Annotated in this window: 54 protein-coding genes (1 of these 54 running past the window's edge); 15 read left to right on the plus strand and 39 right to left on the minus strand. The window is 70.0% G+C overall.

The annotated features are described in order from the left end of the window. The first annotated feature begins 188 nt into the window (after positions 1–188). From ABZ570_RS11015 to ABZ570_RS11025, 3 genes are read left to right on the plus strand one after another with little or no spacing between them, the layout of a single operon-like run. Positions 189–1,538, plus strand: coding sequence for an extracellular solute-binding protein (locus tag ABZ570_RS11015; RefSeq protein ID WP_358060341.1), 1,350 nt, complete (start codon positions 189–191; stop codon positions 1,536–1,538). 3 nt (positions 1,539–1,541) lie between these two features. Next, the gene (locus ABZ570_RS11020) at positions 1,542–2,486 is read left to right on the plus strand and encodes a sugar ABC transporter permease (protein WP_358060344.1); all 945 of its coding nucleotides are present in this window, start codon (positions 1,542–1,544) and stop codon (positions 2,484–2,486) included. Beyond that, entirely contained in the window at positions 2,483–3,406 is a 924-nt protein-coding gene (locus ABZ570_RS11025) for a carbohydrate ABC transporter permease (RefSeq protein ID WP_358060347.1), read from the plus strand. The genes ABZ570_RS11020 and ABZ570_RS11025 overlap by 4 nt, the downstream gene beginning before the upstream one ends. 83 nt (positions 3,407–3,489) lie before the next feature. Here the strand turns inward: ABZ570_RS11025 and ABZ570_RS11030 are convergent, their stop codons facing one another. From ABZ570_RS11030 to ABZ570_RS11040, 3 genes are all read right to left on the minus strand, one after another. After that, the gene (locus ABZ570_RS11030; RefSeq protein ID WP_358060350.1) at positions 3,490–5,193 is read right to left on the minus strand and encodes a carboxylesterase family protein; all 1,704 of its coding nucleotides are present in this window, start codon (positions 5,191–5,193) and stop codon (positions 3,490–3,492) included. A 314-nt stretch (positions 5,194–5,507) separates the two neighbouring features. Continuing rightward, positions 5,508–6,002: a hypothetical protein gene (locus ABZ570_RS11035; RefSeq protein WP_358060353.1), complete on the minus strand. Its 495-nt coding sequence runs from the start codon at positions 6,000–6,002 to the stop codon at positions 5,508–5,510. A 515-nt stretch (positions 6,003–6,517) separates the two neighbouring features. After that, a complete protein-coding gene (locus tag ABZ570_RS11040; protein WP_358060356.1) occupies positions 6,518–6,985 on the minus strand; it encodes a hypothetical protein in 468 nt (155 codons plus the stop codon). Between the two features lie 249 nt (positions 6,986–7,234). On the opposite strand from ABZ570_RS11040, the gene ABZ570_RS11045 reads away from it, so the two are divergent. Beyond that, on the plus strand, positions 7,235–7,609 hold the full coding sequence (locus ABZ570_RS11045; RefSeq protein ID WP_358060359.1) for a PH domain-containing protein: 375 nt from the start codon (positions 7,235–7,237) through the stop codon (positions 7,607–7,609). A 30-nt stretch (positions 7,610–7,639) separates the two neighbouring features. On the opposite strand, the gene ABZ570_RS11050 is transcribed toward ABZ570_RS11045, so the two are convergent. Then, complete coding sequence (locus ABZ570_RS11050) at positions 7,640–8,965, minus strand: AAA domain-containing protein (RefSeq protein ID WP_358060362.1); 1,326 nt, start codon at positions 8,963–8,965, stop codon at positions 7,640–7,642. Positions 8,966–9,182: 217 nt separating this feature from the next. On the opposite strand from ABZ570_RS11050, the gene ABZ570_RS11055 reads away from it, so the two are divergent. Beyond that, positions 9,183–10,136: a hypothetical protein gene (locus ABZ570_RS11055; protein ID WP_358060365.1), complete on the plus strand. Its 954-nt coding sequence runs from the start codon at positions 9,183–9,185 to the stop codon at positions 10,134–10,136. Positions 10,137–10,328: 192 nt separating this feature from the next. After that, complete coding sequence (locus ABZ570_RS11060; RefSeq protein WP_358060368.1) at positions 10,329–10,451, plus strand: hypothetical protein; 123 nt, start codon at positions 10,329–10,331, stop codon at positions 10,449–10,451. Positions 10,452–10,663: 212 nt separating this feature from the next. On the opposite strand, the gene ABZ570_RS11065 is transcribed toward ABZ570_RS11060, so the two are convergent. The 25 genes from ABZ570_RS11065 to ABZ570_RS11185 form a co-directional block, all read right to left on the minus strand. Then, a complete protein-coding gene (locus ABZ570_RS11065; RefSeq protein ID WP_358060371.1) occupies positions 10,664–11,704 on the minus strand; it encodes a hypothetical protein in 1,041 nt (346 codons plus the stop codon). Beyond that, the gene (locus ABZ570_RS11070) at positions 11,701–12,894 is read right to left on the minus strand and encodes a cysteine protease StiP family protein (protein WP_358060374.1); all 1,194 of its coding nucleotides are present in this window, start codon (positions 12,892–12,894) and stop codon (positions 11,701–11,703) included. The genes ABZ570_RS11065 and ABZ570_RS11070 overlap by 4 nt, the downstream gene beginning before the upstream one ends. Beyond that, entirely contained in the window at positions 12,798–14,306 is a 1,509-nt protein-coding gene (locus ABZ570_RS11075) for a phosphoribosyltransferase family protein (RefSeq protein WP_358060380.1), read from the minus strand. The genes ABZ570_RS11070 and ABZ570_RS11075 overlap by 97 nt, the downstream gene beginning before the upstream one ends. Next, entirely contained in the window at positions 14,303–15,463 is a 1,161-nt protein-coding gene (locus ABZ570_RS11080; protein ID WP_358060383.1) for an HpcH/HpaI aldolase/citrate lyase family protein, read from the minus strand. The genes ABZ570_RS11075 and ABZ570_RS11080 overlap by 4 nt, the downstream gene beginning before the upstream one ends. A gap of 63 nt (positions 15,464–15,526) precedes the next feature. Continuing rightward, positions 15,527–16,345, minus strand: a complete 819-nt coding sequence (locus ABZ570_RS11085; protein ID WP_358060386.1) for a hypothetical protein — start codon at positions 16,343–16,345, stop codon at positions 15,527–15,529. Then, complete coding sequence (locus ABZ570_RS11090; protein WP_358060389.1) at positions 16,342–16,896, minus strand: TerD family protein; 555 nt, start codon at positions 16,894–16,896, stop codon at positions 16,342–16,344. The genes ABZ570_RS11085 and ABZ570_RS11090 overlap by 4 nt, the downstream gene beginning before the upstream one ends. Before the next feature lie 8 nt (positions 16,897–16,904). Continuing rightward, a complete protein-coding gene (locus ABZ570_RS11095; protein ID WP_358060392.1) occupies positions 16,905–17,390 on the minus strand; it encodes a hypothetical protein in 486 nt (161 codons plus the stop codon). A gap of 38 nt (positions 17,391–17,428) precedes the next feature. Beyond that, positions 17,429–18,658: a toxic anion resistance protein gene (locus tag ABZ570_RS11100; RefSeq protein ID WP_358060395.1), complete on the minus strand. Its 1,230-nt coding sequence runs from the start codon at positions 18,656–18,658 to the stop codon at positions 17,429–17,431. A gap of 67 nt (positions 18,659–18,725) precedes the next feature. Continuing rightward, a complete protein-coding gene (locus tag ABZ570_RS11105) occupies positions 18,726–19,301 on the minus strand; it encodes a TerD family protein (RefSeq protein ID WP_358060398.1) in 576 nt (191 codons plus the stop codon). A 77-nt stretch (positions 19,302–19,378) separates the two neighbouring features. Further along, positions 19,379–19,984: a hypothetical protein gene (locus ABZ570_RS11110; RefSeq protein WP_358060401.1), complete on the minus strand. Its 606-nt coding sequence runs from the start codon at positions 19,982–19,984 to the stop codon at positions 19,379–19,381. Between the two features lie 150 nt (positions 19,985–20,134). Beyond that, positions 20,135–21,280: a DUF475 domain-containing protein gene (locus ABZ570_RS11115; RefSeq protein ID WP_358060404.1), complete on the minus strand. Its 1,146-nt coding sequence runs from the start codon at positions 21,278–21,280 to the stop codon at positions 20,135–20,137. 153 nt (positions 21,281–21,433) lie between these two features. Next, positions 21,434–22,012, minus strand: a complete 579-nt coding sequence (locus ABZ570_RS11120) for a TerD family protein (protein ID WP_358060406.1) — start codon at positions 22,010–22,012, stop codon at positions 21,434–21,436. Between the two features lie 148 nt (positions 22,013–22,160). Next, a complete protein-coding gene (locus tag ABZ570_RS11125; protein ID WP_358060409.1) occupies positions 22,161–22,736 on the minus strand; it encodes a TerD family protein in 576 nt (191 codons plus the stop codon). Positions 22,737–23,401: 665 nt separating this feature from the next. Beyond that, positions 23,402–25,768, minus strand: a complete 2,367-nt coding sequence (locus tag ABZ570_RS11130) for a penicillin acylase family protein (RefSeq protein ID WP_358060412.1) — start codon at positions 25,766–25,768, stop codon at positions 23,402–23,404. A gap of 263 nt (positions 25,769–26,031) precedes the next feature. Then, positions 26,032–30,252 (minus strand): LamG-like jellyroll fold domain-containing protein, encoded by a 4,221-nt coding sequence (locus ABZ570_RS11135; protein WP_358060415.1) that lies wholly within the window; start codon positions 30,250–30,252, stop codon positions 26,032–26,034. 81 nt (positions 30,253–30,333) lie between these two features. Beyond that, a complete protein-coding gene (locus ABZ570_RS11140; RefSeq protein WP_358060418.1) occupies positions 30,334–31,170 on the minus strand; it encodes a sulfite exporter TauE/SafE family protein in 837 nt (278 codons plus the stop codon). A 3-nt stretch (positions 31,171–31,173) separates the two neighbouring features. Then, on the minus strand, positions 31,174–31,824 hold the full coding sequence (locus ABZ570_RS11145) for a hypothetical protein (protein ID WP_358060420.1): 651 nt from the start codon (positions 31,822–31,824) through the stop codon (positions 31,174–31,176). A gap of 240 nt (positions 31,825–32,064) precedes the next feature. Further along, complete coding sequence (locus ABZ570_RS11150; RefSeq protein ID WP_358060422.1) at positions 32,065–32,763, minus strand: class I SAM-dependent methyltransferase; 699 nt, start codon at positions 32,761–32,763, stop codon at positions 32,065–32,067. Between the two features lie 113 nt (positions 32,764–32,876). Continuing rightward, positions 32,877–33,170, minus strand: a complete 294-nt coding sequence (locus ABZ570_RS11155; RefSeq protein ID WP_358060425.1) for a hypothetical protein — start codon at positions 33,168–33,170, stop codon at positions 32,877–32,879. A 285-nt stretch (positions 33,171–33,455) separates the two neighbouring features. Continuing rightward, positions 33,456–33,902, minus strand: a complete 447-nt coding sequence (locus tag ABZ570_RS11160) for a nitroreductase family deazaflavin-dependent oxidoreductase (RefSeq protein ID WP_358060428.1) — start codon at positions 33,900–33,902, stop codon at positions 33,456–33,458. A 70-nt stretch (positions 33,903–33,972) separates the two neighbouring features. Then, entirely contained in the window at positions 33,973–35,568 is a 1,596-nt protein-coding gene (locus tag ABZ570_RS11165; protein ID WP_358060431.1) for a D-aminoacylase, read from the minus strand. Between the two features lie 36 nt (positions 35,569–35,604). Beyond that, entirely contained in the window at positions 35,605–37,407 is a 1,803-nt protein-coding gene (locus tag ABZ570_RS11170; RefSeq protein ID WP_358060434.1) for an ABC transporter permease subunit, read from the minus strand. Beyond that, positions 37,407–38,534, minus strand: coding sequence for an ABC transporter substrate-binding protein (locus ABZ570_RS11175; protein WP_358060437.1), 1,128 nt, complete (start codon positions 38,532–38,534; stop codon positions 37,407–37,409). The genes ABZ570_RS11170 and ABZ570_RS11175 overlap by 1 nt, the downstream gene beginning before the upstream one ends. Positions 38,535–38,545: 11 nt before the next feature. Continuing rightward, positions 38,546–39,733: an ABC transporter ATP-binding protein gene (locus tag ABZ570_RS11180; RefSeq protein WP_358060440.1), complete on the minus strand. Its 1,188-nt coding sequence runs from the start codon at positions 39,731–39,733 to the stop codon at positions 38,546–38,548. Continuing rightward, positions 39,723–40,988: a M20/M25/M40 family metallo-hydrolase gene (locus tag ABZ570_RS11185; protein WP_358060443.1), complete on the minus strand. Its 1,266-nt coding sequence runs from the start codon at positions 40,986–40,988 to the stop codon at positions 39,723–39,725. Before ABZ570_RS11185 ends, ABZ570_RS11180 begins: the two co-directional genes overlap by 11 nt. A 333-nt stretch (positions 40,989–41,321) precedes the next feature. Between ABZ570_RS11185 and ABZ570_RS11190 the strand changes: the two genes are divergently transcribed. The 4 genes from ABZ570_RS11190 to ABZ570_RS11205 are packed head-to-tail and all read left to right on the plus strand — an operon-like array spanning position 41,322 to position 44,266. Then, positions 41,322–42,038: a GntR family transcriptional regulator gene (locus ABZ570_RS11190; RefSeq protein ID WP_358060446.1), complete on the plus strand. Its 717-nt coding sequence runs from the start codon at positions 41,322–41,324 to the stop codon at positions 42,036–42,038. A 7-nt stretch (positions 42,039–42,045) separates the two neighbouring features. Then, on the plus strand, positions 42,046–42,795 hold the full coding sequence (locus tag ABZ570_RS11195) for a 5-oxoprolinase subunit PxpA (RefSeq protein WP_358060449.1): 750 nt from the start codon (positions 42,046–42,048) through the stop codon (positions 42,793–42,795). Then, positions 42,792–43,409 (plus strand): allophanate hydrolase subunit 1, encoded by a 618-nt coding sequence (locus ABZ570_RS11200; protein WP_358060452.1) that lies wholly within the window; start codon positions 42,792–42,794, stop codon positions 43,407–43,409. The genes ABZ570_RS11195 and ABZ570_RS11200 overlap by 4 nt, the downstream gene beginning before the upstream one ends. Further along, positions 43,406–44,266, plus strand: coding sequence for a biotin-dependent carboxyltransferase family protein (locus ABZ570_RS11205; protein ID WP_358060455.1), 861 nt, complete (start codon positions 43,406–43,408; stop codon positions 44,264–44,266). Before ABZ570_RS11200 ends, ABZ570_RS11205 begins: the two co-directional genes overlap by 4 nt. Positions 44,267–44,314: 48 nt before the next feature. Here the strand turns inward: ABZ570_RS11205 and ABZ570_RS11210 are convergent, their stop codons facing one another. After that, on the minus strand, positions 44,315–44,935 hold the full coding sequence (locus ABZ570_RS11210) for a hypothetical protein (protein ID WP_358060458.1): 621 nt from the start codon (positions 44,933–44,935) through the stop codon (positions 44,315–44,317). Positions 44,936–45,082: 147 nt separating this feature from the next. Continuing rightward, positions 45,083–46,375, minus strand: coding sequence for a phosphodiester glycosidase family protein (locus ABZ570_RS11215; RefSeq protein ID WP_358060461.1), 1,293 nt, complete (start codon positions 46,373–46,375; stop codon positions 45,083–45,085). Positions 46,376–46,472: 97 nt separating this feature from the next. Between ABZ570_RS11215 and ABZ570_RS11220 the strand changes: the two genes are divergently transcribed. Further along, the gene (locus ABZ570_RS11220) at positions 46,473–46,925 is read left to right on the plus strand and encodes a MarR family winged helix-turn-helix transcriptional regulator (RefSeq protein ID WP_358060464.1); all 453 of its coding nucleotides are present in this window, start codon (positions 46,473–46,475) and stop codon (positions 46,923–46,925) included. Between the two features lie 16 nt (positions 46,926–46,941). Here the strand turns inward: ABZ570_RS11220 and ABZ570_RS11225 are convergent, their stop codons facing one another. Both ABZ570_RS11225 and ABZ570_RS11230 read right to left on the minus strand, forming a co-directional pair. Further along, positions 46,942–47,331, minus strand: a complete 390-nt coding sequence (locus ABZ570_RS11225; protein ID WP_358060467.1) for a GIY-YIG nuclease family protein — start codon at positions 47,329–47,331, stop codon at positions 46,942–46,944. 110 nt (positions 47,332–47,441) lie between these two features. Continuing rightward, entirely contained in the window at positions 47,442–48,170 is a 729-nt protein-coding gene (locus tag ABZ570_RS11230; RefSeq protein WP_358060470.1) for a DUF6884 domain-containing protein, read from the minus strand. Positions 48,171–48,579: 409 nt separating this feature from the next. Here ABZ570_RS11230 and ABZ570_RS11235 point away from each other — a divergent pair, with 409 nt between their 5' ends. After that, entirely contained in the window at positions 48,580–49,302 is a 723-nt protein-coding gene (locus ABZ570_RS11235) for a hypothetical protein (RefSeq protein WP_358060473.1), read from the plus strand. A 64-nt stretch (positions 49,303–49,366) separates the two neighbouring features. On the opposite strand, the gene ABZ570_RS11240 is transcribed toward ABZ570_RS11235, so the two are convergent. The 5 genes from ABZ570_RS11240 to ABZ570_RS11260 all read right to left on the minus strand — a co-directional run bounded on the left by ABZ570_RS11240 (position 49,367) and on the right by ABZ570_RS11260 (position 52,603). Then, positions 49,367–49,624 carry a hypothetical protein gene (locus ABZ570_RS11240; RefSeq protein ID WP_358060476.1) on the minus strand — a complete coding sequence of 86 codons (258 nt, stop codon included), beginning with the start codon at positions 49,622–49,624 and terminating at the stop codon, positions 49,367–49,369. Continuing rightward, a complete protein-coding gene (locus ABZ570_RS11245; RefSeq protein WP_358060479.1) occupies positions 49,621–50,823 on the minus strand; it encodes an FAD-binding oxidoreductase in 1,203 nt (400 codons plus the stop codon). Before ABZ570_RS11245 ends, ABZ570_RS11240 begins: the two co-directional genes overlap by 4 nt. Beyond that, positions 50,820–51,053: a hypothetical protein gene (locus tag ABZ570_RS11250; RefSeq protein ID WP_358060482.1), complete on the minus strand. Its 234-nt coding sequence runs from the start codon at positions 51,051–51,053 to the stop codon at positions 50,820–50,822. Before ABZ570_RS11250 ends, ABZ570_RS11245 begins: the two co-directional genes overlap by 4 nt. A 202-nt stretch (positions 51,054–51,255) precedes the next feature. Further along, positions 51,256–52,068: a hypothetical protein gene (locus tag ABZ570_RS11255; protein WP_358060485.1), complete on the minus strand. Its 813-nt coding sequence runs from the start codon at positions 52,066–52,068 to the stop codon at positions 51,256–51,258. A gap of 61 nt (positions 52,069–52,129) precedes the next feature. After that, the gene (locus ABZ570_RS11260) at positions 52,130–52,603 is read right to left on the minus strand and encodes a hypothetical protein (protein ID WP_358060488.1); all 474 of its coding nucleotides are present in this window, start codon (positions 52,601–52,603) and stop codon (positions 52,130–52,132) included. A 188-nt stretch (positions 52,604–52,791) separates the two neighbouring features. Here ABZ570_RS11260 and ABZ570_RS11265 point away from each other — a divergent pair, with 188 nt between their 5' ends. Both ABZ570_RS11265 and ABZ570_RS11270 read left to right on the plus strand, forming a co-directional pair. Then, complete coding sequence (locus ABZ570_RS11265; protein ID WP_358060533.1) at positions 52,792–54,252, plus strand: XRE family transcriptional regulator; 1,461 nt, start codon at positions 52,792–52,794, stop codon at positions 54,250–54,252. After that, a complete protein-coding gene (locus tag ABZ570_RS11270) occupies positions 54,249–55,163 on the plus strand; it encodes an aminoglycoside phosphotransferase family protein (protein ID WP_358060491.1) in 915 nt (304 codons plus the stop codon). The genes ABZ570_RS11265 and ABZ570_RS11270 overlap by 4 nt, the downstream gene beginning before the upstream one ends. 100 nt (positions 55,164–55,263) lie before the next feature. Here ABZ570_RS11270 and ABZ570_RS11275 read toward each other — a convergent pair whose 3' ends face one another. Then, entirely contained in the window at positions 55,264–56,538 is a 1,275-nt protein-coding gene (locus ABZ570_RS11275; RefSeq protein WP_358060494.1) for a DNA cytosine methyltransferase, read from the minus strand. Positions 56,539–56,718: 180 nt separating this feature from the next. Between ABZ570_RS11275 and ABZ570_RS11280 the strand changes: the two genes are divergently transcribed. Then, positions 56,719–56,837, plus strand: the 5' portion of a protein-coding gene (locus tag ABZ570_RS11280; RefSeq protein ID WP_358060497.1) for a helix-turn-helix transcriptional regulator. 106 nt of this gene lie beyond the right edge of the window; only the first 119 of its 225 coding nucleotides appear in the window; its start codon is at positions 56,719–56,721; its stop codon lies beyond the right edge, outside the window.

Consider the following 56,837-nt stretch of genomic DNA (forward strand, 5'->3'; position numbering starts at 1 on the left):
TCGCGGGGCGCTCTCGCGTTCCGGGCCGGCTGCGGTCGCCTGCGCCGTCGATCAGCCGGCACGTGATTCAGCCCAGCCTCGTCTCTCAAGATCAGCTACCTCGGGCGGCGGACGTTTGGAATTCCCACGAACCGGAGAAGTGCAGGTCGCGGGCAGTGCTGCCCGCGGGCTCTCATCAGGAGGTGGCGATGTCACGGACACTTCGGGCGACCGCGCTGGTCGCGGTGCTGACCCTGGCGATCACCGGCTGCGGTGGGGTGGGTGGTGGCGGTGGCGCCGATGGCGGCGCCACCGGCAGCGGGACGCTGACCACCATGGGTTTCGGGCTGTCCGACGAGATCGCGAAGACCCGGGTGGACACGTTCAAGCGGGATCATCCGGACGTCGACCTCAAGATCAACGAGGGTTCCTTCGATGAGCAGCAGTTCCTCTCGGCGGTGGCCTCGGGAAACCCGCCGGACCTGGTCTACCTGGACCGCAAGCTGATCGGCACGTACGCCAAGCGCGGCTCGATCCAGCCACTGACGGACTGCGTCGACAAGCAGGGCATCGACCTGGGGCAGTACCGGCCGGCGGCCAGGGACCAGGTCACCCTGAACGGCACGGTCTACGGCATCCCCGAGTTCAACACCGTCCGGGTGCTCTACCTCAACGAGGCGGTGCTCAAGCAGGCCGGGCTGACCGCCGACGACGTGGACCTGGCCGACTGGGCCGGCCTGCCGGCGCTCAACGCGAAGCTCGCCAAGGTCTCCAGCGGCAAGCTCACCCGGATCGGCATCGACCCCAAGATCCCCGAGTTCCTGCCCATGTGGGTCAAGGCCAACGGCGCCGACATGATCTCCGACGACGGGACGAAGGCGAACCTCGACGACCCGAAGGTGGTCGAGGCGCTCGCCACCGGGCTGAGGCTCATCCAGGACCAGGGCGGCTGGGGGAGGTTCAAGTCCTTCCGGGACACCTTCGACTTCTTCGGCGCGCAGAACCCGCTGGCCCGGAATCAGATCGCCGCCTGGCCGATGGAGGAGTGGTTCCTCAACCAGGCCGCCAAGAACAGCCCCAGGGCCGAGCTGGTGGTGAAGCCCTTCGTCGACCGGCAGGGCAGGCCGCTGACCATGTCCAACGGGCAGGCGTGGGTGATCACCAAGGGGGCGAAGAATCCCGACGCCGCCTGCGCCTTCGCCAAGCAGATGACCACCGTCGACACCTGGCTCGCCGCCGCCAAGGCCCGCGCCGAGGCGCGCAAGGCCGCCGGGCAGCCGTTCACCGGGGTCTGGACCGGCAACGCCGCCGCCGACCAGAAGATCTTCGACGAGGTGTACCAGCCCACCGGCAACCAGCGCTTCGACGACGCGGTGACCACCATTCGGGCGGCCCAGGACAGCTCGTTCGCCATGCCCGCTTCCCCGGCCGGGGCCGAGTTCGACAAGGCGTGGACCGACGCGGTCAACCGGGTGCTCTCCGGCCAGGCCCAGCCGGCGCAGGCACTGGCCCGGGCGCAGCAGGAGGCGACCGCCGCGCTGGACAAGGCCGCGAGGTAGGCGATGGCCACCACCGCTCCCGTGCCGGGCCGGCGGTGCCGTAGGCCGCTGGCCCGGCGGGAGGCCCGCTGGGCGTACCTGTTCCTGGCACCGTGGATCGTCGGGTTCCTGGCCTTCACCGCCGGGCCGATGATCGCCAGCCTCTGGCTGAGCTTCACCGAGTACGACGTGATCAATCCGCCGCGCTGGACCGGGCTCGACAACTACCGACAGTTGACGGCGGACCCGCAGGTGGCCCGCAGCCTCGGCAACACCGTCTACTACACGGCGCTGCACGTCCCCCTGGCGATGGTCGTCTCGCTCGGGCTGGCGCTGCTGCTCAAGCGGGTCGGCCGGCTCCAGGGCTTCTTCCGTACGGTGTTCTACCTGCCGGTGATGACCCCGGCGGTGGCCGTGGGCATCCTTTTCCTGCTGCTGCTCAACACCCAGGACGGGCTGATCAACCGGGCGCTCGGGCTGGTCGGGATCGCGGGGCCGAGCTGGACCACCGATCCGGACTGGGTGCTGCCCGGCATCGTGCTGATGAGCCTGTGGAGCCTCGGCTCCACGGTGATCATCTATCTGGCGGCGTTGCAGAACGTGCCCCGCGACCTCTACGAGGCCGCCGACCTCGACGGGGCCGGGGCGTGGGCCCGGTTCCGGCACGTGACCCTGCCGATGATCTCCGGTGCGCTGTTCTTCACGTTGATCGTCAACACCATCGCGTCGCTGCAGATGTTCACCGAGGTCTACACGATGTACTTCGGCAACCGGCAGACGCAGGGCTCGTTCAACAGCGACGCGGCGTCGTTCTACGTGATCCATCTGTTCCAGGAAGCGTTCCAGTTCCTGCACATGGGCTTCGCCTCCGCGATGGCCTGGCTGCTCTTCGTGATCATCCTGATCATCACGGCGGTGCAGGTGAAGCTGGGTAACCGGTTCGTGTACTACGAGGGGGACGACCGATGAGCACCACCGTCACCCCGGGCGCCGTCACCGCCGTACCCCGGAACGAGCCGGCCGCGCCCGCGGCCCGGCGGCCGGTCGCGGCGGACGGCCGGCGACCGCTCTGGCAGCGGGTGCTGTTCGTGTCGGCCCTGGTCGGCGCGGCGGTCATCTTCATGCTGCCGTTCGTCTGGCTGGTCAGTGCCTCGCTGCGCCCCCGGGAGTACGTCTTCGCCCCCGGTTTCCTGCCCGCGCCCTTCGCCCCGGGCAACTACGCCGAGGCGTGGCGGGCGGTTCCGCTGCTCACCTGGCTGTTCAACAGCGTGGTGGTCGGGGTGGCCGCCGCCGCGACGGTGACCATCTCCAGCGCCTGGGTGGCGTTCGGCTTCGCCTACTTCCGCTTCCCCGGCCGGAATCTGCTCTTCGGGCTGGTGCTCGCCACCATGATGCTGCCGTTCGCGGTGACGATGATCCCGACCTACCTGATCTGGTCGAAGCTCGGGTTCGTCGACACCCAGGTGCCGCTCTGGGCGGGAAACCTCTTCGGCTCGGCGTTCTACATCTTCCTGCTCCGGCAGTTTCTGCTCTCGCTGCCGCGCGAGTACTTCGAGGCGGCGCGGGTGGACGGGGCCAGCTACCCGCAGCTGTTCTGGAAGCTGGCCTTCCCGCTGATCCGGCCGGCCCTGCTGGTGGCGTTCGTCTTCGAGTTCAAGTCGAGCTGGACGGATCTGCTCAAGCCGCTGATCTACCTGCGCAACGAGCAGCTCTACACCCTGCCCCGCGGGCTGAAGGTGGTGCTCGACCGGTTCGGCTACGGCGGCGAGCAGCAGTGGGAGGTGGTGCTGGCCGGCAGCGTGCTCGCCACCGTACCGATGATCATCCTGTTCTTCCTGGCCCAGCGGCACTTCGTGGCGGGCATCGCCACCACCGGCCGCAAGGGGTGACCTGTCGGGTGGGCGGTCGGCGGGGAGTAGACCCGGCTGCGCGGGGTTGGAGCACGGCGCTCCAACCCCGCGCTGTCGGAGGATCAGCGGTCCACTGACTGCCAGAAGGCGTAGTGGTGGGCAGCCTTGGCGTTGACGGGCCGGATCGCGCCCGAGGCGAGGGAGAGCACGTGCCGCCCGTCATACGGCGACCAGGTCGGCGTGCCGGGGCCGTTCGGGTCGCCGGTACGCGCGAATCGGGACCAGTAGGCGATCATCTGCTCGCTGAGCGCCTGCTGGGTGTCCGACAGCGGCTGGGCGTAGCCGACGGTGAACAGGTACGGCAGTTCGGCGGTGTGGAAGGAGCCGAGCGGGAAGCTGGGCTGGTTCGCCCCGATGAAGAACGGCGGGTGTTCGTCGGCGAACTCGTACGCGTACGTCGGGGTGTGGCGGGCCAGCGCCGCAGCGGTGTCCAGGGTTGACCGGACCCAGACGGCGTCGGTGAGCGCGGCGCCCAGCGCCTCGCTCGGTGACGCGTACCCGCGGCTCGGGTAGCGGGCCGCGACCTTTCCGGCCGTGCCGGGCCACTGCTGGCGGAGCTGGTCGAGGTACTGCGCGGCGGTCAGCGGGCACTCCTGCGGCCGGCCGGGCAGCGTCGGCACGCCGGGGCCGCAGTTCGCCCCGGACACCTCCAGGCCCCACACGCGCAGCCGCTCCTCGTCCCGGTTGTAGCCGTGGAGCACGGGCACCCGATGGAACCGGCCCGTGGCCAGCGCCTCGGCAGGGTCGATCGGCAGGACCGGGCCGCCCAGCACGGGCCCGAGGTCGGGCAGAGACGCCGCCGCCGCCAGCAGGTCGCTGGCCGGCTTCGCCCGCAGGCACGCCGCCGCGGTGGCCGGGTCCGCGCAGCCGAGCGACTTCGCCAGGGCCAGCGCCTCCTGCTGCGCCACCGCCCGCGGTCGCGGTGACGACGTCGTGGCCGGGGTCCAGCCGGCGGTGCACGGACCACTTTGCATGATCACCTTGTCGAACAGTCCCGCCGACGCCGGTGAGGCAAGGTGTGCGCAGGTGCTGAAGCTGCCCGCGGACTCCCCGAAGAGGGTCACGTTGCGCGGGTCGCCGCCGAAGGCCGCGGCGTTACGGCGTACCCAGCGGAGGGCGGCCTGCTGGTCCTCCAGGCCGAAGTTGCCCGACCGGCTCGCGCCGGCGTCGAAGGCCTGGTGGGCGAGGAAGCCGAGTGCGCCGAGCCGGTAGTTGACGGTCACGACGACGACATCCCCGCGGGTCACGAGCCCGATTGGGGAATAGATGTCCCCGCCTCCGTAGGTGAGGCTGCCGCCGTGCAGCCAGACCATCACCGGCCGCAGCCGGTCACCACCGCCGCGCGGCGTGGTCACGTTGAGGAACAGGCAGTCCTCCGAGGTGCTCGGCCGGCCCATCGGGATGCCAGCCGGCTGGGCGCAGGTGTCGCCCGGCCGGGTGGCGTCGCGCACCTTCGTCCACGGTGTGACCGGCTGCGGCGAGACCCAGCGCAGCTCGCCGACCGGAGCCGCCGCGTACGGGATTCCCTGGAAGGACCGGTAGCCGCCGGTGAGCATGCCCCTGACCGGGCCGCTGTCGGTCGCGATGACGGCGGCTGAGCCGCTGCCCGCCAGCGGGGCCGCGGTCGCGGATCGCGCGGGCACGACGGCAGCGCTGACCAGGACGCAAGCGGCGGCGACCGCGGCCAGCGCGCCGCCCGCAACCCGCCGTGGCCAGCTGTTCGGCTCCACCCCGGTAGGCTCGGGCGGATAGATCGTGTTCGTCATACCGACGATCCAACGCGATCCCGGCCGGCCGGTCAGGGGCGCCAGCACCTCGACCGGAGTGGTGCCACCACCACTGGCCCAGCCGGATCACAGTTGCGAAAGCGCGACGGGGCGAGGTGAGGTGAGGTGACCCATCACCTCGTCCCGCCGCTCCTGCCGGCTACCCCGAACGCCTAGGAGACGGCCAGCCCAACCCGACAGCCATGGCGCAGGCCACTCCAGCAGATCCACTGATGTCACTTCCACCAACGGACGAGCTTCGGCTGGTACAGCCGTGCCCAGCGAGACATGCGTGACCCGCACTGGTGGGCCGATCAAAGGCTCACGCCGGCGAAGTAGAACGGGATCGCGACGACCGCCGCGATCAGCGGATCCCACCGCCACGGCTGGCACGCCCAGCGCAGCAACCGCAGACGGCGGCCGGCGGCGTCCGGCGATGACCGGCGCCGGCGCAACCGCAGCCGGGTGTGCTTCTCCGCCGCGTCACTGGGAAACACCAGCCAGCCCCACCGGCCCGCCGCCATCGCCCGCAGCCCGCTCAGCCCCGCGCTGACCGCCGACAGCACCAGCCCGAACATCACCACACCCCAGAGGGTGCCGGCGACCGCCTTTCCGATCACCGGTTCGAGTAACAGAGCAATGGCCACGCCACCGAACGCCCAGAACGCGCCGAACACCGTCCACGCGTAGCCTCGCTCCTGGTTCCGAAGGTTGGCCTCGACGGAGTGGGTCGGCCGCTCGACCGTCTGCCGGCATAGCGCCGCCCGGTCGTCGGCCAGCCCCGTCAACCACACCACGGGACCGGCCATCAGGCGCACCAGGCGACCACCGGGGTCCGAGAGGCGGCCCCCCGGACCCCGGTCGTCGCTCAGATCCAACCTCCTCGCCACCTCTGCACCCTGCTGCCGCACGGATTCGAGTACTTGCAGGCCGTCTGGGCTCCCGCGGTGGCAGCGTAGCCGGCACCGGCATACTTCCACGGGTCGTACCGCCGCTGGGCCTTGCTGGCGGCCTTCCTCGCCCGCACCGCGGCCTTACTCAGCTTGCGCTTGTTCTGCAGCTTCCGGGAGTTCTTCCCCGGCTTGTAGACGGCCCTCGCCTTCTGCGCACTCTGATAGCCCGCTCGGGCCCGCGCCGAGCTGTGGGGCGCTCCGGCCGCGACGACGACCGGCGCCGGTCGCAGCTGGCGGCCGAGGCCGTCCGCCGGGGCGCGGCGGGCCCACCCGGCCCGGCTACGGCGACCTGAGCCACGACCTGCCGGCGGCATGCGCCGGCGCGGCGTTGTTCCGTCGATCGGGGCCAGCTCCGACCGGACCGGCGCGGGTCAGTCGCTGACCACGGACGTGGCGATCACGTACGCGAGCGCCAGGGCGACCGCTAGATCCGGGAGTTGTGCCAGCATCGCGACCCGCCACACCCGGTTGCGCGGGTTCCACCAGTGTTCGGGCAGGTAGTGGACGATCAGCGCCTTCGCGCCGTGCAGACATGCCATGAAGAACAGGAAGAAGCTGAACAGCGCGGCCCCGAAGAACGCCGGGTCGGACAACTCCTTGACGAACAGCGAGATCGGGATCGCCACCGCCATGGAGAGGAAGAAGCCCGCGGCGAGGATCACGAACCAGGCCGCCGACCGGGCGATGTGGCGCAGGCCCAGGTCGTCGATGTCGTCGCCGGGCAGGGTGAGGTCCTGCATCACCTCGTCCCGCCGGTCCTGTCGCGTCCTGCCGTCGGCCCCGAGCACGCGGGCGATGGGTTCGGCGAGCCATCTCGCTGGCACGAGCACCAGGTCCATGGCTCGCCTCCCTCCCTCGTCGCCGCAGGCTAGTACATGCCGCGAAGGAGTCCGAAGCGCACCGGCGGGACGGTCCGCAGCTATGCGACATCGGGCGTCGAAGCCGAACGGAGGGGAGCGAGCCCTCCCCGCATGGCCGGCCCGCCCCGCAGGGGTACGGCGGCCTGAGCTGCGTGACAGGCGCATCGCCGCAGGACGGCGATGGTGGCCCGTGGGTGTCCGGGCTGGGTGGATCTAGAATGTGCAGCCATGATCGACTTCTCGAACGGCTCTGTCTTCAAACTGAACCCGGCCAGGCCCGAGGACATCATGCCTCTGGTCGCTCCGCTCATGATCCCCCAGGAGCGCCTGGTCTCGTGCTACAAGGCGGTACGCGACTTCGTCGTCTTCACCGACAAGCGGCTGATCGCCGTCAATGTCCAGGGCATCACCGGAAAGAAGCGGGACTTCACGTCCCTTCCGTACAGCAAGATCCAGGCCTTCTCCATCGAGACCGCCGGCACCTTCGACCTCGACGCCGAACTCGACCTGTGGTTCAGCGGGCTGGGGAAGGTCCGGCTCGAGTTCAAGGGAGGTTCGGACATTCTCCAGCTCGGCCAGCTCGTCGCGACCTACGTGCTCTGAGCTGGACGGGCGGAGACTTCGACGAACGGATCAGGCCGGTGCGCGCCGCTGCCTGAGTATCGTCAGCATGGCCTGGTTCGCTTCCCAGCCGTCCGGGAACTTCACCGGCACGTCCAGATGCACCCGCTCGGTCGACGGGTGCGCGTCGAGCAGCTCGGCGATCCCGGCCCGGGCCACCACGACACACGCGTGCCGGTGCCGGGAGGCGAGCACGCACAGCCGCCCCGACTCCAGGTGGAACGCGGTCGCGTCCCGCCGGCCCGACAGCGGGTGCAGCACGATCGTCACGTCGTACTCCCGGCCCTGCAGCCGGTTGGCGGTGTCGACGGTGATGCCCGCGCCGGCCTCGCCGAGCCGGGCGCGGATCGCGGCCACCTGGTCGCGGTGGGCGGCGCCGACGGCGATCCGGTCGGCCGTCACGGGCGCGCCGTCGGGCGCCTGCTCGGAGATCGCGACCGCGCCGCGCCGCAGCACCCGCAGGGCGAGGGCCGCGCAGGCCGCCGCGGCCTCGCCATCGGTACGCGGCGTGTGCCGGGCCGGCAGCTCGTACAACGCCCAGCCGGAGGCGGCGGCCACCTCCACGGTCGCGTCGAACTGGTCGCCCGGCCCGGCTTCGGTGAACGACAGCGCCCGGTCGGCGGGCCCGGTGCCGGCCCGGAACCCGGTGAACGGGTAGAACGCCGCCGCCACCACCGGCGCCGCGGTGGCGGGCAGCCGCCAGGACACCGGCAGCCGGTGTACGGGCAGCTCCGGGTTGTGCCGCAGCAGGGTGGCCACCGCCGACTGCATCGGATCCCAGGTCAGGCCGGTCCAGCGCGCGGTCTCGACAGTGGAGAACGGGTCGAGCTGCCCGGGGTCCCCGACGAAGAGCGCCCGCTCGAACCGGCCGGCCACGCGCAGCAGCGCGTCCGAGCGCATCTGGTACGCCTCGTCGACGATCGCCCACGGCCAGACGCCCTCGCCGACGGTGGCCCACTTGGCGGCCGTACCGATGACCACGGCTGCCCCGGCGAGGCCGGCGACCTTCGCGGCGACCCGGACGGTCTCGTGGCCCGCGACCCGCTCCGAGGGTTGGTAGTCGGTGGCGGAGAGCCGGCCGATGGGCAGCTCGGGGGCCTTGCGGGCGAGGCGGTCGATGAGGTCGTCGACCTGCTCGTTGGTCTGCGCCACGATGATCAGCGGCTCGCCGGCGGCGGCCAGCTCGACGGCGGCGCGGACCACGAGCGTGGACTTGCCGGCCCCGGGTGGGGAGTCGACCACCACGCCCCGGTGCGCGCCGGAGCGCAGGTCGGCCAGCACGGCGGTGATGACCCGCTCCGCCTCGACCGCGGGCGGCACCGACAGTCCCGCGAGCATCGACAGGCACCTCCCGAACCAGTGTCCCCGGCACCCTACCCGTGCGGGCAACTGGCCCGCCGTGGGCCGGCAGTGGCGGGCTGCCGCAGCGCAGGCCCCTGTCGGGCGTGCGACACAACGAGCGGCGATCGACCGGCAACCCTTCGTCGACGAACACACGTCTTCCCCGTCAACGGCGCGGCGGAGAGCCGCCGCGCCACACACGGGAGGACAACTCATGAACAGACGAGTCGGTCGTGGCCTGGCGGCCCTGATCGGGGCAGCGGCACTCACCATCGTCGGTGCGGCGACACCCGGGTCGGCCGCGGCGAGCCAGCCGGAGGCGAAGGCGTCCGTGCAGGCGGGACGCCTGATCCTCGACCCGACGGAGCGGGGCTACCGGGGCGAGCTGACGGTGACCGTCACCAACCTGGGCGACGCCGCGGACAGCTTCAGCCTCTGGATCCTGGAGCCGATCGCCGGATCGTTCCGCACCGCCGGGCCGGACGCGCCCTGCGTCTCCTTCGACGACATGGTCGGCGGCCGGCGGGTCAGCGAGTGCTCCCCGTCGCTCTACCTGCAGCCCCGGGAGACCAGGCAGGCCGTCCTGTCGTTCGAGGTGCTCACCGCGGTCCGGCCGTACGCGATGCGCGCCGGGAACGGCACCGTCAAGGCGACGGTCTACTACCAGCAGGAGCCGGCGGGCGTCGCCGACTTCGGGACGCAGTTCCGCTCGACGGACGGGAAGCTCAACCCGGCCAAGCCCTACGTCCAGGACAGCACGATCAAGGCGTCGATCACCGCCGGCGACGCCACCCTGAGCCGGGTGGCGGACGGGCGCTGGTTCGGCCGGGTGCCGATGACGATCCGCTACGCCGGCGACGCGGCGCACGACAAGCTGTGGGTCGACGGGATCGCCCTGCCGAACGGGGTGCGGGTGTGGGCCACCGAACCGGACAGCGGCCCGGCGCCCACGGACACCCGGCTGTACGTGCCGGGGCGGCGGTTCATGCCGGGCGAGGAGCGCAGCTTCGACCTGGTCGTCGTCGCCCCCGCGGAGACGCCGGCCGGTGACCTCGGCGTAGCCGCGTTCCAGGTCGGCGCCATGTTCTTCCCGATCCAGGAACTGACCGACGCCGACCCGTCCGACAACACGGCCTCGGTGCGACTCACCGCTGTCGACAACGGCTGACCCCCCACGGCTGATCGCGGGCCCTGGCCGTCGGGAAGAGCCCCGGCGGCCAGGGCGACCAACGCCGGCGGCCGAAGAGACCGCGCACCGTCGAGCCGACGGGTGCGCCGGACCGGCCCGGGGCCGTCTCGGCTGTGGTCAGCGGGGACGGCCGAGGCCAGCGTCGCGGGCGCGCACGATGGCCTGGCTGCGTTGGCGGGCGATGCCGTCAGCCCGGGCGAACCGGATGACGACTCCGATGCCGGCGGCCAGGCCGAGCAGGACGACGACGGGGGCGAGCAGGACCAGGCCGTCGGCGACCGCGCAGGCCGGTGAAGGACCTGCGGGGATTCTGGCGGGTGCTGCTCGCCATCGTCGCCCCGCTGCCCATGCTCCCGCAGGAGACCGCTGACCACCTGAACCTGGTCGGGGCACTGCAATGGATCGAGACGCCGTTCCTGGTCGGACTCATCCCCGCCACGTTCGCGGTCGCCTGGGTCGCCAGCCGTGGCGCGCCACGGCTGGCCACCGCCGGCGCGCTGCTCGCCCTACTGGGGGACCTGGCCGGGTTCATCTCCGGAATCGTGCCCGGCTGCGTCGCGCAGGGCCTCGGACTCCGGGTCGCCGCCGTCGGTTTCGCCGGCGCCTCCTACGCGCTGCTGCGGATGCGCAACGACGCGTTCGATCTGCCGCCCATTCCGGTTGGCTGAACCAGGAGCAGATTGCGGGCGCCGCAGTGGATGGATCCGGCCGCTGTGGCACCCCATCTGCGCCTCGGCGTGCTCCTGTGCAATGGTGCGGAACCGCTCGAGGATGGCCTGCCCGGCGAGCACACCGATCTCGGCCGTGGGAGTCACGTGCGGCGCGGACCAGCCCGAGGCGAACAGGTCACCGTGCCGGGGGTGGATGCCGAGATCGGCGTTTTCCAGCAGGTCGATGTCCAGCGACGAGTCACCTGCAGCAAGCACTCTGCCGGCGCCGATCCGGTCGACGACCTCCCGAACCGCAGCGGACTTCGTGAGCGTCCTCGGCAACCAGTAGAGCTTTCGCCCGTGCAGTGTCACGCGCCAACCGCGCTCGGCAGCCCACTCGGTTGCCTGCAGGAGCCAGTCGGCCGGCAGTTGAGGGCGGTCGACCTCCGCGTAACAGAACAGGTCCGGGACGGTACGGAGCCTGAGCATCCAGGGCTGGTGCGACGCCTGGCCGGTGTAGGTCAACACCTCATTGAGTGAGGCGGATTCGGCCAGGCGTCCGCGGACCTGCCGGCTCCACCCCGCGTCGACCTGGCCGTCGATGAACAACAGGCCACCGTTGGCCGCCACCGCGAACCGGTGTGGGCGTCCGGGCAGCCGCACCCGGTCCAACTGCTCAGGAGTACGTGTGGTCACCGCCATCACGGTTGCCACGGCGGACAGGTCGCGCATGAGCTGGCCGGCCCGCGCGGTCATGAACGACGAGCCCTCCCCGCGGTGATGCTCGACGCAGATGAGTGGCGGCTGCTCACCGACCGTCAGGGCCAGGGCGCGCCGCGAGTAGATCAGGGTGCGATCGAGGTCACTGGCTACGAGCAGCGCAGCCGGCTGCCTCAATACGCACCCCCATCCGCCCTCGTCGCCGACACCGTCGTGGCGCGCCTCGGCCGAATGAGACCAACGCAGCGGTAGGGAAGACTGTCCACGAGCTGGATGCTGACACCCCGTTGTTCGGCCAGCATCCGGATGTGCCGGAGGTCTCCGGCCGCGTCGGCCCGCATCAGGATCTTCCATGGGATGCGGCGAAGCAGCACCCGCGTTGTTTCGCCCACACCGGGTTTGACGAGGTTGACGTCGCCGACGCCGTACTCCCGGCTGATGGCCTCCGCCACCTGCCATCCCGACCAACTGGGCGACCGGTCCGCGGCGTGCAGCACCGGCCAGTCGCGGGCGACCTCGTCAGCCACGGCGGTGAACTCGGCGGTGACGGCATCGAGGAACTGGTTGGACACGTCGGCTCCGGCCAGGTGCGAATAGAACTTCGCGCCGTGAAACTGGCCCGGCCCGATGAGATCGTCATTGAGCACGGTCCGCGAGACCAGGCCGGACACCGTGGAGTTGAGGCAGGCCGATGGCACCAGAATGTCCTCCCTGGTGCCGTAGATCTCCACGCACCGCCCGGTGTCGGCCAGCACTGCCAGGTCCGCCGCGAACCGGCCTTCGCCGACGAGGCCGAGCTCGGCGTTTGCCTTCGAGACGGCATCGGCCAGCTCGCGTGAGATGGCGCCCTTGCCGGTCCAGCCGTCGACGAACACGACGTCCGACGGTCGATGGTGCGCAGCGAGGTACGCCAGCGCGACGGTGTCGATCCCCCGGCCGCGGACGATGCTGCACGAATAGTGCGGCAGGTCGAGCTGGTGCGCGAACCTGGCCCACCGCCGCATGAGTACGCCCACCGGCGTGCCGGCACGGGCCAGCGACACCAGTACGGCGTCCCTACCGCGATCGGCGAGAACCAGCTCCGTGACGACACCGACCGCGCGAGCGAGCTGCGCCGCCGACGAGGCGAGTTCGCGTTGGAACAACTGTTGGTACTCGGTGCTCGGCTGGTACTCCACGGGCAGCGATGCCGCGTAGTGCGCCCGGCCGGACTGGACGGCCTCCTCCCGCTCCTCGGTGGGGGCCTCGAGCTCCGCGTTCGACAGGTCGGTCAGGAGCCAGGCCACCTCGTCAGGGTGGTAGCTGCCAAAGCTCGGTCCGTGTAGGGGTTCTGGCAGGCCGCGATGGGCGAAGGCGCAGGCAGACACGGCGTGGGCTCCGGCAGGGGTAGGTAGGACGGCAGGGTCAGCAGGTGGACCTGGTCGCAGCAGCCGGTGAGCTGGCTGAGCAGCCCGCCCGGGGCGTGTAGTGCGGCGGTGTCGCCGACGTCGTCGACGACTACGACGATGTCGGAGAAGCGGTGGTCCGGATCTGCCCCGGGTGCCACGTTGTAGGCGAACCGGGGCCCCGGCCCGTCGGCCGGATCATCGTGGCTGGGGAAGATGAGCTGGGTACGGATGGCGTATCCGGGTTCGTCGATCGCGACCACGGGGGACCGGGTCGTGCTGGAGAAGCGGATGTCGACATCGGGCAGCAGGTCCTTGAGCCGCTCCGCGATGAGCAGCGGCGCGTACATCAGCTCTTCGAACCCGAGCACGAGGACCCGGTTGCCGGCGAGAACGCCCGCGGCCTGCGCGGCGACCCGGCTGCTGGCGGCCCGGAGAGCCGCCCGGTCCTGGTGGTGGAACCCGTGCCGGCCGCCCTCCCGGACGCCCGTCCATCCTTTGAGCGGCAGGCGTCGCGGCGTGGTGTGACCCGCGGGCGGATCGGTGGGAAGGTCGTGATCGGTGATGAGCTGCTGGCCGATCGACGCGGCGTCAGGAGGGAACTGGATGTGTCCCTCGGCCAGCGCGACGACGCTGATGCCGACCCCGAGTGAGGCCGCCACCGACGCCATCCGGGCCCGGTCGGCGGCCGAGCGAAGGTCGACCAGGGTGGCGATCACGTACCGGGACCGGGGTGCCCGGGCGTGCAGGGCGACGATCGTGTTCAGTGCGGTCTGCCCCGTGGAGAGTTCGTCATCGACGAGCAGCAGCGGCCCGTGGCGCGCCAGCATCGTCGCGTCCTCGGGCAGCAGCAGGTGACGGGTGGCGTGGCTGTGTTCCTCCTCGAAACGGCCGGCCTCGCGCACCCCCGGTGGGCGACGTCGGGTCGAGTGCAGGTAGTCCGCGCCCAGGGCGTCGGCGACGGCGTGTCCGAGCGCAGTGGCGGTCTCCGCGTAGCCGAGCACGGTGACCGACTCGATCACGGCTGGCCAGCCGGCGGGCGGGCTGTCGGCGTGCTCGGCGCACCTGGCCAGAAGCTCGGCGGCGGCATCGGGTGAGCCCTTGAGCGCGGACCTGAGCAGCAGGGCACCGGCCGCTGCGACGCCGCTGTCCCGCCCGGCGATGTGGTCGGCGGCCAGGGCTCCGAGGAGACGACCCGCCCCGTACACGATTGCCGGGTGGGTCGGGACGTGCTTGCCGAGCACGGACGACACGAGCAGGTGGGTGCGGCGCGGGTTGCGCCGAAGAGCCAGCCCCACCAGGTCGGTCAGCGCCAGCGGGGAGGCGGGCGAGCCGGTGGCGAGGCGCAGCCGCAGCCGTTCGGCGACCCACTGGCCGCCCCACACCTCGCTCACCGCTGCAGCCCCGCGCCCAGCAGGTCGACGAACGAGACGTTCTCGTCGGCGACGCCGAACACGTACGCACGCTGCATGATCCGCTCGGCCCACGCGGTGTGCGGCTTGCTCTCGTTCATCTTGTTCCGATACGTCGACGCGCTCACCCCGCCCCGCGCCTGGGTGCCGAGGATGTCGACCGCGTCGCAGTACTCCTCGTGCGTCACCACCGACAGCGCGTGCACGACGGCGACGTGACTGGGATGGATGACTGTCTTGCCGGTCAGCCCGTTGGCCATGTCCAACGTGACCTCACGGATGAGGCCGTCGAGGTCCTTGGCGATCAGCTCGGCGCGGAGCGTCCGCTCGGCCGACTCCAGGAACGGTGACTCCCGCAGTTGGGGCTTGAAGATGCGTTCTGCGTGGGAGAAGTATTCCCAGACCGGGCCGGTGACCAGGAACCTGCTGTCGTCCGTGCGGGCCAGCACGTTGACGACGTCGGCGATGAGGTCGGCGATCAACCGCACGTCGTAGACCGTGAGGTCCCGGGAGCGGCGCAGCCCGTACGCGGCGGACAGGTCGGTGGCTCCGATCCGGACCGCGAGAACGTGCTCCCGGTGCTTCATCAGCAGCTGTCGCACTCCGAGGAGCACGCTGGTCCGTGACTCGGCGAAGATGACGTCCGGCGACTCGAGGACCGGCATCGCGAGGAGCCGACGACCGACCAGCGCGCTGGCCTCGGTGACGGCGTCGAGGAAGGCCGGCCCGGTCTCCTGCGTGAACTTCGGCAGCACGAACCCGCACAGCACGCGGACGTGCTCCCCGAGGCCGTTCACGATCAACGGGATCTGGTGTGCCGACCGGACCCGGACGAAGATCATCGGCGCGTCCGCGCCGGTCTCGGCGTACGCGCGAAGCTGCGCCACGACATTCCGTTCGGCGACGGGAAGGTCCTCGTCGGCGATCGCGTCTTCCAGGCATACGACCACGCTCATGAGGCCCTGGGTGACCCGCGTGGCCAGGTCGGCGGCGAGCTGCGGTCGGGTCGCCGGGCAGTACAGGGTCGCGCCGAGCGCGGCCCCGAGCACGTCGAGCCGGTCGTCGGGGGTGAAGTGCTCCGGAGCGCGGAAGAAGAGCCGTTCTCGTTCCGAGCCGGGCAGGAAGTCGTAGTGCCGCATCGTGGGTTCCGTTCGTTGCTGCCGGCACCGGGTCGGGAGTTGCCTGCTGCCCCCTGCCGGCTCTCAGTCAAGGGGCGTCTGCGCGTCCAGCCAGGTGATGCGGTCGAAGCCGTAGGCGCGACAGGCTTCGCGCACCGAGCCGTCGACCATTTCCATCTCGGAGCGAAGGACGAACTCTCCGCGAATGTTGTAGAGCGAGAGGATCACCCGCACGCCGGGGGACGGCGGGCCGTCGAGGGGCAACTCGATCCGGGCACCACCGAAGGCCGTGACGACGAGGGCACCGCCCCAGCGCAGCGCCAGGTCCCGTTCGGAGAATCCGTAGACGATCAGGCGCTCGATCTCCCGGCACTGCCGCAGGTCGAGGCTGATCTCGTCGTACCGGTCCCGGCGGGCGACGATCACCGGGCGCGCCGACCCGCGGGGGCCGAGGTCGCGCCCGTCGGTCGGGTGCACCGTCGAGGTCTCACCCGAGCGCAGCTGGTACGCGCAGCCCAGCCGGAGATCGCCCACGTCAGCCGCGCACCGCGCCTGCATGGTGAGCGTGCCGATGCCGGACTGGAGTCGGGTCAGGGTCAGCGCCGGCGCGGCCGGGGTGAGCACGTTGGTGCCGGCCTGCGCCCGGCGGACGGGATGTTTACGGGCCGGCGTGGCAGCGGGCCGCGGTGCCGCCGCCGGCCGTGCGGGTGTTGCCGGGAAAAGGTCCAGCGAGGCTCCGCCGGGCGGCGAGGCGGGCGCCGGAGCGGGCACGCGGGCCGGCGTCGGAGCGGGCACGCGGGCCGGCGTCGGAGCGGGCACCGGGGCGGCTGCCGGTCGGACGCGGCGCCGCAGGAACGGCAGGTCGTGCCGGCGCACCGCGTTCCGGGGATCCGGAATGCTCACATGGTCACCCCGTAGTCGGCGGCGATGCCGGCAATGCCGCTGGTGTAGCCCTCACCGATGACCCGGAACTTCCACTCGGTGCCCCGCCGATAGACCTCGCCGAGGGCGAGCGCGGTCTCGTTGGTCAGCCACTGGGCCAGGTTCTCCGACCGGACGAGTTCCCGGTTGTCAGCCAGGTTCATCACCCGGATGCCGCAGTGTTTCAACTGCCCCAGTGCGCGGCGACGCACCGGGCCCTCGTTGACGTACACCACCACCACGATCCGGCTGATCTCAGCCGGGACCTGGTCGAGGTCCAGCTCGATCTGTTCGTCGTCCGCGCCGAGCACCTCCGCCAACTGCCGGACGGTCAGGTCCGGGGAACTCAGCTGGTTGAAGAACACGAAATGCTCGTCGGAGACGGCCCGGCTGGCCGAGTCGCACAGGATGGTCGCGGCCACCAGATTCTCCGCGAGGACGGCCTCGGACCCGGCATCCCAGAAGACCCCGATGACGATGCCGGTCAGGTCGGGTATCTCGCGAGTGAGGGCCACGTTGGCCCCGCGCTTCATCACTGCCATCAGATTTCGAGGTCCGATCGGGAGAACTTCGTGTGCAGGAACCTGCCGTGCGCCGCAAGGGCGTCCGCGTCGTGCGCTCGCGTCGCGGCCAACAGGTCCACGACGGAATCGAGCAGCGAATCGAGCTGGACCTGCAGGGATTCGACCGGGGTCGGGCCGGCGGCGCTGGGCACGTTGAGCTGACTGGGGTCGATGGCCAGGAACCGGGTCAGCGTCGCCGGCAGGTAGTCCCCCACCGTCGCCTTCACCGAGATGACCGCGTACACGTCGAGGGCACGCACCTCGGCGCTGTCGATGATCTCCCGCAGCACGTCCGTGATCCGGCGGGCGGTGACCACCGACTCCCCGGGCAGGCGGCCGGAGCTCTCGTTGATGAAGCGGACGAGCCCTCGCAGCTGCTCGCCGAGCGCCGCCGGATCGTCCTCCGGCGGCGCGTCCGGCGGCGTCGGAGCATCCTCCCGCCGTCGGCGGAACCAGCTCACCATCCGTGTCCCACTCTTCCGATTTGCCGGTTCAAGACGGCCTAGGCGGAGGGCTGGCCCTCGCCGCGCCGGGTCCGCTCAAGGTACGGCTTGGCGCGCTCGATCTGCCCCTCCAGCGCGTTCACCGTCTGGGCCATGCTGTCCAGCGCCTGGCTCCGGAACGTGTCGAGGGCGTCCATCGTCTGGAAGATGTTGTCGAAGGCGGCCTGGAGCTTGCCGAGTTCGACCGTCGTGCTCGCCGCCTGCTGGCTGATCTGGGCACCCTGCATCCGCAGCTGAACCGAGGTGGACTCGATGAGGTCGGAGGTCACCGTGTTCAGGGCGGTGATCTGGTCGAGCACGAGCTTCTGCCGGGCCAGCGCCTGCGCCACGATGACGGCGGTACGCAGTGCGGCGATGGTCGTGGTCTGCGCCCGGTCGACCCCCTTGATCAGCTCGATGTTGTTCTTCCGAACCAGGTCGAGCGCCATGTAGCCCTGCACCGCGACCGCCATCTGGGTCATGATGTCCTGCCGGCGCTGCCGGATCGGGAACAGCGCGTCGGAGCGCAACGTGTTGGCGTCCTCGCCTCGGCCAGCCGCCTCCAGCGCGGCCACCTTGGCTTCGACGGCGGCGTCGAGGGCAGTGGCGAGCTCGTTGTACTCGGCGAGCTTGCCCATCATGGCCCACATGTTCGCCTTCTCGGTCTCGATGCTGGCGTTGTCCTTGCGCAGCTCGTCCTGCCCGGATTCGAGCGCCTTGATGATCGCGTTGAGGTGGCTCTGTGCGGACTGGTAGCGGGCGAAGTAACGCTGGAGGCGGTCACCGCCGGGCAGGAACTTGAGGACCCGCTTCGCTCCGGTCAGGTCGGCGCGGGCCGGGTCCAGCTCGGTGACCGTGGACCGGAGCTCGGCCAGGGTGTTCGCGACGCGGGTCTGGGCGTCCGATCCACCGCCTCCCCGCCCGGATCGCACGGCCGCGGCGGGGCGATCCAGCATCCGGCTGGAGACGCTCGCCGACGCGCGGACCTCCCGTTCGCCCATGGAGGTGATGGCGTTCACCTTGTCGCTGAAGGCAGGTGAGCGCGTGTCCAGGGCGGCCAGCTCCGCGGCGAACGCCTCCGCCCGGCTGCGCAGTTCCCGCTGCTTGGCGTCGTCCACCGCGACCGCACCGGCGGCCTGCTCCTTCTCCACCACCACCACCGGTGCCGGCGGAGTGAGGACCAGCGCGCCGTCGCCGGACGGAGCGGGAACGGTCGGTGTGGCAGACGCGCCGAGGTCGAGTTCGGACATCGCCGATGCTCCTTTGACGTACTAAGGGGTGTTGATCGATGTGTGCTGTGCGGACGCGGTCCGCGTCTCAGAGGTGCGCGGCCATCACCGGGAGGAGGTCACGGAAGGTCCGACCGGAGGCCGCCGCCCCGATCGCCGTCATCGACCACCCTTGCTCCTCGCGGACCAGCTTCGCCATGATCTGCGCGGTGTGCCGGCCGGACCCGGTCAGGTCGTAGCGAGCGACCTCGCGTCCGGTGGACTCGTCGATCAGCCGGCAGAACGCGTTCTCGATCTGCGAGAAGTCCTGGCCGGTGAACGAGTTCACGGTGAAGACCAGCGTCTTGACCGCCGCGGAGAGGCGAGGGAGGTCCACCTCGATGGACTCGTCGTCGCCGTCGCCGTCGCCGGTCAGGTTGTCTCCCGTGTGCCGCACCGCGCCGTCGCGGCTCTTCAACTTCCGGAACCAGACCTGGTCGACCAGGTCTCCGCCGGCGCCGAAGAGCAGGCACGACGCGTCGAGATCGATCGTCTGCTTCCTCGTGCCGAACAGGCCCTTCTTGGGGGCGGCATCCCAACCCAGGCCCATCCGGACCCGGGTCAGCGCGCCACCGCCGGCCTTGGTCAGGGAGACCTTCTGTCCCTTGGTCAAGCTCACGGTCATGGTCGTGCACCTTCCTCTCGCTGACCGCCCTGGGGCGGCACAGTCGGTGTCCGTGCTGTTGCCTGCTGCTCTGCTCGCTACTTGCGGCCCGAGCGCCAGTTCATCCCCCACCCGTACGCGCGGTCGAGAGCGTCCTGGGCCCCGTTGACGTACCTGACCTCCCGGCGCACGGACAGGTCGCCGTTGGTCGCCTCGAGCATGGCGATACCGCAGATTCGGGCCCCGTCCCGGGGCTCGTCCAGACGCACCTCGACCTGCGGGCCGTTGGCCGGGTACAGCGTCACCAGCCCGTCGGCGGCCGCCCAGTTGGGCACCCCCTCGTAGATGAGGGCGAACACCAGCACCCGCCGGATCTGAGCGGTGTAGGCCAGGTTGATGAACAGGTTCTCGCCGGCGGAGTTCGCGCCGGACCGGTCGTCGCCGTCGAGCCAGATGACCGGCTCTCGAGCGCCGTACGGCTGCGCGGCGAAGGCGTTTCCCAGCGCCTGGACCACGCCCTTGGAGCCGTCGGTGAACTCGTACAGGCAGCCGAGATCCAAGTCGATCGAACCGGCGCGATGTCTGAAGATGCCACCGCCCTGTCCGGGCGGGCGCGCATTCCAGTTCAGATTGATCCGCAGCACACCGCTGGCGGATCCCTGCTTCGTCAGGGAGACCGCTGGAGCGGCCTTGGTCAGGGTCACCTTCGACAACGAGACCGGTGTCCCCTGGCCTGCTCCCGCTGGTGGGGAAGGGGTCTTCGGCCGCTTGTTGTAGTCAATCGCCATAGTTGACAACTCTTTCCTTGGAGCGTCCGCCAGGACGGCTCGTAGTGGGCAGTGCGGAACGGATCGTCAGACGGGGCTGAGCTCGCGCGGTTCGGCGTCCTCGCCGTCCCTGCCGGAGCTGCGCCGATTGCGGATGATCGACGACAGGAAGGCGGAGGTGATGAGGCCGACGCCGACGAGGCCCGTGACGACCTCGGGAATCTCCAGCTTGATGGTGCACAGCAGCAGGACGGCCAGGGCACCGATGGCCCACTGAGCGCCGTGCTCGAGGTAGACGTATTCGCGCAGCGTGCCCTGGCGTACCAGGTAGACCGTCAGCGATCGGACGTAGAGCGCGCCGATGCCCAGACCGATGGCCATGATGATCGGATCGGAAGTGATGGCGAAGGCGCCGATGACCCCGTCGAAGCTGAAGGAGGCGTCGAGGAGTTCCAGGTAGAGGAAGGAGAAGAAGGCGGCCTTGCCGGTCTTCGCGGCGAGCCGGCCGATGCCGCCCCGGTTGGCTGCCTGCTCGATCCGCTCCAGCCCGCCGTGGATCCCGGGCAGGTTCTGCACCTCGTCGGCGTCCTCGTCAGCCTCGAACAGCTCGCCGAGCCCGTTGACCAGGACATACGTGACCATGCCGAGGATGCCCGACACCAGGACGGTGGCCGTCTTCCCCGGCGGCGCGAAGCCGTAGGCGACGATCACCACCGCGACCATTGCCACGACGACCGAGAGCTGGTCAAGCTTGCCGATGCGGGCAAGTGGACGCTCCAGCCAGGAGAGCCACTTGATCTCGCGCTCCTCGAACACGAAGTCGAGGAACAGCATCAGCAGGAAGACGCCACCGAAGGCGGCGATCGCCGGGTGCGCCTCATTCAGCAGGTACCCGTACGTCCCAGGCGTCGCCGGGTCGCCTTTCTCAAGCGCGAGCGTGATTGCCTCGGCGGGTGACAGCTGTGCGGTGACGCCGACGACGATGAGCGGGAACACCATCCGCATGCCGATGACGGCGATCGCGATGCCGACGGTCAGGAAGAGCTTCTGCCAGAAGGGGCTCATCCTCTCCAGCACCGTCGCGTTCACCACGGCGTTGTCGAAGGACAGCGAGATCTCCAGGATGGCCAGAATCGCCGCGATCGCCAAGGCGGCGGGACCGCCGTAGAGCAGGGCCAGGGTGAGGCCCACGGCGGTGAGGGCGAAGGACCCCCCGAAGTTTCTCAGTAGCACAGCTTTTCCTTAATTACGTGGTAACAATTGCGGGGGCGCGGGGAGCCCTGCCCAGTTGGTGGTTCTGTGAGTGCGCCACGTTCGGCGAATGACGCCGAACGTGGCACTCCTCTCCAGGTTCCCCGGCAGTGCCAACCGCAGCGGCGGGGTGAATCAGCCGACGTTGACGCCGAAGTCCCGGGCGATACCGGCCAGACCGGAGGCGTAGCCCTGACCGACCGCCCGGAACTTCCAGTCGCCACCGTGGCGGTAGAGCTCTCCGAAGATCATCGCGGTCTCGGTCGACGCGTCTTCGGACAGGTCGTAGCGCGCGAGTTCGTTGCCGTCGGTCTGGTTCAGGATCCGGATGTAGGCGTTGCGGACCTGACCGAAAGACTGCCCACGAACGTCGGCGTCGTAGATCGAGACAGCGATCACAACCTGGTCGACCTCTGTCGACATCCCGGCGAGATTCACGTTGATCGACTCGTCGTCGCCATCGCCGTCACCGGTCAGGTTGTCCCCGGTGTGCTCCACACAGCCATCGGGGCTGACCAGGTTGTTGAAGAACACGAAATGCTGGTCCGACAAGATCTTGCGGGAGGCGTTGAGCATCAGCGCGCTTGCATCCAGGTCGAAGGACGCGCCACTCGTCGTACGGGCGTCCCAGCCCAACCCCACTACCACCGCCGTCAGGTTGGGAGCTTGCTTGGTGAGAGAGACGTTCGCGCCCTTGCTGAGGCTGACACCCATGTGGATCCTCCTGAAGCTTTCCTTTGCTGCGGCGGCGCTTCTCGCCGCCCTTGCCACCCGAGCTGTGACGGGGCAGAGTTGACGCCCGCACATCCGGAGCCGCCCGAGGGGGTGATGGCTACGCGCGGTGCCCCATGACCGCAAGGAGTCAGACGGTTACGCCGAAATCGCGGGCAATGCCGCCCAGCCCGGAGGCGTAGCCCTGGCCCACGGCACGGAACTTCCACTCCGCGCCGTTTCGGTACAGCTCGCCGAAGACCATCGCGGTCTCGGTCGACGCGTCCTCGGACAGGTCGAAGCGCGCCATCTCCGAGTTGTCGGCCTGGTTCACGACGCGGATGAACGCATTTCGGACCTGACCAAAGGTCTGACCAGTAGCTTCCGCGTTGTAGATGGACACCGGGAAGACGATCTTGGCGACCTCGGCCGGCACCCCGACCAGATTCACCTTGATCTGCTCATCGTCGCCGTCGCCGTCGCCGGTGAGGTTGTCGCCGGTGTGCTCGATCGAGCCATCGGGGCTCACCAGATTGTTGAAGAAGACGAAATGCTTGTCGGAAAGCACCTTGCCGACGCCGTCACAGGCGATGGCGCTGGCATCCAGGTCGAAGGCCTGGCCATCCGTGGTGCGGACATCCCACCCGAGACCGATCGTTACGGCGGCCAGGCCAGGGGCCTGCTTGGTAAGCGAGACGTTCCCACCCTTGGTAAGGCTGACTCCCACTGAATCTCCCCAGTTCTTTCTCGGCGCGTCTACGCCCTGCTTCAGCTCGGCCCCTTGGCCGTCATGGTCGCGCTGGGCCTGATGCTATGCGGCGGGCACAACACGCCACGGTCGTCAAGACCGGCTCCCGATTCAGCCTCTGCCAGCACCCCACCAGCGGTTCCTGGGACACTACCGCTCAGGGTCCCGGCCACGGGACCAGAGAAGGGCAACCGATCGGCTGGTCGCCGCTCCCCCGTCTGCGATATCAATCGCCCTTAGTGCCGATACTTTGCCCCAAGCAACTACCGGCCGAGTGGAGGCATTTGCCCTGGTCGGGGCAGAATTGCCACAAAAGACGAAGAGCATCATGCGCGGATGGTGGCCGCCTGCTCACCAATGTCGACTGTCGTGGATGCGACAGCCTTACCGGGACGGCGGCGGGCTGAACAGAGGCTTGACAGGGCGGCGCCCACCGGCACAACGGCTCCTCGCCCCGCACCCGGCCCGGCGCAGTCTCCATAGCCGACGCGCGCACGCCGCTCAGTACCGCTGCGCTGCGACGATGCCGCCCACGGTCGTGTTCACCTGGTTTCCGCATTGGTCGACGTCCAGGACAGGCTCGATCGAAGGCCGGTGCGGGCCGCGGCACGTCGCCATCGGCCCGCACCGGTCATTCACGCTGTTCAGCTGCGGCGCTCCCCCACCCGGTACGTGACCAGGTTCGGGTCGGCCTTGAGCTGCCGTTCGGTGAACTTGACGGTGTCCCAGCCCTTGCCCGAGTACAGCCGGGTCTGGCCGGCGTACCAGGGTGAGTTCGGGTTGGCCGACTGGGAGTAGGTGAGGATCTGCCGGCCGGACGGCCCGTCCCGGCCCAGCTCGACGGCCATCAGGAACGAGGTGCCGTGCAGCACCTTCGGGTATCCGACGCCGGGCTCCACCACGTTGATGGTCATGTTGAACACGCCCGCCTCGGGCCAGCCGCCGTGGATGGGGATCCGTTCGGCGCCGCGCGGCTCGGTCTGGATGTCGCCGAGGCGGGCGTCGAGCGGGATGCCGTCGAGCAGCTGGACGGCGTCGGCCAGGGCCGTCCGGATCCGGGGGTCGTCGACGGCGAGCCGGCTCGGCGTGGTGAGCGGGTTCGCGGGGTCGAACGGGTCGGCGAAGCGCAGGCCGCCGGCGCGGGCGAACTCGGTGAACACGTGCGAGCCCCGGCTGTCCAGGTCGACCCGCAGGTCCCAGCCGCGCAGGGCGGCACAGGCGGCGGTCAGGTCGACGCGGGTGCCGTCGGAGGCGGTGGCGACCGGGTGGGCCGTACACGATCTGACCAGGTCGTCGCGGACCAGCTCGCCGCCGTAGGCGCGGTTGCCGAGGGTGACCGTCCACAGGTTCGCGGTGGTGAAGCGGGTGCCGGGGAGCCCATCGGTGCCGGCGAGGCGCTGCCGCACCTGGTGGACCCCGAGCCGGGTACGCAGGCTGCGTTCGGTGCGCTCGGCGCCGATGATGCGGGGGAAGCCTTCCAGGGGCTGGGCCGGGTTGGCCAGCCAGTAGCTGTCGTTGGAGTTGGTCACGTAGTCGCTGCGGACCAGGGTGGGCAGGTGCGCCGGGCCGAGGATGCCCGGCACGGCGGCGTCCCGGTCCCGGCCCAGCTCGCAGGCGGAGCGGGAGCCGTCGAGGACGGCCTGGCCGCTGCCGGCGTACAGGTCGCGGAAGGCGGCGGGGATGCAGGCGGCGGCGAGGTCGTCGGTGATCCGGGGTACGACGGAGTGGTCGGCGTAGAGGGCCTTGCCGGCGCTGTCGGCGGCGATGACGTTGACCCAGGGCAGGAACTGCCGCCGGTCGAGCGCCGCCCGCAGGTCGGCCACCGACCGGGCCCGGCCCATGGCGAGCCAGCCGTCGAGGGTGCGGTTGTTGGCCGCGTTGGGGTCGCTGATCGCGTACGCGGTGTCGGCCGTCCAGTCGAACCGGCCGGGCACCACGACGACGGGGCCGAAGTGGGTGTCGTAGAGGGTACGGCTGACCGGCCCGCCGGGGGTCTGGACGGTGACCGTGCGGGCGGTCATCTTCCGGGGCTTGCCGTCGTGCAGGTAGCTGGTCGGGTCGCCGGGGACGAGGGTCAGCTTGTGCCAGGCGAAGCGGCGGGCGGTGGAGACGGTGTGGCTCCAGGCCACCCGGCCGTTGTGGCCGATCTCGATGAGCGGGTCGCCGACCAGGGCCGCCCCCTCGACGTCGTAGCGGCCGGGGATCTTCAGGTGCATCCGGTAGAACCGGTCCGGGCCGTCCCAGGGGAAGTGCGGGTTGGCCAGCACCATGCCCGCCCCGCCGGCGGTGGCGGCGCGCCCGAGCGCGTACGCGTTGCTGCCCACCCCGGCCGGCGCGCCGTCAGTGGCGGCGACCAGGGCCGCCGCCTCGGGGGCGGGCAACTGGCCGGTGATCTCGCCGGGGCGTACCGGGGCGTCCCGGCCCGGCGGGGCGGCGGCGACGATGCCGTCGGCGAGGGCGGCGGAGCCGGCCCGGACCATGTTCGTCCAGTGCGCCCGCCACAGGTCCAGTTCGGTGATCGGCTGCACCCAGGGCTTGCCGGCGCAGGCCGGGTCGGTCAGGTTCGCCACCCCGGTGCGTCGCAGGTACGCGTTGTAGCCGGCGGCGAAGCCGCGCAGCTGGTCGCGTACCTCGTCCGAGGGCGAGCGCACGCCGTCGCGGGGGCCGGTGAGCAGCCGCTCGACGACCCGGTCGTCGATGACCTTCTGCTGGAACAGGTCGCTGGTGACGTTGGCCGCGGCCTCCCCGGTCGTACCGAACCAGCGGGACCGTTGGGCTCGGACGGTGACGATGGTCTCGGCGATGATGCAGATGTTGTCCTCGGCCTGGACGTGGCCGACGCCGTAGCCGAGGCTGGCGAAGTCGCGGGCGGTGATGTGCGGTACGCCGTACGAGGCGCGCTGGATGAGGGCCGAGTAGCCGTCGCCGTGGGCGGCGGCCGGGCCGGTGGTGGCGGTGAGACCGGCCGCGACCAGGACCACGGCGCTGGTCGCGGTGGCGAGCCGCCTCATCGGGCCGCCCGCCGGGGGTGTGGCTGGGTCATTCGAACGTCCTCCCCGTGGGTCGACTGTCCATTCCCGACCGACGCTAACGACGCTCGCCGGTCCGGACATCGGGGATGACCACCAGGTCGCTCCGGGGTTGCCCGCAGGGGACAACGTCCCCGCGATCCCCGGCCGCCGCCCCGGGGGCGGAGGCGGTGCCGCCGGTACGGAAGCGGGGCCGGCCCGATGGGACCGGCCCCGCTCAGGGATTCTCCTGTGAACCCGCTCGATCAGCGTTTCCGGTCGACCACCGTCAGGGTGAACTCGGCGTACGACGTCGCGTGGGTCTCGTCGCCGCCGTAGACCGCCCGCACCTTGTGCGTGCCGGGGTTGGGCAGCATACGGACAGTGCAGGAGGCGGTGCCCTTCTTGACCTGGGCCTCGCAGAGCACGTCCTCACCGATCATGAACTGCACCGGACCGGTCGCCTTGGTCGGGGTGACCGTGGCGGTCAGCTTCACGGTCTGCTTCCAGTTGACCTGTACGTCGTTGACGCGGACCGAGGTCGGGGTGCGCTCCACGGTCGGGGCCGCGGTGACGGTGACCACCCGGTTGGCGACCGCCTGGTTGCCGTTGGTGTCGGAGACCAGGTAGGTCAGCGCGTAGCCGCCCGGGGTGGCGGTGTCGACGGTGCCGATCACCTGGATCCGGTCGGTGACGTCGCCGTCGGTGTTGTCCACCGCGGTGACCCCGGCCAGCGGATCGAAGGCCTCGCCCTGCTTGACCGACGTCGAGGCGGGGACGGTCAGCACCGGGGCGGTGACGTCGGTGCCGGCGGCGGTGGCGATGAAGATGCCACCGAACTGGTCGACCGAGCCCACCTGGTCACCGTCGCCGGTGCGGCTGGTGGTGGTCCAGGCGTAGAGCTCGCGCTCGGTCAGGCCGTTCCACGTCACCGTGGCCGGCCAGCCCGACCTGGCCGTGTCCTGACCGATCACCGTGTCGGTCGGCGTGACCAGGACGAGGCTGCCGGTGCTGAAGCTGGTCTTGCGCGACGACAGGTCGATCGGCAGGACCATGTTGTCCTCCGCGCCGTTGTAGCGCTTCCGGTCGTCGTACTCGGTGGCACCGAAGTTGTCGAGCATCGGCGAGTAGGTGTCGATGCTCATCTGGGCCCGGTCGACGTCGATCTGCAGCAGCCGCAGGAAGCTGGCGCCGAACTGCAGCAGGTCGCCCTTCTTGTGGTCGATGGTGCCGTCGCCGTCGAGATCGAGGTTGCCGTTGGCGTCGACCTTCTCGGGCCACAGCTCACCCGCGGTCATCTTGTAGAACTGGTAGTCGGCGAGCAGCTCGACCACCTTGTGCTCGATGGTGACGCCGACCCCGGTCTTGAGGTTGGTGCCGACGCCGTGCTCGTGGCCGGCGAGGACCAGGAACACGTTCGGGTTGGCCGCGACGATGCTCGAGAAGGCCCGCGAACCGTCGGTGGAGAAGTTGGCGCCTCGGCCGTCCGGCGTGCTCGACGGGGCGAGGTAGGCGTGCGTCAGCAGGATGCCGTTCCGGTCGTGGTAGCGCCGGAAGATCGAGCTGGCCCAGTCGGCCTCGGCCTGGGTGACGCCGTAGGAGAGGCCCACCGCGACGAAGTCCAGACCGCCCGCGGAGAAGAGGACGTAGTTGTTCTGGTTGTCCTTGCCGCGGGTGACCACGGCGCCGGAGTCGTCGGTGGTCTCGTCCCAGGCGTGGTACGACGCCTTGTACCCGGCCGGCCACAGCTTGGCGGCCTCGTAGTAGCGCTCCGGGCCGTAGTACTGGTTGAACCGCGAGGTCGGGCCGGTCTCGGCGCCCAGCTGGTTGTCGTGGTTGCCCGCGACGACCTGGTTGACCAGCCCGGCCGTGTCCAGGGTGCGCTGCGCCTCGGCGGTGAACTGGAACTCCTTGGTCACCTGCTCGTTCAGGCCGGGGCGGAGCAGCTTGCCGGTGGCGTCGGTGGCCAGCGGGTCGTAGTAGTCGTTCTCGATGATGTCACCGGTGTGGGCGGTGTACGCGATCTTCCGCTTGGCGGCGTTGTCGGCCAGCCACCGGGTGGTGTCCCGGTAGGACTTTGCCCAGAGCGCCTGCTCCTCCATGGTCATCTTGTCGCTGGGCTCGTCGATGCCGTCGAAGTCGTCGTACGTGCCGCCGACCGCGCCCTCGGCGAGGTACTGGGTGTCGGTGAAGTGGGCCAGCGAGAAGTCGTAGTCCGACGGGTCCTCGAAGTGGTCCCGGTTGGCCGGGGTGCCGGCGGTGGCGTCCCGGGATGCCAGGTCGTCGGCGAACGGGTCCTGGCCGGTGACGAGGACGTGGACCACGCCGTTGTCGACCAGCTCCGGCCGGACGACGGCCTTCAGCGCGGTCTCGCCCTCGGCCTGGCCACGGGCGGTGGCAAGCTCGGTCCACGCCTGGGTGGTGCTGTTCCAGGCGTGCAGCGCGGCCTCCCGCGCGGGGTCGACCACACCGCTCCACAGGATCTGGCGGCGCTCGGCCGACGCCGGCACCTGGACGTCGTACCGCTGGAAGGGGATGTCGCCCGTGGAGGGGCTGTCGATGGCCGCGCGGCCGGGGCGCGGCGCGGTGCCGATCTGCCTGCCCTCGGTGTATGAGAAGTCCAGCGTGGACGGCATCACCGGGACGACACCCTGGACGCCGCCGGTCGGGACGCTGGGGGTGGCCTGCTTGAAGGTGGTGGTGACCTCGCCGCCGTCGGGGTCGTGGGCGATCGCGGAAAGGGTCACCCGGCCGCTGCCCTGACCGACGTCGGTGCCGCCGCTGGTCGGAATGGCGTCGGAGGTGAAGGTCACGGTCCTGCTGACCGGCTTGCCGAAGACGTCGGTCGCCGAGATCTGCAGGGTGTGGCTGCCGGACTTCAGGCCGGCGCCGATCTCCTGGCCGACCTGGACCGGCTCGCCGTCGAGCAGGTAGCGCCAACCGGTGGCGTTGCCCTGGTTGGTGACCTTGATCTGGAACTCGGTCGGGCGGCTGAGGTGGGCGCCCTCGGCCGGGACAGTCGAGGTGACGGCGACGCCCGCGTCACGGATGTCGCCGAAGGCGGCGATGTTGAGCGCCTTGACCTCGTCGAGGGTCAGCACCTTCGAGTAGATCCGGGCGTTGAGCACCGAGGCCGGCGCCCAGAACTGGTTGACCGCGTCGGCACCGAGGTAGAAGGCGTTGCGGGCGGCGCCGCCGGGCAGCCCGAGCGCGCCGGCGGCCGGGGCCTCCGCCGCGAGGACGCCGTCGACGTAGAGCCGGACCATCTGCCCGTCCCAGGTGCCGACCGCGTGGTACCAGCGGCCGGAGACGATCGGGGTCTGCGCCGACTTGTAGCCGCCCCCGACGTACGCGGTGAAGGTCAGCTTGTCGCCGTAGATCACCATCGAGTAGCCGCCGCTCTCCTTCTCAGAGCAGACGGAGTGCTCACCACCGTTGGGCAGGGTGCCGTTGGACTTCAGGGTGCACTCGATGGAGACCCTGGTGCTGATCTTGCTCCACTGGTCGCCGAAGGCGTAGGAGTAGGCGTCGTCGGAGCCGTCGAAGGAGGCGACGCGCGCCTTCACCGCGGTGTCCTGCGCGATCACCGGGTCGCCGTGGACGGTGACGGGGAGGTTCTGCGCGTCGTCCTTCGGGGTGCCGTCGTCGAAGTCGACGTCGAGGACGTCGGCCACCGGGACGGGCGGCCTGATGTCGTACGCCGACGCCAGCTCGGCCACCTGGGCGCCGGTCAGTCCCGCGCTCCAGACCTTGCTCGCGGCGAACGAGGCGGGCGGGGCGACCTGGCCGATGCCGGTCGGGGCGGCGTCGGCGCCGATCACCATGCGGCGGGCGGTGGCGACCGGCGGGGTGAGCGTTCCGGTGGCCGCGGTCGAGCCGGCCAGTTGGCCGTTGAGGTAGAGGCTCAGGGCCCGGCCGTCCCAGACCGAGACGGCGTGGTACCAACGGTTGCCGCTGATCGGGGTCAGCACCGACTTGTAGCCGCCGCCGATGTGGGCCATCGTGCCGAGGTTGCCGCCGTTGACGTAGACCGAGAAGCCGCCGGCCTCCTTGTCGGAGCAGAGGTCCTTCTCGCCGCTCACCGGCATCGTGGTGTCGACCCGGAAGACGCACTCGATGGCGAAGCCGGTGGAGAACTTGCTCCACTGGTCGGTGAAGTCGAAGGAGACCGCGTCGTCGACCCCGTCCACCTTGAGGATGTCGTGGCCGAACGCCGCGTCGGTGGCGTAGCTCGGCGCGCCCCAGGTGGTGGCGGTCAGGCCCGTGGCCCGGTCGGTGGCGGTGCCGTTGGTGAAGGCGACGTCGAGCACGTCGGCGGCCGGAACCGTGACGGCCGTGGCCGCCTGGCCGGTCACGGCGTTGCTGAGCAAGGCCCGAGCGGCCTGGCCCGCGGGCGACAGCAGGGTGCCGCCGACCAGCGCCAGCCCGAGGGCGGACGCGCTCAGGCGGCGCCACCTCCGGGCGAACGGATGGAGTCGTGTTGTCACGACATCTCCTTCTTTTCAGGGTTTCCTGTTGGGGTTCGGTGGTGGCTGGTGGGAGTTCCGGTGGCGGCGGAAAGCCTGAGGTCAGGTGCCGGGGAGGCCAGCTACCGCGGCGGCGGAGATGCCGACGCCGATGAGGGTGATCCCGCAGGCGGCCAGCACCGGCGCTACCCGCGTGGCCAGCCGCAGGAGGACGTGGGACGTGGCGGCGCGGGTCACGAGGGATCGGCCGGTGAGGGCCATGAGGCCGACGGTGAAGAGCACCGCGGCGAGCCCGAGGCCGAAACAGACCACGAGGACGAGAGCGAACCCGGCCCGCCCGGCGAAGATGCCGGTCACCAGCACGAGGAAGGCCGCCGGCGACGGCGTCAGGCCGCCGGACATGCCGAGGAGGAACAGACCCGGGCGGGACGGGCTGGCGTGATCGTGGCTGTGGCTGTGGCTGTGATGGTGGTCATGACCGTGTTGATGGCCGTGCCCGCTCAGGTGGCGGCGCAGCAGCCAGAGCCCGACGGCGACGACGGTCAGGCCGGCCGCCAGTTGCAGACCGGTGGTCAGTCGCTCGAGGCTGACCAGGTCGGAGAGGGAGAAGAAGGTCCAGGCGACCGCGATGGCCAGCACCGAGACGGTGTGCATCGCGGCCACCGAGCAGCCCAGCCAGGCGGCGTCGCGGACCCGGCCCCGGGAGCCGATCAGGTACGCCGCCGCGAGACTCTTGCCGTGGCCGGGTGCGAGTCCGTGTGCGGCCCCGGCCACGAAGGCGATCACCAGGGCCAGCGGCACGAAACCCGGCGACTGCACCGTCTCGATCAGTCGATCGCCGAACCCGGCGGCGCCGAAGAGGTCGAGATCGGGGACGAGGGCCCGCAGGCCGGAGCCGGGGGATGCCGCCGCGGTGTCGAGACTGGTGCTGGCGTACATGGTTCAGGCCTTTCGTCCGCGCCAGCGGTGCCAGAAGATTCCGCCCGCGCCGAAGGCCATCAGGACGCCCCCGACCACCGCGAGCTGCACGGCACTCCGGTCCGCGGACACCGCGGCGACGACCTGGGTGGACGCGGCGTGGGAGCCGGTGTCCGTGCTACCGGTGATGGCCCAGTCCACCGACTCGTGCGTGGCGTCGTACACCGCCTTCTGGCCATGGGGGCCTCTGGCGAGCGTCCGGTAGGCCTCGTGCAGGTCGGTGAGCATCCGGGACGTCACGGCCACTGTGCTCACCGGTCCGGGGCAGGTGAACAGCACCTCGGCGCCGTCGGCCGCCAGGTCGTCGGCCACGCTGACCTCGCCCTGGCAGGGCCGCCCGTCCTGGGTCACGGTGATGCGCTCGGTCAGGTATGTGGCGAACTCGGGAGCCTCCGCCAACGCTGCGGCGTCGGAGGCCTCGTAGGTCACCGCACCGTCCAGCATCACCCGGTCCTTCGGCAGCACGCCGAGTCCGATGCCGAGCAGGGTCAGGTCATCCGCCCCGCCGACCAGCCAGCGGACCCGCACCCCGTGATCGCCCTCGCCCGCGACCTCGATCTGCTGCGGGGCACCGAAGGGATGCGCCGAGGCCGGGTCCGGAATCAGCCCCACCATGAGCACCAGGGCGAGTACGCACCAGGAGCGGCGCCAGGCAGGGCGTAGGGCACGGCACGGGGCAGACACAACAGACCCTCGATCGCGTGGAGGTCAGACGGAACGCGATGACTGTTGCGGCTGCAGGTGACCAACAAGATCACGGAGACCGAGCGGACCCTTACGGCAAGATTGCTGAACAGCGAAACCCGGTGCTTCGAGCTGGCTGTCCGAATCGCCCGGTCGTTGCGCGCTGTCTGACTAGACAGCCTCGAGGACGAAGAACAGGTAGCACAGGATGTACCCCGAGGGGGAGGTCACGAGGTCGGGGAACGCCTCGCGGGCACCGGGTGCGGGAGGTGGTTCGCTCACGACGGCGATCCGGAAGCCGGCTGCGGTGAACTCGCTGGTTATTGCGTGCAGTGGCCGGTGCCAGAACGTCAGCACGGCGGGCTGGCCGTTGAAGGTGTACTCGTCGGACCACTGTTCGGTCGCGAAGTAGTCGCCTTCGGGCCTGATCAGATGGTAGATAAAGGGATGGTTGACGGCCACGATCAGTCGGCCGCCGGGTACGAGCACGCGCCGCAACTCGGCGAGCGGTGCCTTCCAGTCCTCGAGGTAGTGAAGGACCAGGCAGGCGACGACGTCATCGAACGCGCCGTCGGGGAACGGCAGAGGATCGCCGCCCAGGCCGCCCTGATGCAGGGCCGTGCCGTCGCCGAGCCGCTGCCGAGCCAAGTCCAGCATCTTGGCGCTGGGCTCGATGCCGGTCACGATGGCGCCGCGATCGCGCAGTGCCGCGAGCAGGGGGCCGGCTCCGCAGCCAACGTCAAGAATCCGCCGCCCGGCCACGTCTCCGGCCAGGTCCAGCATCGCCGGCCGGGCGTAGTAGCCGTTAATGAGGTTGGACTCGGTCTCGGCCGCGTACGCCTCGGCGAAGCTGTCGTAGTCGTTGGCCACAGCCTGGCCAGCAGGCCCGGTGGAGTGCTCAAGGGCAGCAGACATGCGGCCCATCCTGGCAGGTCTGATTGCTTCGGGGTGCCCCCAAGGGCGAACGCGGCCTGACGCGGCATCTAGCGCAGGTACTCGCAAGTCTGCGCGACGTCTCGGTGCCAGCTGGTGTTCAGCAGGGCGACGGGGTAGTGGACTTCTCGGTCCTGGTGGTCGTCGGTCTCGACCGAAAACCGCATCGACAGCGGCTCCCCCTCGATCGGGATCGAGCAGTCGAATCGCACTTCGACGTCGATCGATCCGGTGCTGCCCGGTGCGATCAGCCCGGACTGGCCGGTGTGACGGATCCGGGCGTCCGGTCTCTGCCCCGTGGCCGCATGAACCGTGATCGGCGCGGAGCCGGCGTTGACCAGCACCAGTCGCCCGTGCAGTTGGACGCGGCCCGGGGAGCCCCCACTCACGCCGGTGGCTGATGCGGGCATGGCCACGAGTGAGACCGCCCTCCGCTCCCGCTGGTCACGCGAGTCGCGGAGCACGTTGACACCGACGCCGCCGAGCACGACACCGGCAACGAAGGCAGCGATGAGACGTGTCCTGCGTCGTCCGGCCGGCCGGCCGGGGTTGCCCCTGGCCGATCCAGCCGGCTCACGATCGCGCTCGTCCAGGTCGATTTCGACATACTCCACTGACACGGCGACAGCTTAGGGCTTCGCCGAAACCGGTTCGAGCACGAAGACCGGGATCTGGCGGTCGGTCTTGCGCTGGTAGTCGGCATAGTCCGGGTACGCGTCGACCGCCCGGCGCCACCAGATGGCCTTCTCGTCCCCGAACACCTCGCGGGCCTGGTACTGCCGGGTCACCGTGCCGTCCTGCAGCTCGATGATCGGCTCGGCCACCAGGCTGGCGTACCACTGCGGGTTGGTCGGCGCGCCGCCCATGGACGCGACAGCCGCGTAGCGCCCCTCGTGCTCGACCCGCATCACCGGCGTCTTGCGGACCTTGCCGGTCTTGGCGCCCCGGTAGGTCATCAGCACGGTGGGCCGGCCACCGATCGTGACGCCGTCGGTCGTGCCCGTACGCATGATCTGCTCGACGTGCTCGCGGACCCACGTCGACGCGCTCGGTTCGTAATCACCGGTCAATGCCATGTCCTGGTCAACGTGCCCGGCCCGTCGTGGGTGGCGGGGTCCCGCGCCGAACCCGGATCGTCAGGCCGACTCAGGCGGGCTGCAGGCGCCTTCCGCTGCGGATGCCGGTCCAGGTCGATCCCTCGATGACGCTCCGGCCGCCGACGTAGACGAGTTCGACACCGGTGGGCGGCCGGAGCGGCTCGTCGTAGGTGGCGTTGTCTCGGACCGTCTCCGGGTCGAAGACGACCAGGTCGGCGACCTTGCCGGCAGCGATGGTGCCCCGGTCGGGCAGCCCGAAGAACTCGGCGGGCAGGGCGCTCATCCGCCGTACGGCTTCCTCGAGGGTGAGCACCCGCTTCTCCCGGACGAACTCGCCGAGAACCTTGACGAAGGTGCCGGCGACCCGTGGGTGGGGCGCCTTGCCGAATCCGGGAGGTGCCCCGTCCGTGCCGATCATCGTCTGGTCGTGGCGCAGGATCGCCTCCAGGTCGCGGTCGTCGATGAGCGAGGCGATCATGTTCGCGACGTTGCCCTCCTCGACGACGACCTTGGCGAGGGCCTCGAACGGCTCGAGGTCGAGCCGCTGGGCGAGTTGGGCGATGGTGCTGTGGTCGTACCGGCCGGTGGCGGTGGACGCGACCCGGATGCCGGTGTAGCCGGCGGTGGCGAGGTACGAGTCCCAGCCCGCGTTGCGCGGATTGCTGGTCGGGTCCAGGACCTCGGCGGCGATCCGCTGCCGGGTCCGTGGGTCCTTCAGCCGCTCCAGCAGCGCGTCGACGCCGCCGTCCAGCACCCACGGCGGCAGGCAGGACGAGAGCATCATGGACGACGTGGGGTACGGGTAGGCGTCCTGCCCGATCCGGGTGCCGGCCCGCCGTTCGGCGTCGAGGTGGGCGAGGATCTCGTCCGCCGCGCCCCAGTTGCGCCGATCGGCGATCTTCAGGTGGGAGATCTGCACGGGGTGGCCGGAGTCCCGGGAGACGCGTACCGCTTCCTCGATGCCAGCCGTGATGCGGCTGCCTTCGTTGCGCATGTGCGTGGCGTACACCCGGCCCGCCGGCATCGCCGCGACGAGTTGGCTGATCTGCTCGGCCGTGCCGAACATGCCGGGCACGTAGGCGAGGCCGGTCGACAGGCCGAACGCTCCGGCGTCGCACGCCTCCCGGAGGTGGCGGACCATCGTGGCCAGTCCCTCTGGCGACAGGCTCCCGCTGCCGGGGCCGTGCGCGAGCAGGCGGAGGTTGCCCTCCCCCACCAGGGCGGCCAGGTTGGTGAGGTAGCCGCCCTGGTCCGCCGCCTCGGCATAGTCGGCGAAGGTCCGGAAGACGGGCCCGCCGCGCGGGAAGCACTGCGCCAGGAACGCGGTCACCTCCGGTGAACCGTCCGCCGGGGCCAGGGAGAAGCCACAGTTGCCGACGATCTCGGTGGTGACTCCCTGCCGGATCTTCGGCAGGTCGCCCGGCGCGTACAGCGGTGCGTTGTCGCTGTGGGAGTGGACGTCGACGAAGCCCGGGGCGATGACCTTCCCGTCGATCGCGACGACGCGTTTGCCGTCGTGGGGGATCTGCCCGTGGGGGCGGACGTCCACGATGCGGTCCGCGCTGACCAGGACGTCACCCGGATATGACCTGGCCCCGGTCCCGTCGACGACGGTGCCGCCAGTGAAGAGTGTGTAGTCGGACACGGATGAGCCTTCCGGCATCGTGGGTGAGGGGTGGGGTCAGCCGCGCTTGCCGCGGTCGCCCCGGAGCCGCGTGGTGAGCATGGTGAGGAATCCGACGAACAGCATCGCGAACGTCATGAGGACACCGACCGCGGCGACCTTGGGGCTCACCTCGAACTGGATGTTCTGGTACATGCGGACCTGCAGCGTGACCGTCTGGGCGCTGCCCAGGAACACGCCGAGGACCAGGTCGTCGAAGGCCATCACGAACGCGAACAGCAGCGACGAGATGGCCGCCGGGAGGATGAGGGGCAGCAGGATGTCCCGCGCGCGACGGGCCGCGTTGGCGCCGAGGCTGGCGGCGGCGTGTTCGTAGAGCGGGTCGATGTTCCGGATGACCGCCTGCGACGTGATCATGACGTACGGGAGTCCGAGGATCGTGTACGCCAGCACGAGCGCGGTCGGGGTGCCGAGCAGGCCGCCTCGCGCGAAGAGGAAGAACAACGCCACCGCGTAGATGATCGGCGGCATGACCAGGGGGGCCATGGACAGCAGGTAGAACAGGACGCCGGCCTTGCGGAGCCGGGTCCTGGCCACGGCGAACGCGCAGAGTACGCCCAGCACCGTGGCGAGCGCCGCGGCGGCTGTCGCCACACCGAGGCTCAGATAAGTCGAGGAGACCCAGAACTCGTCGGTGAAGTAGTCCTCGAACCAGCGCGTCGAGTAGCCGGTGGGCGGGAAGACGAGGAAGTTGGAGCTGTTGAAGGCGAGCATCAGCACGACGATCTGGGGCCCGACCAGGACGACGATGCCGAAGACGGCGATCACGCCGAGGAGCACGTGGCGCACGTGCGAGATTCCTTCGCCGACCAGGCGGCCGGCCCGGCCGAGGAGGCCACCGGCGAGGCGGTTGGCGACGAGATCCGTCACGGCGGCGACGGCGTTCGACACGCGCCCGGACACCGGCCGGGAGGTGCCGCCCGCGAGGGTCTGCGGGGAGGTCAGGCCCAGCGGCCGGCGCAGCAGGACCATCAGGATCACGACGCCGATCAGCAGGACCGTGGCCTGGGCGGCGGTGGGGCCGTACTGGTTCTGGGTGTTGATCTGGACGTCGATGCGTTGGGCGATCATCGGCACCGCGGGGCCCCCGAGGAGCGCGGGGGTGGTGTAGAAGCCCAGCGACGAGATGAACACCAGGCTGGCCCCGGCCATGAGGCCGTTCACGGACTGCGGGAGGAAGACGGTGCGCCAGGCCGCGAAGGGCGACGCCCCCATCGACCGGGCCGCGTCGGTGAGCTTGCGGTCGATGCCGCTCATGGCCGCGTAGATCGGCAGGGTCATCATCGGCAGGAGCACCTGGCTCATGCCGATGACGATGCCGACGTCGTTGAAGACGAGCTGGTGCGGCTCGGAGAAGATGCCCAGCTTGATGAGCCAGGTGTTCACCACGCCGTTGTCGGCCAGCAGCGCCCGCCAGGCGTACGACCGGACCAGGGTGGAGGTGAAGAAGGGCAGGGAGACGCTGGCCAGCACGACCGCCGCCAGGTACTTCGGCAGCCGGGTCGCCGCGTAGGCCAGCGGGTAGCCGATCGCGGCGGCCACGACGGTCACCACGAGCGCGATCTTGAGAGTGCGCTCCATGACCGGGATGAAGAGCCCGTCGTGCAGCAGGTCGGTGTACCGCGACAGCGACATTCCGCTGTCGGTGACCAGGGAGTCCATGACCAGCCGGCTGAGCGGCAGGACGAACAGGGCGACGAGAGCGATCAGCGCCGGCAGTGCGAGCCAGAGCACGGCGTCCGGCATCCACGTCGGGCGGCGGATCGTCGAACGTCTGGCCCGCACCGTCGGTGTCGACATCAGCCAGCCAACCACTTCTGCCAGCGGTCGATGGCAATCTCCTCGTTGGTCTTGCCGCCCGCCCCGATCGAGCTCCAGTAGTCGGTGTTCTGCAGGACCGTCTTCTCCACGATGCCCGGCGCGGTCACCAGGAGCTTCTTGCGCTCCTCAGGGATGTGGTCGAAGGCCGCCGGGATCGTCGGCGCGTAGGTGATGAGCTGCGCGAACTCGGCCTGACGCTGCGGCTGGGAGGCGAACTCGATGAACCGGGTCGCGCCCTCGACGTTGGAGCAGCCCTTGGGGATCGCCCAGTAGTCGATCTGCACCACGGCCTGCTCGAAGGTGCTGGAGATGTTCTTCGCGCCGTCGGCGATCGCGGACTGGATCCGGCCGTTCCACGCGGCCACGGCGGAGATCTGCTTGTCGACCAGCATCTGGATGGACTCCGCGCCGTTGTCCCAGAACTTCAGGACCTGGGGCTTGACCTCGGAGAGCTTGCGCAGTGCCCGGTCCATGTCCAGCGGGTAGAGGTCCTCGGGCTTCACGCCGTCGGCGAGCAGGGCGATCTCCAGGGTGCACCCGCCGGGGCCGTCGCCGGTACGGAAGGAGCGCTTCCCCTTGACCGCCGCGTCCCACATGTCGGCCCAGTTGGTCAGCTCCCGGCCGGTCAGGGTCTTGTCGTACGCGAGCTGCACGGCGAAGACGATCGCGGGTACCGCGGTCTCGAGCGCGGGGTACGGGGAGAAGGCGTCCTTGAGGCTGGCGTCCTTCCACAGGCTGTAGTCGATCTTCTGCAGCAGCCCGTCCCGGGTCCACGATCCGATGCGCGCCCCGTTGAGGTCCACCACGTCCATGCCGGGCTTGCCGGAGGCGATGGCCGTACGCAGCTGGGCGGCCGGGGGCGCCGGCGCGGGGATGACCTTGATGCCGGTCTCCTGCTCGAAGGGCTCGAAGAAGGCCTTCCGCTGGGCGGCGCCCCAGGCGCCGCCGCCGTCGAAGACCACGAGCTGCTTCGAGTTCCCGGATCCCCCGTCGCCCTGCCCGTTCGACTTGAGGGCGTCCGGGTTCCCGCCGCAGGCGGAGAGCCCCAGGCCGAGCAGTCCGGCCCCGGCGCCCGCCAACAGGCCGCGCCGCGAAATTCTTGTCACACCCGGATTCGTCACGGATGAATCCCTTCCATTACTGGCTGCGAATTGTTTGCGGTGGCGGCGGTGCGGGCTCCGGGGGGACCGGAAGAGACGAACGCACGCAACGCGGCCGGATCCCATTCGAGATGCACGGTCGCCCCCTCCCGCACCCGGATCGCGGGGTCGGAGGAAAGGCCCTGGACCATGAGTTCCTGGTCGCCCATGCGCACCCGGACCGTGGTGGTGGGCCCGGAGAAGACGACCTCGACGACCTGCCCGGTCAGACTCGCGGGCCGGTCGTTCCGGCTCAGCCGGATCGCCTCGGGCCGCAGCGCCACCCGGCACTTCTGGCCGGTTCCCGGCCGGACGCCGGCCGGGAACAGCGCGGGAAACCGCCGGTCGCCGAGGGCGACCTGGGTCTGGCCGCCGGCGACGGAGGCCACCGTCGAATCGAGAATGTTGGTACGGCCGAGGAAGCCGGCCACGAATTCGGTCGCGGGAGCGTCGTACAGCTCGTGCCCGGGGCCGAACTGCTCGATCCTGCCGTCCCTCAGCAGGGCCACCCGGTCGGACATCACGAGCGCCTCTTCCTGATCATGAGTTACGAAGATCATGGTGAGGCCGAGTTCCTGGTGCAGGCGGCGGATCTCCAGCTGGACCTGTTCGCGGAGCTTCCGGTCCAGGGCGCCCAGTGGCTCGTCGAAGAGCACGATCGGGGGCCGGTACACCAGCGCCCGGGCCAGGGCGACGCGCTGCTGCTGCCCGCCGGAGAGGGCGGTCGGCCGGCGGTGCGCCAGTCCGGTGAGATCGACGAGGTCCATCGCCTCGGCGATCGCCTTCGCGCGTTCCGATCGGGACACGCCGCGCACCTTCAGCGCGTAACCGATGTTGTCGGCGACGGTCATGTTGGGAAAGAGCGCGTACCGCTGGAACACGACCCCGAGGTTCCGCTTGTGCGTCGGCAGGCCGGTGATCCGCCGGTCTCCGACGTAGACCTCACCGGAATCCGGTTTCTCGAAGCCGGCGATGGCCATGAGCAGGGTGGTCTTTCCCGACCCGGACGGGCCGAGCAGCGACACGAACTCGCCGGGTTCGACGGTGAGCGTGACGTTGTCGACGGCGTGGACGTCGCCGTAGTACTTGGAGAGCCCCTCCACCCGTACGGAGGCTCCGGAGAAGTCGGCCGCGGCTGTCCGGCCGGTGATGTGCTCAGTTCCCACGGCCGCAGACTTCCTCGATGGCCAGCATGTGCATCCGGATCAGGTCGTAGTAGTCGACGAGTTCGACGCGCTCGTCCGGCATGGTGTTGTACTTGCCGCCCGGGCCGCACACGATCCCCTCCATGCCGGCCTTGCTCAGGTGGGCCGCGTCGGACCCGAAGAAGCAGCACGGCTTGATGGCCCCGGTCGGTTGGGCGGCGCCCCGGACGGCCGCGTAGGCCGAATTCAGGGTCCGGACGATGCGGGAATCGGCGGACACCTCGAACGGCGGCATGTCGGGGCGGTCGGTCACCTTCTCCTGCGGGAACACCTCCGCCCGCAGTCCGGGAAACTCCGACTCCAGCCGGTCGAGTTCCCGCCGCAGGTCGGCGAGGACGGACTCGACGCTCTGGCTGGGCGCGTACCGGCCGGTGCCGACGAGGCGTACGAAGTCGGCGATCTGCGGCGGGCGCCATTCCTCCAGGGTCCGGCCCAGCGCGCCGTGGATCACCCCGACGTTGCAGCGGTTGACCTCGGCGTGCCGCTCGTCCGCCGCGCCGGAGAAGGTCAGCGCGTTCAGGCGTGGCACCAGCGCGCACGCGGCGACGATGGCGTCGACGGACTCCTCGCGCTTCGACAGGTGCCGGGTCACTCCGGTCAGCTCGACGGTGAAGTTGAAGGCGCCGGCGTGGAGGGTCAGCGCCTGGACGTCGGTCGGCTCACAGTTGATGAAGTACTCGGCGCGTACCCCGTGCTCGATCATCTTCACGGTGCCGAGGCCGCCCTGCAGCTCCCCCACGACGAAGGTGAGGGTCACGTCGGCGGCGGGGCGGAAGCCGCCGCGGAGCAGGGCCTCGACGGCGCTGAGGTACGAGGCGCAGCCGGCCTTCATGTTCGAGACGCCCAGCCCGTAGATGACCTCGTCGGTGGTGTGCGCCCCCCACGGGTCGACCGTCCAGCCCTCGGTGGCCGGATTCGTGTCGATATGGCCGTTGAACAGCAGCGACGCCGCGCCGGGCAGGTCCCGACCCGAGCCCTTGAACACGCCGATCGCGTTGTAGCGGCCGGGCGACACCTCGTCGAGCCACGCGTCCAGTCCGAGCTCGGTCATGTAGTCGACCAGCCACTTCGCGAGCTGCACCTCGCCGGGGGTCTCGGTCCGCGAGTCGAAGCGAACCATGCGCTGCAGCAGCGCGAGGGGCCGCGCCACGTCGAGACCGGCCGCCAGGGCACGCACGGACGGCTCCGTGGAGCGGACGGGTTGCTCGTCGGTCATGAGTCGTACCTGCCTGTCGCCACCGGGACGGTGCCAGCCGACCCTCGGGCGGCCTGGCAAGATTGTTGAACGATAGCAAGGCAGGTCAGGTGTGGGAAGAGTTGATTTTCGGGGCTCTGACGTGGGAATCTTGCCCGACCTGGCGGAGGTGTTCCACGTGCGGTGGCGTTGCCGTGTTGAGCAAAAGCTGCGCTAACCTGCAGCGCCACGGGCCCGCTCCCGGCCCGCCGCCCGTTGGGCCGGGAGTCCGACACGAGACCGACCACACTCGACACAGGCAAGGCTGTGCCAGATGATTGTTGAACGACTCATCGGCGATGGGGTGCCATGAGAATGGGTCGCGCGGTCCCGACAGAGCCGTTAGGAAACCCGGTGGCGACAACAGCTTTTGCGCGTGAAGGTTCAACGGAACAGGCATCCGGAGCAAGCCGGGTCGCGGCGGTGCTGCGCCGCCGGATGATGGAGGGCCAGTTGAAGTCCGGCGAGTTCCTGCGCGAGGCGCGGCTCGTCGAGGACCTGTCCGTCTCCCGGAACACGCTGCGCGAGGGCTTCCGGCTGCTGACCCAGGAGCGGCTGGTCGTCTACGAGGCCAACCGGGGCGTACGGGTACGCACCCTCGGCCGGGACGATGTCAACGACATCTACCAGATGCGGCGGGTGCTGGAGCTGGGCGCCATCGAGAACGCCGGCCCGTCGTTCGCCGAGCCCGGGATGTTGGCGCAGGTGGATGCCGCCGTGCGGGACGGCTACGCCTACGCCTACCGCGGCATGTGGTCCGCCGTCGGCACCGCGAACATGGAATTCCACGTCGCGATCGTCCGACTCGCCGGGAGTGAACGGCTGACGGTGGCGGCCGAAAGCCTCCTGGCGGAGCTGCGCCTCGCCTTCGGCGCCGTCGAGGACCTCCAGCCGTTCCACGAGCCGTACCTGGAAACCAACGAACGGATCTCTGAGCTGCTGCGCGCCGGCGACACTGGTCAGGCATCCCGAGAGATGGCAGTCTATCTTGACCGAGCACAGCGCCAACTACTGGCCGCGATCACATCGTGACCATGCCGTGGACCTCAACGCGGACCTGGGCGAGGCGTTCGGCATCTGGCCGATGGGCGACGACGCCTCGCTGATCGACATCGTCACCAGCGCCAACGTCGCCTGCGGCTACCACGCGGGCGACGCCTCGACCATGCGCCGGGTCTGCGCCATGGCCGCCCGGCGCGGCGTCTCCGTGGGCGCCCAGGTCGGCTACCGGGACCTGGCCGGCTTCGGGCGACGTTTCATCGACGTCGCCCCCGAGGACCTGACCAACGACGTCCTCTACCAGATCGCCGCCCTCGACGGCATCGCCCGTGCCGAGGGCACCCGGGTCCGGTACGTGAAGCCGCACGGCGCCCTGTACAACGCCATCGTCACCCACGAGGAGCAGGCCGCCGCCGTGGTCGCGGCGGTGCGGGCCGTCGACCCCACGCTCCCCGTCTACGGGCTGCCGGGATCCGCCTGGTTGCGCCAGGCAGCCGACGCCGACCTCCAGCCGGTGACCGAGGCGTTCGCCGACCGCGCCTACCGCAGCGACGGCACCCTGGTGTCACGCCGGCTGCCGCACGCCGTCCTCCACGACCCCGACGTCATCGCCGCACGCGTCGTACGGATGGTGGTCGAGGGCACCATCGAAGCCGACGACAACACGGTCATCGACGTCGCGCCCCAGTCGATCTGCGTACACGGCGACACGCCGGAGGCCGTCGCCATCGCCCGCGCCGTACGCCAGGCCCTCGCGGCCGCCGGCGTGACCGTCAAGGCCCGCACATGACCCTGCGGGTCCTGCCGTACGGCGAACGCGCCCTGCTCATCGAGGTCGCCGACCACCACGAAGCGCTGGCGCTGTACGACGCCATCCGGCGCGAGCCCCCCGCGGGCGTGGCGGATCTGGTGTCCGCGGCGGCCAGCGTGCTCGTCGTGTTCCAAGACGAGAAGTCCGCCGACGCGGCCGCACCGACGCTGCGGACCAGGAGCATTCCCCCGGTGGACCGGGCGGTCGGCGACCTGGTCGAGGTGCCCGCCCGCTACGACGGCGCCGACCTGGACGAGGTCGCGGCCAGCCTCGGCATGTCCGTGGAGGAGGTCGTCCGGCGCCACGAAACCGCCGAGTACGTCGTCGCCTTCATGGGCTTCGCCCCCGGGTTCGCCTACCTGACCGGCCTGGATCCCGCCCTGCACATGCCCCGACGCGACGTGCCACGGACCAGAGTCCCGACCGGGTCGATCGCGATGGCCGGCGAGTACACCGCCGTCTACCCTCGGGAGTCCCCCGGTGGCTGGCGCCTCCTCGGGCACACCCCCCTCGAGATGTGGGACCTGGACCGCGAGCCACCCGCCCTGCTCCAGCCCGGCATGCGCGTACGCTTCCGGCGCGTGACGCGATGACGAGCGGGACCATCGAGATCGTCCGGCCCGGCCCGTTGACCACGATCCAGGACGACGGGCGGCCCGGGCTCGCCCGGCTCGGGGTGAGCCCCTCCGGTGCCTGCGACCGGCCCGCGTACCAGCTGGCGAACCGGCTGGTCGGCAACGCGCCGACCGCCGCCGCCCTGGAAGTGACCCTGGGTGGCCTGGTCGCGCGCTTCAGCCGATCCTGCTGGGTGGCGGTCACCGGGGCCCCCGCCCCGGTCGTCTCGGCGGGTCGGGCCTGCGCGCCGTACGGTCCGGTCTTCGTCCCCGCCGGCGGCGTACTGAAGATCGGCGTCCCGGCCGCGGGCCTGCGCAGTTACCTGGCGGTCCGGGGCGGGATAGCCGTGCCCCCCGTGCTGGGCTCCCGCTCGACCGACACGCTCACCGGAATCGGGCCAGCGCCGCTCAAGGCCGGCCAGATCCTGCCGATCGGCGACGCGACCGCCGGCCCGGTCGCCCCGGTGGACCTGGCTCCGGTGGCTCCCCTTCCGCAGGAGCCGGTGATCGACATCCAACCCCTCCGCCGGCCCGGGTGGTTCGCCGACAACGCCCTCGACGCGCTGCGGGACAGCTACCGGGTGAGCCCCGACACGAACCGGATCGGGATGCGGCTGCAGGGCAACGTGATCGAACGAGCGCGCCACGACGAACTTCCCAGCGAAGGACTCGTCGCCGGGGCCATCCAGATCCCGCCGTCCGGACAGCCGGTCATCTTCCTCGCCGACCATCCCGTGACGGGGGGTTACCCCGTCCTCGGAGTCGTCCGCGCGAGATCCCTTCCACTCCTGGCACAAGCCAAACCCGGGCAGAGGCTGCGGCTGCGCGTCACCTGAGCGCCGCCGGGTACGCCGCGCCGCCTCGGCCGGCTGTCACTCGTCGGTTCAGCCGGCCGTCAACTCCGCCTCGACCTTCCCGGTGTTGGCCGTCGGCTCCGGCGACATCCGAAGTTCCCTGAGCCGGAGGCGCCTGGCGCGGACCATCTCCACCAGCCGGTTCGCCCAGGAAGCAAGCAGAAGCAGCAGCATCCCCGCCCCGGCCCCCCAGGCAACCTGATCGGCCAGGGTCCGCACAGCGGGCAGGGTGATCGCCAGTGCGAGCGCGGAGACGCCCGGGAAGATCAAACCCATGGCCACCGCTTGGGCCAGATGCCCATCGTGCTTCCGCTTCCAGTAGAACGTCTCCCAGCCGAAGAGGTTTCCGTTCCCGGTGCACTGGGCGATCGCCGGGCGCAACACCTGCTCGATGTACTCGCCCGCGATGCGGATGTCACGGTACTGCGAGACGACGTTCAGACCCAGCGCGGCGCTGACGAGCGGCAGGAGAAGGAGCAGACGGAGATCGGCCGTCTCGGAGAGGATGATGCCGGCCACCGCGGCGACCACTGTGAGATGCAGACCGATGACGTTCTGGTTGTGGATCGCCTTACGCTCGATGGTGCTCCGGATCGCCGCAGCATCGGCCAGTGCCGCAGTCAGTGCCCGGTCCGGCATTTCCTCAGTCACGGCACCTCCCCTTGACGCGTCCCCATTCGGTCTATCAGCCGCAGTCAACGTGATCTATACGAGCTGGGTCGGCCAGTTGAGGGTGCGGCCGGCCCGGTCGTTCCGATCTGGCCGCACCCCACGGTCACGCTCCCGTCCGTGGCGGCGTCAGTTTCCGCTGCGGTACGGGCCCTCCACGTAGACGAGCGCGTCGCCGACGGCCCGCTCGGTCGACCCGCTCGGCCGGCTGACCAGGGCACCCTCGACGGCCATTGCGGTGGAACCGCCGCCGTCGAGGTTGACCGCGTCGTACATGCCGAGCGCCTGTGCGACGGCGGCGGTCTCGTCCATGGTGGTGCCGACGCTGGTGGTCTGGCGGCCGTCGATGGTGGCGAGCACGATCTTCCCGTCCCGCGTGGTGCCGGCGATGGTACGCGGGTTGCGGTCGAAGAAGCTGCCGGAACCGGCCGGGACGACGATCTGGCCGTCCGCCGTCAACGGATACCGCCCGTTCACCCCGAACAGCCCCGGCCGCACCGGAAGGTTCTCGCCGTCCTGGTCGATCAGGGTCGAGGTCACGCTCACGCAGCCCCGCGCGGTCGCGCCCAGCAGGGCGACGGTGTCCCGCCCGGTGGCCTGCAGCGACGTCTGGCCGGCGGCCAGCGCGGTGCCGCGGGTGGTCAAGGTTCGCACCACGCAGCCCAGCCGGTCGAGTACGACCTCCACACCCGCGCCGGACGGGGTGGACGAGGCGAACTCGGGGGTGAACTCGACGACGTCGCCGGGGAGAGTGCACTCCGTCTGGTTGGCGAGGGCCGCGCAGCCGGCGGGCACGACCGGCGGGTGGTTGATGAATTCCAGCGGCAGGCTGGCCCCGGTCTGCCGGTTCCGTACGCTGCCCGACCAGGTCAGCTTGCCGGTCAGGGCGCGGTTGCTGTTGGCGTCGACGACGAAGCTGACCTCGGCCGGGTCGGTGGTGGGCTCGCTGAGCAGCTTCCCGCCGAACAGCCCCAGCCCGACCGGGTCACCGGGGTAGAGCTGGCTGGCGGTGAAGGTGAAGAAGGAGGCGTTGACGCCGGCCAGGGCACCGGAGGTGCGTACCAGGTCCGTGGTCTTCTCGACCTGGCTCAGGTTCGGGCCGTACGTCGCCTTCAGGTGTCCCCGGGCCTCGCTCGGGTCGATGGTGAGCACCTTGACCACCCACGGACCCCGGGTGGTGGTGTTGATCTGGGCGGCGGGCGCCGGCTCGCTGCCCCGCTCGATCCGGGTGAGGGTGACACCATCGGCCAGGGCGCGAGTGGTGCGGACCTCGGGCAGGTCGGTGTCGCCGAGCGGGAGGGCACCGGCGGCGGCCTCGGCGCGTGCCTGCGGGACGGCGGCGACCGCCACCGCAGCCAGAGTGGCCGCCGCGAGCGCCCCGGCCCGACGGAAGCGGGACGGGTCAACAGTGGAAACAGTCATGCTGGTGATCTTGGTGCGGCTGTGGAACAACGTCCCCGACTCCACGTGACAGCGAGCCGAATTGTGGTTGAGGAACAGCTGACCCGAAGGAGTTCATGTGAGCGGCACCGACAAGCCGATCGGCTACTGGCTGAAGCATCTCCACAACCTGATCGAGCAGCAGTTCGACGCAACGCTGGGCGACCTCGGCCTCGACCGCCGGCAGTGGCAGATCCTGAACGTGCTTGCTAGCGCGCCGCGAAGCCGCGGCGAGATCGAGCAGGCGCTGGCGCCGTTCCGGCCGGACGGCGTCCCCCACCACGTCAAGTTCCTCGACGGCCCTGACCGTCTAGTCATGCAGGGATGGGTGGCGGACGACGGCGACACGCTCAGCTTGACCGAGCAGGGGCGCGCGGCGCATCGCAGGGCGGCCGAGCGTGTCGGCGAGACCCGGCAGTTGCTGCTGCACGGGCTCACCCCTGAGCAGTACGCCGAGACCGTCCGGATCCTGTCGGTCATGGCCGGCAACGTCGAAGCAGCGTTGGGCAGGCGCGCAGACGACAAGGGCTGAATGGCCTGCGGGCGGTTCAGCGCCGAGCCTTCGGGACCTGCCGGTTGAAGCGCGGTTTGAGGGCCAGGACCAGGGCCTCCTTCGTACCCTCCGGGTTGTCGGTCTCCTGCCAGCGGACCTCGCACCGGCTCAGCCAGCCCGCGATGTCCGCGGCGGACGCCGTCTGGCCGGGCTTGTCGAGGAGCTGACCGACCTGCTCGTGCAGCACCGACGAGTCCCGGTTGCCGGTCAGGTGCTGCCGCAGGCGGTTGCGCAGGTTCCCGGTGTAGCCGACGTAGACGACCACGCCGCCGTCGAGGACCACGTGCACGCCGGGCGCCTGGGGCGCGCCAGCGGCGGCCTCCATCGTGTACGGCCCGGGATCCGTGAAACCGGCCAGCAGACCGTCGATCATGGAATCGGACATCCCCGGAGGCTACTCCCCCGTGGTCCCGAACGAGATCGTCTGGTCGTTGCGGCACCGGGAGCGGTCGGTGCCGTCGACCTTGGCGATGAGGTGGCCGAGTGAGTGCATAGTCAGCTGGCTGGCGACTCAACCGGCGCTTCCGGTTGCCGGTTGTACCACGACAGCTGCTCGCCCAAGCCGAGCCCGGCGGTCGGTTGCGAGACGATCGCGTTCTCGGCACGGAGCAACGGCAGCAGAGGACGGGCGTACGCCTCGCCGGCATGAATTTCGACGACCCGGCCACGAAGGGTGCGCTCGATCCGCCGCAGCTTGGCCACAACCCACTGCGCCCACGCCCGCCGGTAGTCCTCGCTCTGGTCAGCAAGAGCAACGTCGTACGGCTCCAGCAAGGTGTCCGGATGCACCAGCCCGTGTTCGGCGCTCACCACGTACCAGGCACGGCTGCGGGCGTCGGCGTACCGGCGCCGCTTCTCGAACAGCGCAGACCGGTAGAGCATCCGGGCTGGGCAGGGCGTGCTCGCCTTGGTCTTGGTGCAGCCCACCAGGACGAGGTCGACGGCGCCGCCGGCCGGCACATCGGGCGCCGCCTGCGGCGGGAGCGGCTGGGCGCTTGCTGGCGACTGGCCGACAAGTCGATAGTGGCCATGGGCGACGCGCTCCAGCGGTGTGCCGCACGGGCTTGGCGGTCCACCGGTCGCGTTGGCCGTCATGCCTTGAATGACTGGTCCAAGCGATTGAGGAAGTCGGGCCGGGTCCCGGCGCATCACCTCGTCGAGCAGTTGGGCCCGGCTGAACTCCGTATGGCCGCGCCTGGTCAGATCACGTGCGGCAGCCAGCACCAGCTCCCACGCAGCTTGGGTCAACGTTTTGCCCCCAATCGTTCAACGAGACCTTGCCCCGAATAGATCGTCCGGCTGTCCTTTGGTGCAGGCAACCTGGGAACCACGCATACTGAGCGCTCCCCCGGCTCGGCAAAGATCGACAGGTCCGGTTCACGAGGGGATGTCGCTTAGCCCGAAGACTCGCGCGACGATGCGGGCGCGGTCGCCGGGTGACCTAAAGCCGAGCCCCGTGCGGGCGGAACTGCGGGAGCGCCACCAGATGCGACGGCGATCGTCCCGTCCGACCCGAAAGGTGACTAATTCTCCGATTCGGCCATCGCTCAGAATCGCCGACTTTACGATCACCGAAGCGCCCGCGCTGTCGGAGCGCCAGCGTGATCGAGCCGTCTTACACCCAGGAGGGGACATGGCACCGAGCCGAGCACTTCGGACGCTGGTCTCGGCGGCTGTCGGCGGCTTGATCGCCATCGCCGCGGCCGCGCCGGCCATAGCCATGGTCCCATCGGATCCCGGCACGGGCCTGGCTGGCGGCACCACACCCGCTGTACCGGAAGAGCCACGCCCCCCGCTGCTCCCGGCAGACTTTCAGGGAACGGGCCGGTACATCGTTCGCGACCTCGGCATCGATGTTCCCTTCACCTGGCAGGGTAGGGACGGCGACAGTCAGATGATCGCCGGGGGCCCGGAGTATCCGATCTGGTTCACAAACCTGATCTACCACAACACGCTCTACACGCTCACCTACAAGTGGCCGGGCATCCCGCCGATTCCGCCGCAGCCCTGCCACCAGGTGGGGTTCTTCAACCGACAGATACTGAACGACCTGCTGAAGACCGCACGCTTCGTAGGACCCGAGATTCTGCAAGGGGACGACGATCGGTACGTCGATCATTGGCGGGTTGGTGTGGTTGCGGGCTTTACCCAGCCGGGAGCCTTTCCCCGGATCCCGCTCGCGCTCGGTGATGTCTACGTCGACCAGAGGGATCCGAGCCGCTGGCGGCAGGTGCTGCAGTTCGGCATTCAAAACCTCTACGATCCAGCGCTGGACGAGTGGTTCACGATGAACACGTTCAGGCACCGGCCAGGGCAGGTGACGCTTCCCGACAGGTGCCCGCCGCCAACGGCTTGATCTCGCACCCGCCGTTGGGACTGCCGCCTCATCAACTGTCACGACGCCGAATCGGGGCCGGCCGTCAGGAGCCAAGCCTCCGCGCCGCCTCGGCCGACTGCCACCTCCGCAGGGCTTTCTTGATGCGCCGATTCTCGGCGCGCGCCTCATCCCGCTCTCGAGACCGTTCTCTCAGCTCGTACGCCAGGCGGTGCAGCAGGGCGTCGACGTCGTCGACCCGGTAGCCGCGCCGCCCGCGCCGGGTCAGCGGGAGCGGCACGGCGACGATCCGGTCCGGGGTGAGCGGGCCGTGTAGGGAATGCCGACTGCGGTAGACGGTCATCGCCACGGGATCCGTTCCGGCAGGTGGATCCGCTCGGCGGGCACCCCGGCGGCGAGCAGCCGCAGCCGCGACCCGGCCAGCATCGCCGGCGGCCCGCACACGTACACCTCATGGTCGAGGCGCAGGTGGTCGAGGGCGACGGTGAGCGCGTCGCCCCGCTCCCCCGGCTCGGCCAGCTCGTCGTGGGAGAAGGCGGGCACGGTGGTCAGCCAGTCGTGGCGCAGCTTGTCGAGGGTGACCGCGTCGTACAACGCTTCGACCGAGCGCGCGCCGACGACCAGGGTCACCCGCCGGCCGCCCGGGTCGGCGGCGACCTGCTCGACCAGGGCGCGCAGCGGCGCCAGCCCGGTGCCGCCGGCCACCAGCAGCAGGTCCCGCCCGTCGCCCAGGCTCAGCCCGGTGTCGACGGGCGGGCCGAGGTGGAGCAGCTCGCCGGGGCGTACCTCATGAACCAGGCTGGTGGAGACGGCGCCGCCGCGGACCGCACGGACGTGCAGCTCGACGGTGCCGTCCGGGCGCGGCGCGTTCGCCGGGCAGAGCCAGCGCCACCGGCCGGGCCGGCGCGACGTGCACACCGGCACCGCCTGGCCAGGCTGGTACGGCAGCCGCCGCCACGGCCGTACCGTCAGGACGGCGACGCCGTCGCAGGCCCGGTCGTGGCCGATCACCTCGGCCGGCCACCAGGCCGGGCCGTCGCCCATCCGCGCGGCGGCCCGCTCGATTTTCTGCCAGGGCACGCTGGTCTGTAGCGCGTCGTCGATGACGGCGACGTGCGCCGGATGCAGGCCATAGCGACGGTACGCGCGGCCGAGCACCGTCAGCAGCGCCCACCGGTTTGGGCGGTCGTCGGCTCTGCGCGCGAGTTGGTGCAGGGCGGCGTGGAGCAGCGGGGCCTCCCGCTCCGGCAGCAGGCTGGGGCAGCGGTCCTCCACCGCCTCCCAGAAGCTCGCGGCGCTCGGTTCCCGGCGTGGCCTCAGGACCCCCGTCAGGTAGTCGGCCGCGCGCCGGTGCTGCGCCTCCGACCAGCCCAGGCGCGGGATCTCGGGCTCGGCTCTCCCTCTGGCGGTCGTGAGCGACCGCGCCAGGTGCGCCTTCAGCCGATCCCAGTCCACCCCGATCAGGTACGGGGACAGCTCCGCGTCCGCCGCCACCAGGCTCAGCCAGCGGGCGACCGCCTCGCGTACCTCCGGCTCGGTCATCGGGTGCCGTCCTTGATCGTCTCGGCCTGCTGCATGGTGAAGCCGGCGGCTTCGAGGGTGGCGTGACCCCAGCGGGCCAGGCGGCACGGGTACGGGACGCGTTCGCTGCGGCAGAGCAGACCGTGCGGCCAGGGCTCCGGCGCGTGGACGCGGACCGCCCGCGCGGCGAGGGCCAGGTCTTCGTCGGTGACCGGGGTGAGGACGGGAAAGTCGGCGAGTACGGCGGACATCGGTGGGTGCCTCCGGCGGTGTGATGCGTGGAGCGGCACCGGGGCGGGCGGGGACGGCGCAGCCGCGACGGGGGACACGACATCGCCGGAGCCCAGCACCCGCCCCGGGCCATGCGTCCACTGTCGATTCAGTTCAGGGGTGCCGGTATGCCGGGATGATCGTGACGGTCATGCACGATCCGTATACGCACGGTGACGCTGGTCAGGTGGCGGCGGGCTGCCGGCTCAGGCGGTAGGCGTGCCAGTGGCGGGCAGCGTCGAGGAGTGGTCCACGGTGCGGTGCCGGGGCGGTGCGTTGCATCCGCTCCCAGAGGCGGACCAATGCGCCCGTGAAGGCGGTGACCGCCTCGGCGTCGGCATCTGCGAAGGCGGGGATGCGGGCTGCCCAGCGCTCGGCGCCGGCCGGGCTGTGGCCGGCACGGATGAGCCGGACCAGCATGAACGCGGTGTCGATCCAGGCGGCGCCCCGGCAGGGGGCAGACCAGTCGACGAGCCGGAGCCGGTCGCCGAGCAAAAAGTTCCTGGGCGTCATGTCGGTATGCAGCAGGCTGTCCCCGTCGACCAGCTCGGGGGCGATGAGTCCGCGCCAGCGCTCGGTGAACGCCTGCACCTCGACCGGCGGGCAGGGTGTCAGCTCCCGAGCGAGCGTGGCCAGCAGGTCAGCGACGGCGTCGAGGTCCGGGGAGCCGGGTTCCAAGCGCGGGTGGTGGCCGGGCACGTGCTCGAAGCCGAGCAGGAGCCAGCCGCCGCGCTCGACGGTCCAGCGGAGGCGGGGTGCGGCGTCGGGCAGCCACGGGTTGATCCGGGCTTCCTTGCGGTAGAGCCAGCCAGTTCGGCCGTCCGCCTGCCCGCCCTTGCAGAAGACCCGCCCGGTGGGCGTGTGGAGGGTGACGGCGAGTTCGCACGATGCTCCGTCCGGCAGCGACTCTGCCCGGATGATCCCGCCGGTGTGCCACTCGGCCTCGCGTCGCACCGCAACGGGAAGATCGTGCCAGTGGTGGCGGTGGGGCGGCATCGGTGAGTCCTTCCGGACGGCGGTCCCGGTCAGCGTATGCCCGGGACCGCCGCCGGAGGTGTCACCTGGTCGGGCTGTTGTGGCAGCCGGCATGGCACTGGTGGCACTTGGACTGGCAGTCCGCCGCCGCCCCGGCCCACAGCTCCTGGTCGATGGCGAAGCCGGCGTCGCGGATGGCGTCGACCGCCCGGGAGATCGGCGCACCGAGCGGTTCCGGTGGGGTGGGGCCGGTCTCGTCGGGCGGCGGGTCGGGCTGGTGGTGGATGAACCGGCCGGCGATGCGCTGGCAGAAGCCGGCGTACTCGCGGGTGTGCAGGATGAACGTGTGCCAGCCGATATCTACCAGGTCGCTCGGACCGAGAGGCTCGGCGGCAGTGGCGCAGGCGCCGAGGAAGGCGAGCGCCTGGTCCATGATCCTGGCCGGCAGGTCGGCGGCCAGCTCGGGATGGTCGCGGGCGATGCGGGCGGTCAGCTGGGCGAACAGCTCGTCGGCGACCAGCCTCCGGCCGGTGCTGACCCGGTCGATGGTGAGCATCCTGCTCCTTCCGTCAGCAGTGCGGTTGCCTTATCTGCAGGCTGCACAGGACCGGCTGCGGACTGCATGACGCTGCGAGAATGGTCGATATGCGCGGCACGTATACCGCGCGCCCGCAGAACGGTTTGAATAGATAGGCTCGACTGAGCACCATCGACACAGCCAACCGCGAAATGGCGAGGTTGCCGGTGACACGTGCGAACTGTCCCCGCTGCGGGGGACGCCTGGCCCGCGACAACGACAGCGGGCGCTGCGCACCCTGCCAGGCTGCCGAGCGCGACCGCCTGAGCAGCCCGCCTACTGTGCCGGCGAGCTTCTGGGAGCACGAGCCGGTACGCCAGGCGCTGGCGGAGCGGCACCTCGGGCGAGTGATCCGGACGTACCGGTACCACCCGTACCACGGGCGGAACCCGCTGCCGCAGACGGTGGTGGCGGGGTGGCTGGGGATCACGCAGGCGCAGCTCAGCCGAGTGGAGAACGGGCCGCCGCTGCTGCACCTGGACCGGCTCACCCACTGGGCAGCGCTGCTCGGGATCCCTGCGAACCAGCTCTGGTTCGCCCTTCCTGGAACGCGTCCCGCCCCGCCCCCACAACCCGCCGGAAGCACTCCACCTGAGCTGGATCAACCAATGGCAACTGACGAAGGCCGGCGAGCCATGCTGGCCGGCATAGCAGCCGTCGCCGTCGGTGCCGGCCTGCTGGGCAGCGTGGCCGTCCGCTCTCCCCGTCGGCTCGGCTCGGCCGACATCGTGCGGCTCAACGCCGTTCTTGAGCTGTATCGGTCGGTGGACTACGAGTGTGGTGGCGGGCTGCTCTACCGAGAGGTCGACCGGTTCGCCCAGTCGGTGTACAGCCTGCTCGATTGGTCGCACCCTGAGGCTCTGGCGCCCCCGCTCGTCGCCTCGGTCGCGGCGGCCCGCCAACTGGCCGGCTGGGCGGCTCTCGACGCGGGATTGCACGACCATGCGCAGCGGCATTTCGTCGCCGCCGAGCGCGCTGCTTTGGCGGCCGATGACAAGCTACTGGCGGCGAGAGTCCGCTACTGCCAGGCCCGGCAGTTGCAGCACCAGCGCCACAACCGGGACGCGCTCGCCACCCTGCAGCTCGCGCGCCTCCAGCTCAGCTCGGCCGCCACGCCGGCTGTCTCGGCAATGCTGCACGGCGCGGAGGCTGCATCACTTGCCGCTCTCGGGCAGCGCCAGGACGCCCTTACCGCGCTCGGAAGGTCGACCGACGCGTTCGACCGGATCGTCGTGGACAGGGAACCGGAGTGGATGCGCTTCTACGACCGGGGCGAGCTACTGGCCCAGTACGGCCGCGTCTACCGGGACCTGGCGCGGGCGGACAACACCTATGCGCCCGAGGCGGTGCGCTGGGTCCGGGAGGCGATCGCGGGGTTCGGCCCGCAAAACGTACGAAGTACGGTGCTGAACGAGGTGGGCCTGTGCAGCGCGATGTTCCTCGCCGAGGAGCCACAACAGGCTGTGGCCCTTGGCTGTCGTGTCATTGAGCACGCCAGAAAGTTGACGTCCCGACGGACAGTCGACCGGGTGCGGAATCTCCGGCGTGATCTGGTTAAGCATCGGTCAGTCCCGGAGGTCGCCGAGTTCGCCCGCACCCTCGCTGCCTTCGAACCTGTACCCGCATGAGCAAAAGGGGTCGCTTCACCGAAGAAGTCATGACCGCAGCAATGCAGCAGGTGTCCGAAGAGCTGGGCCTGCCCGCCGCCGACGCAAGACTGCTTCGGCTTACGAACAATGCGGTGTTCGCGCTGCCGTCCGCTGGCATCGTCATCCGCATCGCCAGGTCTCACCGCCTCCATGAGCGGGTCCACAAGGTGGTGGGCCTCGGGCGGTGGTTCGGGCAGATCAATGCACCGACGATCCGGCTCGCGGAGGACCTCACGCAGCCGGTCCGGGTTGATGACTTGCTCGCTTCCGTCTGGCAGTACATCCCACCCGCTACCCCATTGCCCACGGTCACAGATCTCGGGGCCGTTCTTCGCAAGTTTCACACCCTCGGCCCTCCGCCGCTTCCATTGCCAAGCTGGGACCCTGTCGCCGATGCGCGGCTGCGGATCATCGACGCCGAAGGGCTGGGCAGCGAGGATCGGAGGTTTCTGCTCGACTGGTGCGACCGGCTTGACCCGCTGCTCACCGCCGTCCGACAGCGGGCAAACTCGCAACTCGTCCATGGTGACGCCCACGTTGCCAACCTGCTCCGAGACCACGCCGGACGCGTGGTGCTCTGCGACTTCGACGCCACGTGTATGGGTCCATGGCAGGTCGACCTAGTCGCGGTGGCGGTTGGCGATGTGCGCTTTGGCCGACGCGGAATTCATGAGACCTTGGCCGCCGCATACGGGTACGACGTCACCGAAGATCCGGACTGGACTTTGCTTCGTGAGGCTCGGGAGCTGAAGATGATCGCCGCTGCAGTTCCGCTTCTTCGAAGCTCGGCCGGCGTCAGGGAAGAATTCTTCGCCCGCCTGAAATCGGTGAGAGAAAATGAACCTGATGCTCCCTGGACACCCTTCGCCGAGACCGGTCGCACCGGCTAGGACGGCCTGAGCGATCCGGCGGGTATGCCTTGGCAGGCCAAGGAGCATCTCCGGACGGCCCATTGCCTTACCGTTCGCCGCACCGCCAGAGCTGGATTCCTCAGCAACTAGCCGAGACCGATAAAGAGGCATGAAGCTCCTGCAACAGGTCGCCCTGCCGAGGCCGCTGGAGAGGGATCGGCCTCGCTGGGCCGTCTAGCGACTCAAGGACCTGCCGCGCCGCCGAAGCGACAGCTCGCCCTAGGAGCGGCGGAACCGCATTGCCAATCTGCTTCAGCATCTGCCATTCGCTTGAGTGGAAGACAAAGCCGTCATGGAATGACTGAAGGCGAGCAGCTTCCCGAACTGTGATCCATCGCTCGAAACGAGGATGCACCCACTCCGAGAGGTCGCGATGCATCTGGGCGAGAATGGTGTAGGCGGGTTTATCAAGAGGCAGCCGCCTCCATTTCTCCGGGCGCAGCCCGTTCCAGACTTCCTTGGGAAGGCTGTCGCCCTTGGCGCCAGGCGCAAGCATGGCGATGAGTTTCTTCCGCCGCTCTTGGATCTCCTTCGTGTGGTGGTTATGCAGCCTACGTCCACCGGGGGGAAGCAGGAGCGCCTTGCCTGCCGCAGGATACCAGCGTCCATCTCGGTCCAGGCGCATCTCATCGAGTATGTCGTTATGGACCGAACTCCTCGGGTAGGACACAGGCTCGTAGTGTATGGCCGTCCGCTCTGGCAAATCACGCAGCGCATCCCATACGGTCTGGACGGGCTGCTTCTCTTCGTCAAGTGCATCCCGAATGAGGTCCTGGACAGGCTCGTCGAGCTTCTCGCCATCTCGAATCCCGACAAAGATTGCCCGCCTTCGGACCTGTGGCACACCGTAGTCCGACGCCACGAGCACCTGGACATCGCAATTGCTGTACCCGGCAGCGGCGAATGCCTCCAAGACCTCTCTCTTAAATCTCCCCTTTGCCAGAAGTAGCATATTGGGAACGTTCTCCATGATGAAGAGGCGGGGGCGCAGCGCCGTGAGAACACGGATGAATTGCAGGTAGAGTTCATTGCGGGGGTCGTCGAGGATTCGCGTGCCAATTTGGCTGTAGCCTTGACAAGGCGGACCTCCGAACAGCAGGTCGATCTTGCCTTCTTCGACACCCTCGAAACGCGAAGCTTCGCGAGTCCACTCCTCGGCACCCGGGTTAAGGAAGTGGTGCACGTCTCCTTGGAACAGCGCAACTTCCGGGAAGTTGGCCCGGTAGGTCTGAGCGGCAAAGCGGTCCATCTCTACAGCGGCTCTGACCTCGAATCCTGCGAGGCGGACCCCCTCGCAGAACCCGCCACAGCCAGAAAACAGAGATACTGCTGCATATCCAGGCAACGCCAACACGCTCCTCGTTGATCTCGCGCGCTACAACCTACCTGAGACCGCCGACGGGATCACGGACCACCGGCGATTGTGACTCATAGTCATCAGACCTTGTCGTCAGCCGGTCTGCGATGTGACTTATCGTCCGTGGTCGGATGGTCGACGTCCAATTAGGTTCTTCGGGTGCGCGAAGCCCGACCCATGCCCGAGCTGCTGGCGTCCTTCGGGCTGGCCGTAAGACGTGCACGCACCGAGAAGGGGATCTCACAGGAGCAGCTGGCTGCCCTGTCCGGGCTCGACCGCACGTACGTCAGCGGGCT

The sequence above is a fragment of the Micromonospora sp. NPDC007271 genome (assembly GCF_040634005.1).
GTDB lineage: Bacteria > Actinomycetota > Actinomycetes > Mycobacteriales > Micromonosporaceae > Micromonospora.

Coding starts and splice junctions, on each gene's coding strand:
- ABZ570_RS11240 (WP_358060476.1), bottom strand. CDS start 49,624: ATGACCGTCTACCGCAGTCGGCATTCCCTACACGGCCCGCTCACCCCG.
- ABZ570_RS11030 (WP_358060350.1), bottom strand. CDS start 5,193: ATGACGAACACGATCTATCCGCCCGAGCCTACCGGGGTGGAGCCGAAC.
- ABZ570_RS11025 (WP_358060347.1), top strand. CDS start 2,483: ATGAGCACCACCGTCACCCCGGGCGCCGTCACCGCCGTACCCCGGAAC.
- ABZ570_RS11270 (WP_358060491.1), top strand. CDS start 54,249: ATGAGCAAAAGGGGTCGCTTCACCGAAGAAGTCATGACCGCAGCAATG.
- ABZ570_RS11260 (WP_358060488.1), bottom strand. CDS start 52,603: ATGCTCACCATCGACCGGGTCAGCACCGGCCGGAGGCTGGTCGCCGAC.
- ABZ570_RS11170 (WP_358060434.1), bottom strand. CDS start 37,407: ATGTCGACACCGACGGTGCGGGCCAGACGTTCGACGATCCGCCGCCCG.
- ABZ570_RS11225 (WP_358060467.1), bottom strand. CDS start 47,331: ATGTCCGATTCCATGATCGACGGTCTGCTGGCCGGTTTCACGGATCCC.
- ABZ570_RS11130 (WP_358060412.1), bottom strand. CDS start 25,768: ATGAGGCGGCTCGCCACCGCGACCAGCGCCGTGGTCCTGGTCGCGGCC.
- ABZ570_RS11020 (WP_358060344.1), top strand. CDS start 1,542: ATGGCCACCACCGCTCCCGTGCCGGGCCGGCGGTGCCGTAGGCCGCTG.
- ABZ570_RS11185 (WP_358060443.1), bottom strand. CDS start 40,988: ATGACCGACGAGCAACCCGTCCGCTCCACGGAGCCGTCCGTGCGTGCC.
- ABZ570_RS11245 (WP_358060479.1), bottom strand. CDS start 50,823: ATGACCGAGCCGGAGGTACGCGAGGCGGTCGCCCGCTGGCTGAGCCTG.
- ABZ570_RS11120 (WP_358060406.1), bottom strand. CDS start 22,012: ATGGGTGTCAGCCTCAGCAAGGGCGCGAACGTCTCTCTCACCAAGCAA.
- ABZ570_RS11040 (WP_358060356.1), bottom strand. CDS start 6,985: ATGGACCTGGTGCTCGTGCCAGCGAGATGGCTCGCCGAACCCATCGCC.
- ABZ570_RS11015 (WP_358060341.1), top strand. CDS start 189: ATGTCACGGACACTTCGGGCGACCGCGCTGGTCGCGGTGCTGACCCTG.
- ABZ570_RS11250 (WP_358060482.1), bottom strand. CDS start 51,053: ATGTCCGCCGTACTCGCCGACTTTCCCGTCCTCACCCCGGTCACCGAC.
- ABZ570_RS11055 (WP_358060365.1), top strand. CDS start 9,183: ATGAACAGACGAGTCGGTCGTGGCCTGGCGGCCCTGATCGGGGCAGCG.
- ABZ570_RS11255 (WP_358060485.1), bottom strand. CDS start 52,068: ATGCCGCCCCACCGCCACCACTGGCACGATCTTCCCGTTGCGGTGCGA.
- ABZ570_RS11140 (WP_358060418.1), bottom strand. CDS start 31,170: ATGTACGCCAGCACCAGTCTCGACACCGCGGCGGCATCCCCCGGCTCC.
- ABZ570_RS11080 (WP_358060383.1), bottom strand. CDS start 15,463: ATGCGGCACTACGACTTCCTGCCCGGCTCGGAACGAGAACGGCTCTTC.
- ABZ570_RS11145 (WP_358060420.1), bottom strand. CDS start 31,824: ATGGTGGGGCTGATTCCGGACCCGGCCTCGGCGCATCCCTTCGGTGCC.
- ABZ570_RS11095 (WP_358060392.1), bottom strand. CDS start 17,390: ATGGTGAGCTGGTTCCGCCGACGGCGGGAGGATGCTCCGACGCCGCCG.
- ABZ570_RS11035 (WP_358060353.1), bottom strand. CDS start 6,002: ATGGCCGGTCCCGTGGTGTGGTTGACGGGGCTGGCCGACGACCGGGCG.
- ABZ570_RS11090 (WP_358060389.1), bottom strand. CDS start 16,896: ATGAAGCGCGGGGCCAACGTGGCCCTCACTCGCGAGATACCCGACCTG.
- ABZ570_RS11100 (WP_358060395.1), bottom strand. CDS start 18,658: ATGTCCGAACTCGACCTCGGCGCGTCTGCCACACCGACCGTTCCCGCT.
- ABZ570_RS11190 (WP_358060446.1), top strand. CDS start 41,322: ATGGGTCGCGCGGTCCCGACAGAGCCGTTAGGAAACCCGGTGGCGACA.
- ABZ570_RS11050 (WP_358060362.1), bottom strand. CDS start 8,965: ATGCTCGCGGGACTGTCGGTGCCGCCCGCGGTCGAGGCGGAGCGGGTC.
- ABZ570_RS11105 (WP_358060398.1), bottom strand. CDS start 19,301: ATGACCGTGAGCTTGACCAAGGGACAGAAGGTCTCCCTGACCAAGGCC.
- ABZ570_RS11205 (WP_358060455.1), top strand. CDS start 43,406: ATGACGAGCGGGACCATCGAGATCGTCCGGCCCGGCCCGTTGACCACG.
- ABZ570_RS11235 (WP_358060473.1), top strand. CDS start 48,580: ATGGCACCGAGCCGAGCACTTCGGACGCTGGTCTCGGCGGCTGTCGGC.
- ABZ570_RS11160 (WP_358060428.1), bottom strand. CDS start 33,902: ATGGCATTGACCGGTGATTACGAACCGAGCGCGTCGACGTGGGTCCGC.
- ABZ570_RS11200 (WP_358060452.1), top strand. CDS start 42,792: ATGACCCTGCGGGTCCTGCCGTACGGCGAACGCGCCCTGCTCATCGAG.
- ABZ570_RS11045 (WP_358060359.1), top strand. CDS start 7,235: ATGATCGACTTCTCGAACGGCTCTGTCTTCAAACTGAACCCGGCCAGG.
- ABZ570_RS11215 (WP_358060461.1), bottom strand. CDS start 46,375: ATGACTGTTTCCACTGTTGACCCGTCCCGCTTCCGTCGGGCCGGGGCG.